At 36.2% G+C, this 57671-nt stretch carries 55 protein-coding genes (2 of these 55 running past the window's edge); 47 read left to right on the top strand and 8 right to left on the bottom strand.

Going from position 1 to position 57671, the window contains the following annotated elements:
* From ACFSO7_RS20515 to rarD, 6 genes are all read left to right on the top strand, one after another.
* Window positions 1–1125, top strand: the 3' portion of a protein-coding gene (locus tag ACFSO7_RS20515; protein ID WP_377879253.1) for a cysteine desulfurase family protein. The gene continues 18 nt to the left of window position 1, outside the view; the window shows 1125 of its 1143 coding nt (coding positions 19–1143); the start codon falls outside the window, past its left edge; its stop codon occupies window positions 1123–1125.
* A gap of 1 nt (window position 1126) precedes the next feature.
* On the top strand, window positions 1127–2335 hold the full coding sequence (thiI, locus tag ACFSO7_RS20510; protein WP_377879252.1) for a tRNA uracil 4-sulfurtransferase ThiI: 1209 nt from the start codon (window positions 1127–1129) through the stop codon (window positions 2333–2335).
* Between the two features lie 95 nt (window positions 2336–2430).
* On the top strand, window positions 2431–2631 hold the full coding sequence (locus tag ACFSO7_RS20505; protein WP_377879251.1) for an alpha/beta-type small acid-soluble spore protein: 201 nt from the start codon (window positions 2431–2433) through the stop codon (window positions 2629–2631).
* A 129-nt stretch (window positions 2632–2760) separates the two neighbouring features.
* The gene (gene mbcS / locus ACFSO7_RS20500) at window positions 2761–4338 is read left to right on the top strand and encodes an acyl-CoA synthetase MbcS (protein ID WP_377879250.1); all 1578 of its coding nucleotides are present in this window, start codon (window positions 2761–2763) and stop codon (window positions 4336–4338) included.
* A gap of 85 nt (window positions 4339–4423) precedes the next feature.
* A complete protein-coding gene (locus ACFSO7_RS20495) occupies window positions 4424–6019 on the top strand; it encodes an amidohydrolase (RefSeq protein WP_377879249.1) in 1596 nt (531 codons plus the stop codon).
* An 82-nt stretch (window positions 6020–6101) separates the two neighbouring features.
* Window positions 6102–7025: an EamA family transporter RarD gene (gene rarD / locus ACFSO7_RS20490; protein WP_377879248.1), complete on the top strand. Its 924-nt coding sequence runs from the start codon at window positions 6102–6104 to the stop codon at window positions 7023–7025.
* 43 nt (window positions 7026–7068) lie between these two features.
* Here rarD and ACFSO7_RS20485 read toward each other — a convergent pair whose 3' ends face one another.
* A complete protein-coding gene (locus tag ACFSO7_RS20485; RefSeq protein WP_377879247.1) occupies window positions 7069–7869 on the bottom strand; it encodes an NAD kinase in 801 nt (266 codons plus the stop codon).
* A 163-nt stretch (window positions 7870–8032) separates the two neighbouring features.
* On the opposite strand from ACFSO7_RS20485, the gene sppA reads away from it, so the two are divergent.
* The 9 genes from sppA to ACFSO7_RS20440 all read left to right on the top strand — a co-directional run bounded on the left by sppA (window position 8033) and on the right by ACFSO7_RS20440 (window position 15654).
* Window positions 8033–9046, top strand: a complete 1014-nt coding sequence (gene sppA / locus ACFSO7_RS20480; RefSeq protein ID WP_377879246.1) for a signal peptide peptidase SppA — start codon at window positions 8033–8035, stop codon at window positions 9044–9046.
* Window positions 9047–9192: 146 nt separating this feature from the next.
* On the top strand, window positions 9193–9582 hold the full coding sequence (locus ACFSO7_RS20475; protein WP_377879495.1) for an RDD family protein: 390 nt from the start codon (window positions 9193–9195) through the stop codon (window positions 9580–9582).
* A 326-nt stretch (window positions 9583–9908) separates the two neighbouring features.
* On the top strand, window positions 9909–10595 hold the full coding sequence (locus ACFSO7_RS20470; RefSeq protein WP_377879245.1) for a DUF2953 domain-containing protein: 687 nt from the start codon (window positions 9909–9911) through the stop codon (window positions 10593–10595).
* A gap of 26 nt (window positions 10596–10621) precedes the next feature.
* Complete coding sequence (ytfJ, locus tag ACFSO7_RS20465; RefSeq protein ID WP_377879244.1) at window positions 10622–11098, top strand: GerW family sporulation protein; 477 nt, start codon at window positions 10622–10624, stop codon at window positions 11096–11098.
* Between the two features lie 133 nt (window positions 11099–11231).
* Window positions 11232–11732 (top strand): thiol peroxidase, encoded by a 501-nt coding sequence (tpx, locus tag ACFSO7_RS20460; RefSeq protein ID WP_377879243.1) that lies wholly within the window; start codon window positions 11232–11234, stop codon window positions 11730–11732.
* Between the two features lie 64 nt (window positions 11733–11796).
* Window positions 11797–12780, top strand: a complete 984-nt coding sequence (locus ACFSO7_RS20455) for a class I SAM-dependent methyltransferase (protein WP_377879242.1) — start codon at window positions 11797–11799, stop codon at window positions 12778–12780.
* Window positions 12781–12984: 204 nt separating this feature from the next.
* Window positions 12985–14172 carry an acetate kinase gene (locus ACFSO7_RS20450; protein ID WP_377879241.1) on the top strand — a complete coding sequence of 396 codons (1188 nt, stop codon included), beginning with the start codon at window positions 12985–12987 and terminating at the stop codon, window positions 14170–14172.
* A gap of 110 nt (window positions 14173–14282) precedes the next feature.
* On the top strand, window positions 14283–15125 hold the full coding sequence (locus ACFSO7_RS20445) for an EcsC family protein (protein ID WP_377879240.1): 843 nt from the start codon (window positions 14283–14285) through the stop codon (window positions 15123–15125).
* Window positions 15126–15141: 16 nt separating this feature from the next.
* A complete protein-coding gene (locus tag ACFSO7_RS20440) occupies window positions 15142–15654 on the top strand; it encodes a MogA/MoaB family molybdenum cofactor biosynthesis protein (RefSeq protein ID WP_377879238.1) in 513 nt (170 codons plus the stop codon).
* Window positions 15655–15707: 53 nt separating this feature from the next.
* Here the strand turns inward: ACFSO7_RS20440 and ACFSO7_RS20435 are convergent, their stop codons facing one another.
* On the bottom strand, window positions 15708–16019 hold the full coding sequence (locus tag ACFSO7_RS20435; protein ID WP_377879237.1) for a hypothetical protein: 312 nt from the start codon (window positions 16017–16019) through the stop codon (window positions 15708–15710).
* A gap of 107 nt (window positions 16020–16126) precedes the next feature.
* Entirely contained in the window at window positions 16127–16579 is a 453-nt protein-coding gene (locus ACFSO7_RS20430) for a universal stress protein (protein ID WP_377879236.1), read from the bottom strand.
* Between the two features lie 119 nt (window positions 16580–16698).
* Here ACFSO7_RS20430 and ACFSO7_RS20425 point away from each other — a divergent pair, with 119 nt between their 5' ends.
* Together ACFSO7_RS20425 and ald are read left to right on the top strand one after the other, a co-directional pair.
* Window positions 16699–16854, top strand: a complete 156-nt coding sequence (locus ACFSO7_RS20425) for a hypothetical protein (protein ID WP_377879235.1) — start codon at window positions 16699–16701, stop codon at window positions 16852–16854.
* Between the two features lie 186 nt (window positions 16855–17040).
* Window positions 17041–18162: an alanine dehydrogenase gene (ald, locus tag ACFSO7_RS20420; protein WP_377879234.1), complete on the top strand. Its 1122-nt coding sequence runs from the start codon at window positions 17041–17043 to the stop codon at window positions 18160–18162.
* A 256-nt stretch (window positions 18163–18418) separates the two neighbouring features.
* Here ald and ACFSO7_RS20415 read toward each other — a convergent pair whose 3' ends face one another.
* Window positions 18419–19513, bottom strand: a complete 1095-nt coding sequence (locus ACFSO7_RS20415) for a M24 family metallopeptidase (protein ID WP_377879233.1) — start codon at window positions 19511–19513, stop codon at window positions 18419–18421.
* 169 nt (window positions 19514–19682) lie between these two features.
* Here ACFSO7_RS20415 and ACFSO7_RS20410 point away from each other — a divergent pair, with 169 nt between their 5' ends.
* The 3 genes from ACFSO7_RS20410 to ACFSO7_RS20400 all read left to right on the top strand — a co-directional run bounded on the left by ACFSO7_RS20410 (window position 19683) and on the right by ACFSO7_RS20400 (window position 22113).
* Window positions 19683–20363, top strand: coding sequence for a metal-dependent hydrolase (locus ACFSO7_RS20410; RefSeq protein WP_377879232.1), 681 nt, complete (start codon window positions 19683–19685; stop codon window positions 20361–20363).
* A gap of 99 nt (window positions 20364–20462) precedes the next feature.
* Complete coding sequence (locus tag ACFSO7_RS20405; protein WP_377879231.1) at window positions 20463–20699, top strand: hypothetical protein; 237 nt, start codon at window positions 20463–20465, stop codon at window positions 20697–20699.
* 94 nt (window positions 20700–20793) lie between these two features.
* Window positions 20794–22113, top strand: coding sequence for a DRTGG domain-containing protein (locus ACFSO7_RS20400; RefSeq protein ID WP_377879230.1), 1320 nt, complete (start codon window positions 20794–20796; stop codon window positions 22111–22113).
* A gap of 212 nt (window positions 22114–22325) precedes the next feature.
* Here ACFSO7_RS20400 and ACFSO7_RS20395 read toward each other — a convergent pair whose 3' ends face one another.
* Window positions 22326–22622: a YtpI family protein gene (locus ACFSO7_RS20395; RefSeq protein ID WP_377879229.1), complete on the bottom strand. Its 297-nt coding sequence runs from the start codon at window positions 22620–22622 to the stop codon at window positions 22326–22328.
* A 107-nt stretch (window positions 22623–22729) separates the two neighbouring features.
* Between ACFSO7_RS20395 and ACFSO7_RS20390 the strand changes: the two genes are divergently transcribed.
* Window positions 22730–23668: a DHH family phosphoesterase gene (locus ACFSO7_RS20390; protein ID WP_377879228.1), complete on the top strand. Its 939-nt coding sequence runs from the start codon at window positions 22730–22732 to the stop codon at window positions 23666–23668.
* A gap of 24 nt (window positions 23669–23692) precedes the next feature.
* Here ACFSO7_RS20390 and ytrI read toward each other — a convergent pair whose 3' ends face one another.
* The gene (gene ytrI / locus ACFSO7_RS20385; RefSeq protein WP_377879227.1) at window positions 23693–24196 is read right to left on the bottom strand and encodes a sporulation membrane protein YtrI; all 504 of its coding nucleotides are present in this window, start codon (window positions 24194–24196) and stop codon (window positions 23693–23695) included.
* Entirely contained in the window at window positions 24193–24531 is a 339-nt protein-coding gene (gene ytrH / locus ACFSO7_RS20380) for a sporulation membrane protein YtrH (RefSeq protein WP_377879226.1), read from the bottom strand. The genes ytrI and ytrH overlap by 4 nt, the downstream gene beginning before the upstream one ends.
* A 156-nt stretch (window positions 24532–24687) precedes the next feature.
* Between ytrH and dnaE the strand changes: the two genes are divergently transcribed.
* The 8 genes from dnaE to ACFSO7_RS20340 all read left to right on the top strand — a co-directional run bounded on the left by dnaE (window position 24688) and on the right by ACFSO7_RS20340 (window position 35674).
* Entirely contained in the window at window positions 24688–28047 is a 3360-nt protein-coding gene (gene dnaE / locus ACFSO7_RS20375; RefSeq protein WP_377879225.1) for a DNA polymerase III subunit alpha, read from the top strand.
* 124 nt (window positions 28048–28171) lie between these two features.
* Entirely contained in the window at window positions 28172–29410 is a 1239-nt protein-coding gene (ystJ, locus tag ACFSO7_RS20370) for an NADP-dependent malic enzyme (RefSeq protein ID WP_377879224.1), read from the top strand.
* Window positions 29411–29419: 9 nt separating this feature from the next.
* On the top strand, window positions 29420–30046 hold the full coding sequence (locus tag ACFSO7_RS20365) for a FadR/GntR family transcriptional regulator (RefSeq protein WP_483861713.1): 627 nt from the start codon (window positions 29420–29422) through the stop codon (window positions 30044–30046).
* Window positions 30047–30319: 273 nt separating this feature from the next.
* Window positions 30320–31189: an acetyl-CoA carboxylase, carboxyltransferase subunit beta gene (gene accD / locus ACFSO7_RS20360; RefSeq protein WP_377879223.1), complete on the top strand. Its 870-nt coding sequence runs from the start codon at window positions 30320–30322 to the stop codon at window positions 31187–31189.
* The gene (gene accA, locus ACFSO7_RS20355) at window positions 31183–32160 is read left to right on the top strand and encodes an acetyl-CoA carboxylase carboxyl transferase subunit alpha (RefSeq protein ID WP_377879222.1); all 978 of its coding nucleotides are present in this window, start codon (window positions 31183–31185) and stop codon (window positions 32158–32160) included. The genes accD and accA overlap by 7 nt, the downstream gene beginning before the upstream one ends.
* 303 nt (window positions 32161–32463) lie before the next feature.
* Entirely contained in the window at window positions 32464–33423 is a 960-nt protein-coding gene (pfkA, locus tag ACFSO7_RS20350; RefSeq protein ID WP_377879221.1) for a 6-phosphofructokinase, read from the top strand.
* A gap of 16 nt (window positions 33424–33439) precedes the next feature.
* Window positions 33440–35200: a pyruvate kinase gene (gene pyk, locus ACFSO7_RS20345; protein WP_377879219.1), complete on the top strand. Its 1761-nt coding sequence runs from the start codon at window positions 33440–33442 to the stop codon at window positions 35198–35200.
* An 87-nt stretch (window positions 35201–35287) separates the two neighbouring features.
* The gene (locus ACFSO7_RS20340; RefSeq protein ID WP_377879217.1) at window positions 35288–35674 is read left to right on the top strand and encodes an FxsA family protein; all 387 of its coding nucleotides are present in this window, start codon (window positions 35288–35290) and stop codon (window positions 35672–35674) included.
* Between the two features lie 39 nt (window positions 35675–35713).
* Here the strand turns inward: ACFSO7_RS20340 and ytvI are convergent, their stop codons facing one another.
* Window positions 35714–36838, bottom strand: a complete 1125-nt coding sequence (gene ytvI, locus ACFSO7_RS20335) for a sporulation integral membrane protein YtvI (RefSeq protein WP_377879216.1) — start codon at window positions 36836–36838, stop codon at window positions 35714–35716.
* 590 nt (window positions 36839–37428) lie between these two features.
* On the opposite strand from ytvI, the gene citZ reads away from it, so the two are divergent.
* The 18 genes from citZ to ytxC form a co-directional block, all read left to right on the top strand.
* Entirely contained in the window at window positions 37429–38547 is a 1119-nt protein-coding gene (gene citZ, locus ACFSO7_RS20330) for a citrate synthase (protein WP_377879215.1), read from the top strand.
* A gap of 144 nt (window positions 38548–38691) precedes the next feature.
* Window positions 38692–39960, top strand: a complete 1269-nt coding sequence (icd, locus tag ACFSO7_RS20325) for an NADP-dependent isocitrate dehydrogenase (RefSeq protein ID WP_377879214.1) — start codon at window positions 38692–38694, stop codon at window positions 39958–39960.
* Between the two features lie 265 nt (window positions 39961–40225).
* Window positions 40226–41164 (top strand): malate dehydrogenase, encoded by a 939-nt coding sequence (gene mdh / locus ACFSO7_RS20320; RefSeq protein ID WP_377879213.1) that lies wholly within the window; start codon window positions 40226–40228, stop codon window positions 41162–41164.
* A 274-nt stretch (window positions 41165–41438) separates the two neighbouring features.
* Complete coding sequence (locus ACFSO7_RS20315; protein ID WP_377879212.1) at window positions 41439–41915, top strand: MaoC/PaaZ C-terminal domain-containing protein; 477 nt, start codon at window positions 41439–41441, stop codon at window positions 41913–41915.
* 142 nt (window positions 41916–42057) lie between these two features.
* A complete protein-coding gene (locus ACFSO7_RS20310) occupies window positions 42058–42774 on the top strand; it encodes a response regulator transcription factor (RefSeq protein ID WP_377879211.1) in 717 nt (238 codons plus the stop codon).
* Window positions 42771–44549, top strand: a complete 1779-nt coding sequence (gene pnpS, locus ACFSO7_RS20305) for a two-component system histidine kinase PnpS (RefSeq protein ID WP_377879210.1) — start codon at window positions 42771–42773, stop codon at window positions 44547–44549. The genes ACFSO7_RS20310 and pnpS overlap by 4 nt, the downstream gene beginning before the upstream one ends.
* 193 nt (window positions 44550–44742) lie before the next feature.
* Window positions 44743–45708, top strand: a complete 966-nt coding sequence (gene hflK, locus ACFSO7_RS20300) for an FtsH protease activity modulator HflK (protein ID WP_377879493.1) — start codon at window positions 44743–44745, stop codon at window positions 45706–45708.
* Entirely contained in the window at window positions 45701–46636 is a 936-nt protein-coding gene (hflC, locus tag ACFSO7_RS20295) for a protease modulator HflC (protein WP_377879208.1), read from the top strand. Before hflK ends, hflC begins: the two co-directional genes overlap by 8 nt.
* 94 nt (window positions 46637–46730) lie before the next feature.
* Window positions 46731–49364 (top strand): DNA polymerase I, encoded by a 2634-nt coding sequence (polA, locus tag ACFSO7_RS20290; protein ID WP_377879206.1) that lies wholly within the window; start codon window positions 46731–46733, stop codon window positions 49362–49364.
* Window positions 49365–49387: 23 nt separating this feature from the next.
* Complete coding sequence (gene mutM / locus ACFSO7_RS20285; protein ID WP_377879204.1) at window positions 49388–50215, top strand: DNA-formamidopyrimidine glycosylase; 828 nt, start codon at window positions 49388–49390, stop codon at window positions 50213–50215.
* Between the two features lie 58 nt (window positions 50216–50273).
* Window positions 50274–50909 carry a sporulation membrane protein YtaF gene (gene ytaF, locus ACFSO7_RS20280; RefSeq protein WP_377879203.1) on the top strand — a complete coding sequence of 212 codons (636 nt, stop codon included), beginning with the start codon at window positions 50274–50276 and terminating at the stop codon, window positions 50907–50909.
* 32 nt (window positions 50910–50941) lie between these two features.
* Window positions 50942–51544, top strand: coding sequence for a dephospho-CoA kinase (coaE, locus tag ACFSO7_RS20275; RefSeq protein WP_377879202.1), 603 nt, complete (start codon window positions 50942–50944; stop codon window positions 51542–51544).
* 372 nt (window positions 51545–51916) lie between these two features.
* Window positions 51917–52939, top strand: coding sequence for a glyceraldehyde-3-phosphate dehydrogenase (locus ACFSO7_RS20270; RefSeq protein ID WP_377879201.1), 1023 nt, complete (start codon window positions 51917–51919; stop codon window positions 52937–52939).
* 322 nt (window positions 52940–53261) lie between these two features.
* Window positions 53262–53636 carry an adenosylmethionine decarboxylase gene (speD, locus tag ACFSO7_RS20265; RefSeq protein ID WP_377879200.1) on the top strand — a complete coding sequence of 125 codons (375 nt, stop codon included), beginning with the start codon at window positions 53262–53264 and terminating at the stop codon, window positions 53634–53636.
* A gap of 185 nt (window positions 53637–53821) precedes the next feature.
* Window positions 53822–54283, top strand: a complete 462-nt coding sequence (gene nrdR, locus ACFSO7_RS20260; protein WP_377879199.1) for a transcriptional regulator NrdR — start codon at window positions 53822–53824, stop codon at window positions 54281–54283.
* Between the two features lie 91 nt (window positions 54284–54374).
* Window positions 54375–55760 (top strand): replication initiation and membrane attachment family protein, encoded by a 1386-nt coding sequence (locus ACFSO7_RS20255; protein ID WP_377879197.1) that lies wholly within the window; start codon window positions 54375–54377, stop codon window positions 55758–55760.
* Window positions 55761–55774: 14 nt separating this feature from the next.
* Complete coding sequence (dnaI, locus tag ACFSO7_RS20250; RefSeq protein WP_377879196.1) at window positions 55775–56701, top strand: primosomal protein DnaI; 927 nt, start codon at window positions 55775–55777, stop codon at window positions 56699–56701.
* Between the two features lie 173 nt (window positions 56702–56874).
* On the top strand, window positions 56875–57671 hold the 5' portion of the coding sequence (gene ytxC / locus ACFSO7_RS20245) for a sporulation protein YtxC (RefSeq protein ID WP_377879194.1). The gene runs 58 nt beyond the window's last position; only the first 797 of its 855 coding nucleotides appear in the window; the start codon lies at window positions 56875–56877; its stop codon lies beyond the right edge, outside the window.

The raw sequence follows: 57671 nt of genomic DNA, 5'->3' as shown, positions 1-57671 counted from the left end.
AGTGCGACCACTAAACCATATAAAGAAGTAGTTGATTCTTTCGTAAAGGTTTCAAATGATTTTTTTGCAAACCCTTCATCACTCCATAAGCTTGGTGGACAGGCAGAAGCTTTATTAAATCAAGCGCGAAACCAGATTGCTCAATTACTTAACATAAAGCAAAAAGAGATTAATTTTACCTCTGGGGGAACGGAAAGCAATAATTTGGCTATTAAAGGTGCAGCCATGATGTTTAAAAAACGAGGCAATCATATTATTACGACTGCCATCGAGCACGCATCTATCTATGAATCGATGGAAATTTTAAAAAATGATGGGTTTAGCATTACGTATCTGCCTGTTGATTCTGAAGGTAGGATCAATCTGAATGATTTAAAAAAGGCTATACGTAATGAAACGATACTTGTATCGATTATTCATGTTAATAATGAGGTCGGTACGATTCAACCGATAAAAGAAATAGGTGATTTACTAAAGGATTATCCAAAGATTCTATTTCATGTTGATCATGTTCAAGGAATTGGAAAAGTCCCTATTAATATTCATGAATACGGTATTGATTTATGTTCGATTTCTGCTCATAAATTCCATGGCTTAAAAGGAAATGGAATTCTTTATGTTCGCGAGGGAGTTAAAATCGCTCCACTTCTGACAGGTGGAAATCAGGAAGGGCGTAATCGTAGCGGAACCGAAAATGTTGCGGGGATTGTTGCGATGGCGAAAGCACTGCGTCTCAATCTTTTGAAAAGCGAAAAAGAAATCAACCGATTAATTGGGCTCAAAACATTTATTTTAGATGAAATTCAACAAGTACCTGAAATTATTGTCCATACACCAATTGAAAATAGTGCCCCACATATAATCAATTTTTCAGTAGTAGGATTTAAAGCAGAAGTATTTGTTCATGCCCTAGAAGAAGAGGAAATATATGTTTCAACGACAAGTGCATGTTCTTCTAAAATTAATTCTGTAAGCCATACCCTTATTGGGATGGGGATAGATGAAGAAATAGCCAAAAGTGCGGTAAGACTTAGTTTGTCATTCGAAAATACCGAAGAAGAAGCTAGACTTGTGATACGAGCAATTCGAAAGACGATACAAAAATTAGGAAGGACTATGAAATAATATGAACTACGATCGAATTCTTATACGTTACGGAGAACTCTCAACCAAGGGAAGAAACCGTGGGAAATTTGTTGAGAAATTGAAAAAGAGTATTAAACGGGCGATACAAAACTATCCGACTGCTAAAGTAGAGGCGGACAGAGAAAGAACTTATATTGTTTTAGGCGAAGAGAAGGTTGAGGACGTCGTAAATGCGTTAAGAAATATTTTTGGCATCCAATCTTTTAGCCCGACAGTCAAAGTGGAAAAAGAAATAGACAAAATGAAGGAAGTTTCATTACAACTCGTTCAAAAATTGTACCAACCAGGTATGACTTTTAAAATATCTGGAAAAAGAGTCGATAAAACATTTGAATTTAGCACAGATGAAATAAATAGAGAGTTTGGTGCTCACTTATTAATTAATATGTCAGGATTAAAGGTGAACGTTAAACAGCCCGATATTAATATGCACATCGAAGTACGTAAAGAAGCTGCCTACGTATTCTGTGAAACGATATTAGGTGCTGGTGGTTATCCAGCAGGTTCAAACGGGAAAGCAATGTTAATGCTCTCTGGTGGAATTGATAGTCCTGTCGCAGGGTTTTTATCTTTAAAAAGAGGAATTGAAATTGAAGGGGTTCACTTTTATAGCCCACCATTCACAAGTGAAAGAGCAAAGCAAAAGGTTGTGGACCTTTCTGAAAAATTAGCTGAGGTTAGTGGGAAAATGGTTCTTCACATCGTGCCATTTACAGAGATCCAACAGCTTATAAACGATCAAGTTCCAAGTAATTATACAATGACAACGACTAGAAGATTAATGCTACGAATTACGGATGAAATTAGAAACAGACAACAAGGCTTAGCGATCATTACAGGTGAAAGTTTAGGACAAGTGGCAAGCCAAACTTTAGAAAGTATGTATACAATTAATGAAATGACAAATACTCCTGTATTGAGACCGTTAATTTCGATGGATAAAAATGAAATCATCGAGCTAGCGAAAAAATTTGATACATTGGAAATATCCAATCGACCATATGAGGATTGCTGTACAATATTTGTCCCTTCATCTCCAAAAACTAAGCCTAAAAGAGAAAAGGTAAATAGCTATGAAAGCTTTATTGACTTTGAACCTCTTATTCAGAAGGCAGTTGAAAACACGGAAGTAATAGTAATCAAACCTGGTCAATCTGCTAAGGAACATGAAGTAGAAGATTTATTTTAATTATTTTTGAAATAATTGTGAACATTTACCAATCAAACTTGTGAATGAAGGTTGTTTGTTCTACACAATCTATACTCACAAGGAGGTGAAATCACATGGCAAACAACAATTCAAATCAACTTTTAGTTCCTGGGGTACAACAAGCTCTAGATCAAATGAAGTATGAGATTGCTAATGAATTTGGTGTAAACCTTGGTGCTGACACAACTTCACGTGCTAACGGTTCCGTTGGTGGTGAAATTACGAAGCGACTAGTTCAAATGGCTGAGCAACAACTAGGTGGCGGATTTCGTTAAAAATTAAATATAAATGGCTACAAAGGAGCGGGATCATCCCTGCTCCTTTTTTTTATTATTTAAAATTTTAAAATAATTTTGTATAATAATTTTAGAGCAGTGCATTCATTTTCATGAGGGGGAGAGAGAGTGGAACGTAAAGATTTAATTGCACCTGAAAAGTATAACCTTGTATCTGAAATGGAAAGATTTGCGTTAGACTCACATAAAGTAGCTTTGAAATGGGAAGATGAAGAAGGCCAAACCGAGGAAGTTACATATGAAAATTTAATGAAAAATGTCAATAAAATTGGAAACGTTTTTAAAAATGCTGGACTTGTAAAAGGGGATACGGTTTTAGTCATTATCCCTCGTTTAATTGAGGCATACCAAGTGTATTTAGCAGCCCTTAAATTAGGACTGATTGTTATCCCAAGTTCTGAATTATTACGTGCCAAGGACTTGCAATACCGAATAACTCACGGAGATGTAAAGGCAGTTATCAGTTATTATCAATACGTCGAACAATTCGAATCAATTGCTGAAGCGAGCAATTTGAATAAATTTGTCATTGGAAATGAATATGAAGGTTGGAGCTATTTAGATAAAGAAATGGTTAATGCTTCGTGTGAGTTAGCCCTTGCCGATACAAAACGTGATGATATGGCGTTTTTATCTTATACATCGGGAACGACAGGTAACCCAAAAGGTGTTGTTCATACACATGGATGGGCTTTTGCACATCTTCGTACAGCAGCAAAAAACTGGCTATGCATCGAAAAGGGGGATACCGTTTGGGCTACGGCAGGTCCAGGCTGGCAGAAATGGATTTGGAGTCCGTTTTTATCCGTATTAGGCTCTGGTGGCACAGGACTTATCTATCACGGGAAATTTGAACCGATAAAGTATTTACAACTATTGGAAAAATACAAGGTGAATGTTCTATGCTGTACACCTACTGAATATCGATTAATGGCTAAGGTTGATTCTCTTACAGAATATAACTTACCTAATCTTCATAGTGCGGTTTCGGCAGGAGAACCATTAAACCGTGAAGTCATCGATACTTTTAAAAAGCATTTTAATGTTAATGTACGTGATGGCTATGGTCAAACGGAAAACACGTTGCTAGTTGGTATTACGAAAGAGATGACATTAAAATCGGGATCCATGGGAAAACCTACTCCGGGTAACCGTGTTGAAATCATTAATGAAGATGGAGAAATTTGCGGTGTTGGTGAAGTTGGGGATATCGCTGTTCACATTGACACCCCTGCTCTTTTCAAAAATTATTATAAAGATCCTGAACGAACGGCTATGCAGTTCCGCGGCGAATATTATATCACGGGTGACAAAGCAAAGAAAGATGAAGATGGCTATTTCTGGTTTGAAGGACGTGGCGATGACATTATCATAAGTTCAGGCTATACTATTGGACCGTTTGAAGTAGAAGATGCCCTTGTTAAACATCCATACGTTAAAGAATGTGCTGTTGTCGCAAGTCCAGATGAAATCCGTGGAAATATTGTTAAAGCATTTGTAGTGTTAAAAGATGATGTGGATGTAAATTCACCAAACTTAATTAAAAATCTTCAAGATCATGTAAAAGAACTGACCGCGCCGTATAAATATCCAAGAAAAATTGAGTTCTTATCTGAACTACCGAAGACAACTTCGGGAAAAATTCGTCGAATCGAATTAAGACAAAAGGAATTACAAAAATCATAAAATTTTCAGTAAAATAAATGCAGAGAGGTATTCTTCTGCATTTTATTTTTGGCAATTACTTAACTAAATATAAAGGGGAAAAATCATGGGAAAATTATGGTTTGGCGGAAACATCTATACGTTAACGGAGGAAGCTCAACAAGTGGAATCTGTTTTCACGAAAGCGGATCAAATTATCGCTCTTGGAGGAAAAAAGGAGCTTGAGGAAAAGTATCAAGATGATATTTCTGAAAAGATTGATTTAAAAGGGGCAACGATGCTTCCAGGCTTTGTAGATAGTCACTTACATCTAATCGGTCATGGTGAAACATTGATTCGGCTAGACTTATCTAGTTTTACAAAAAAATCCGATGTCATACATGCAGTAAAGGAATATTCTAATCAATTTTCAAATGGTGAATGGATCATTGGAGAAGGCTGGAATGAAAATCTTTGGGAAGAGGTAGAACCGATTACACGTTTTGAATTGGATGAGATTATTTCAGATTCCCCTGTATTATTAAAGCGTGTTTGTAGACACGCGATCGTTGTAAACTCTAAAGCACTTGAGCTAGCGAGCATAACAAATGAAACAGATTGTCCAGCGGGTGGAGTGATGGAAAAGAATGAAGCGGGAGAATTAACAGGACTCCTGAAAGAACAGGCTCAAGAGTTAATCTTTCAAGTCTTACCAATGACATCGGTGGAATACTTAGAAAAAGCCATGACGGCAGCCATTAAGGATGCTCATAAGCTAGGTTTAACTGGAGGGCATACGGAAGATTTAAATTACTATAGTGGATTTCAAGATACATATGGAACCTTTGAGAAAGTGATTAAACAAAAGCAAATGAAATTTCGAGCCCATTTATTAGTTCATCATGAAGTGGTGGATGAAATGAAAAATGCTGGTTACTCACCATATTCGGGGGATAAATGGATTGAGTTTGGAGCGATGAAGATTTTTGCAGATGGAGCACTCGGGGGAAGAACAGCCCTTTTAAGTCATCCATATGCAGATGCCCCATCGACGAATGGTGTAGCGATTTTCTCCGAGGAGCAATTAAATGAGCTTTTTGCGAAAGCAAGACGACTTGATTTACCCGTTGCTATTCATACGATTGGAGATTTAGCTTTTGAATATGCATTAAATGCGATAGAGGCTAACCCAATAACGACTGGAAGGGATCGGATTATTCATGCCCAAATTTTAAATAAAGAGTTAATTGAGCGTGCAAAGAAACTACCTTCTCTTATTTTAGATTTACAGCCAAGATTTGTTGCTTCTGATTTTCCGTGGGTTATTGATCGAATTGGTGCGGATCGAATGGAATTCTGCTATGCATGGAAAACATTAATTGATTCTGGTATTCCATGTGCGGGAGGTTCTGATGCGCCGATTGAACCATTGAATCCTCTATGGGGAATTCATGCTGCTGTAACAAGAACAAATAAAGATGATATTGCGGGAACTGTTTACAATGAAAAGGAACGATTATCTGTATACGAGGCAGTATCCTTATTTACAAAAGGAAGCGCCTATGCTATTTGTCATGAACATGATAGAGGAATGATGAAGGAAGGTTTCCTAGCTGATTTCACCATTTTAGAGAAAGATATATTCAGTGTTCCAGAAAATGAAATAGCTGAGTTAAAAGTTAAAATGACGGTAATTGGCGGAGATATTGTTTATCACTCCTAAAATAAATACCTTGCGCTTTTCTAGATTCGCATTATAATTAATTAATATTATTTCGATACTAGAAAGAATTGAGGCGCCAATAATGAAAAAAAGTGAATATCATCTTGGAGTATTATCAGCAGGCTTTTCTTATTTAATTTGGGGGCTATTACCGATTTATTGGAAACTACTTGGCAAAGTAAGTTCTGATGAAATATTGGCTAATCGGGTGGTCTGGTCTTTTTTCTTTATGCTCGTCCTCTTAGTTCTTTCTAAGAAAATGGGAAGCTTAAGAGAGACATTTATGCAGCTTTGGCAAAATAAGAAACAATTATTTTCATTAATATTAGCTTCTATTCTTATTTCGGGGAATTGGTTTATTTACATTTGGGCTGTAAATAATAACCATATGATTGAGGCAAGTCTTGGTTATTATATAAACCCTTTAGTAAGTGTAATACTAGGGATGCTCATTTTAAAAGAAAAGATGACACTCATACAATATGTATCTTTTCTAATGGCAGCTATTGGAGTTCTTGTGTTAACCCTTTCATATGGTAGCTTCCCGTGGGTATCGTTAAGTCTAGCATTATCTTTCGGTTTATATGGACTTGCAAAGAAAATGATTAAAGTTGATTCTGCAATTGGATTAACTCTTGAGACGATGTTTGTTACTCCCATTGGGCTCCTATATATGGCCTATTTATTTGCGCAAGGGAACCATTCCTTTTTGACAATCTCATTTGGAACCGATCTTCTGCTAATAGGTGCAGGTGTTGCAACAGCTACGCCTTTACTTTATTTTGCGAAGGGAGCGCAAAGGATTCCGTTATCTACATTAGGATTTTTACAATATATTGCTCCAACTATTTCTCTTCTTTTAGGAGTTTTCGTTTACGGAGAACATTTTTCAAAGTCACATTTATTGGCATTTGTATTCATCTGGACGGCATTAACGATTTATTCTTTATCCAAAACCAAGCTATTTGACAGCCATTTAAAACGAAAAAAAGAATTATCTGTATAGAAAAAAGAGCCAGCTGGCTCTTTTTTTTGGTGTCCCACCGATTCTACAAATATGTTCTCTTCACCTTTTCCCAGAAAGAATTATCCTTTAATTTCACCGTTTTTATTCTACTTTCACTTAACTTTACTTCGATTTTTTCTACATGTTGGATGCTTAATGCTTCATTGTCCATTCCCATTGTGGGGTGTTCATTGCCTTCTTGTACGACCTTTAAGATTAATCTACGTTCACCACTCAAGATGAATGAGGCACCTAATGTACGGTAGTGATTATTATTTACAGAAGCAAGTTCACTCACCTGCATACAAGGTAACATCGGGTCTACGACAGAACCGTTCACTGATTTATTATAAGCTGTACTTCCAGTTGGTGTAGCGACAATCATTCCGTCCCCACGAAATGTTTCAAAATGAAGTTGATCGATAAATACATCCATCACAAATGTCTTAATAATCGCGGAGCGAATACTAAATTCATTTAAACAACGGAAGGTAAATTGGTCATCAATCGTTACATCAATTGTTGGATAACGCCGAACTTCAATTTGTTCACGTGTCATCGAATTAATCATTTTTGATATATCATCTATGTAAAAATCACAATACATGCTAAGTTTCCCCGAGACGGATATTCCTGCGTATAAGCAATCTTCACGGAAACCAGTTTTTCGAACTGCTTGTAGAAATGTCCCATCTCCACCAATACTAATGATTATATTGGCTTCACGAAAGTCTTTTACAATCGTAAAACCATATCGATTTGCTAAATCATATAATGGTTCAACTTTATTTAACATTGATGCATCCATAGTGTGGTAAAAATATACATTACGACGATTAGCCATAATTGATTCCTCCAATCATAAAATTAGTCTTTCCATATTTTTACCCATATTCTATTGCTTTACAAAAAAAATGATGGTTGAATTAAGTTTAGCATGTTTTAAAAACTTTTTTACAAGTTATCCGTACATAATAGTGAATGTTATATGACAAGGAGGAGTAAATATGAACGGTAAACGATGGGCTGCTTTAGGAATTGCAGCTGGATTATTTGTTTTTTCGATCATCATTAATTTGTTGTCATCTTTTGCATTTAATGATTTTAACAAAAACTTTAGTGAAATATTTGCAGCTAGTGAGGAAAAGTTTACAGAGGAAATTATCGATAAAGGCAATGATTTGAATAAAATAGCAGTTTTAGATGTGGAAGGGGTTATTCAAGATACAGGTGGAGATGTGAGTTCTCTATTCGCTAGCCCAGGATATAATCATCGTTCCTTTTTAGAAAAATTAGATCAAGTAAAAGAAGATGATAAGGTTAAAGGGATTATTATCCGTGTAAATTCTCCGGGTGGAGGAGTTGTAGAAAGTGCGGAAATCCATGACAAAATAATTGAAATTGAAAAGGAAACCAAAAAGCCAGTTTACATATCAATGGGTTCGATGGCAGCTTCAGGAGGTTATTATATTTCTGCTCCTGCTAATAAAATTTACGCGAGTCCAGAAACTCTCACAGGCTCACTTGGAGTCATCATGCATGGAATGAATTATGAAGGACTAGCAAAAAAATACGGAGTTGATTTTGTTACAATAAAAAGCGGTCCATATAAAGATATTATGAGCGCAACTCGAAAGATGACAGAGGAAGAAAGAAATATTCTTCAAACCATGATTAATAATTCTTACGAAGGCTTTGTGAAGGTCATTTCAGAAGGAAGAAATATTCCCACAGCGAAGGTCAAGGAAATAGCCGATGGACGAATTTATGATGGACGTCAAGCGAAAGATTTAAATTTAATCGATGGTTTTGGCTATTTTAGCGATGTAGTTGATGTGATGAAAAAAGATTTAAAAATAAACGATGCACAAGTGATACGCTATACTGAAAATTTTGGGTTTGGTTCCTTATTTAGTATGAGTGCAAGAAAAGTGATGGGTGAAGATTTTGAAATGGCTGGATTGATGAAATTTTTATCCCAAACTAATTCACCAAGACTCATGTATTTATACGCTGAATAAGGGAGGGGATTAGAATGGATATGAATCAACAAACAGGTGAGATGTATGATAACCAAGAGCTGGAATTGAAATCTGAAATAGATTTCGATAAAGGTGAGAAAAACTTTAGTAGCCAAAGTGAAAAGGTACGGTTCGCGGGGGTTTGGATGCGATTTTGGGCGTATTTACTTGATTTGATTGTAGTTGGAAGTATCGATCGTCTTATTGTTAAACCGGTTTTTCGGATATTGGATATCCCAATATGGGAGTCTGATTTATTTGCACCCATAACAATCGCTACAGCCATCACATTCTATGTTTATTTTGTTTTAATGACAAAATTCTTCCAGCAAACACTAGGTAAAATGGTTTTTGGGTTAAAAGTAGTTGGACTAGAGGAAGAAAAACTTTCTTGGAAAACAATCCTTTTTAGAGAATGGATTGGTCGTTTTATCTCATCGACTATTATTATAGGTTATATCATCATTGGATTTTTACCAAAGAAACAAGGATTACACGATATATTTTCCGATACGAGTGTGGTTCATGAGTCATAAGGTGAAACTCAATCAGTGGGGAGGCTTCATCCCCCACTGATTGTTAGTTGAACCAATCACGCTCAAGTCAAGGCACGTCCTGTGCCTTCGCCTGACTAGGACATCCTGTGCCTTCGCCTGACTAGGACATCCTGTCCGTCGTCGGGCTTTTACGGCAGTTATCTCCCACTAGGATATCTAGTTTTCACTAAATACCTTGAGGTGGGGGGATTACTGCTTTGTTAATGCGCAATAATAGAAAAAATAAACCTATCAACTTTTGGTTGATAGGTTTATTTTTTTCCAAAAAGTAGATAATAAAAGGCTGAAAGGTTGTGTATGTCAAAATGATATGGCTTGTTGTCGCTCTTATTATCCTTTTTATTCTGATTGTTGTAATCATTTGGACAAAATTAACGATTATTCTAGATTATTATCATGGTAATGATAATGACCACTTAAAGGTTGAGGTTAAAATATGGTTTGGCTTGATTAAATATAAAAAGGAAATTCCGATGATTAAAATTGATGACAATACCCCGTCGATTGTGTTTAAAGAAAAAACAAAGGTAGGCCAAGATGAAAAAACATCGAGCGAAGGTGTTACACAAATTAAAAAAGACGATATTCGGAGAATTTTTAGAAATGCAAGAAAGCTACTACAACATGTCGTGAAATTACATGCGATTTCCCGCGATTTCTTGAGTAAAGTAAGTGTAAAACAATTTGAATGGCATTCGGTAATAGGGGTTGGAGATGCAGCCTATACAGGAATGTTTACAGGTGCCGTATGGGCAATCAAAGGAAGTATGGTAGGAATGATTAGTCATTATATGAAACTAAAAGAGATGCCCAAAATGACAGTAATGCCAAACTTTCAAAAGGCAGTATCACAAACTAGATTAAAATGTATTTTTCAATTTCGAATCGGGCAAGCTATGTTGGCAGGATTAAAATTGATTAAATTTTGGAAGGGTGGTCTTCCGAATTTTGAATCAAAAAAACAAACCGTTTTATCAAAAGAACAAGGATAATCCGTATATAAGAGGAGGAAACGTCTATGTCTGATCATCCAATTCAAGGTCTAATGACAACTGCAATGGAAAGTTTAAAAGAAATGATTGATGTAAACACTATTATTGGAGATCCTGTTGAAACACCAGATGGAAGTGTTATTTTGACTGTATCAAAGGTTGGATTTGGCTTTGCTGCAGGTGGAAGTGAATTTGTACTTGATAGCGGTGGTGGGTCCTCACAGGGGCAAAGTCAAGGCCAAGGTCAAAGTCAAAAACAGCATCCTTTTGGTGGAGGTAGCGGTGGAGGAGTATCGATTACACCAATTGCATTCTTAATCGTTAATTCACAAGGAGTAAAGATGCTACATCTTGATGAGAGTACGCATCTATTAGAAAAAATACTTGATTTGGCGCCTCAAGCGGTAGAAAAGGTTCAGCAAATGTTTTCAAAGAAAAACAATGAGCAAAATAATAGTAACCAACAATCATATACAACTCCCAAACAAGAGCTTGATATTTAATTGTAAACAGGTTAACCATCCAAATATGGGGGTTAACTTTTTTCTTGAGATTTTTTCAGATTAATTTTTTGCAAAATGAATGGTGAAAGTTTATGATTTAGATTGTACATACGAAATTAGGAGGATGAAATAAATGGCAAATGTTACTTTCAAAGGGAATCCAATTACATTACCTGCTACTGAAGTAAAAGTAGGGGATAAAGCACCAGATTTCAAGGTTTTAGCAAATGATTTATCGGTTGTGACTTTAGAAAATTCGAAAGGTCAAGTACGTTTAATTGCTTCAGTGCCTTCGATCGATACTGGAGTTTGTGATGCAGAAGTTCGTAGATTTAATGAAGCTGCTTCTCAGCTTGATAACGTTAAGATCTTAACGATTAGTAATGATCTACCTTTCGCTCAAAAACGTTGGTGTGGAGCTAGCGGAATTGAAAATGTACAAACATTATCAGATCACCGTGACCTTTCATTCGGAGAAGCTTACGGCGTAGCAATCAAAGAACTTCGCTTATTAGCACGCGCGGTATTTGTGGTGGATTCTTCAGATACAGTTACTTATGTAGAATATGTTCCTGAAGCAACAGACCATCCTAACTATGAAGCGGCAATTGAAGCTGCTAAACAAGCAAAGTAAGATAATGGGGGCCTCGAAAATCGGGGTCTTTTATTTTTCAAACGATATGGGGTGGACGAAAGTCATGAAAATTTCTCCAGTAGAAAAACTATTTACACTATTTAATGAAACGGCCATTGTCCTACAAGAAGAACTATTTAGTACTTACTTAGACGCTTTAGCTGAGACAGGTGAGAATATTTTTGAAGGAGCGATTCTTCAAGATGGACTAAGTGAACTTGCTTTAAAAAGATTAGAAAAAAAGTATTCCGAAATTCAGCTCGATGGTTATACAAACGAAGAAATTCGTAAGGCATTTCAGCTCGTTATTTTAAAAGGAATGAAAGAAAGTGCCCAGCCAAACCATCAAATGACACCTGACTCAGTGGGTATCTTAATTGGTTATCTCGTCCAAAAATTCATGAAAGACGGGGTAAAGAGTATTTTGGATCCTGCGGTTGGAACGGGAAATCTATTAACCGCTGTACTAAATAATCAATTAACACAAGAAACATCTGCAATTGGGATTGATGTAGATGATTTATTAATTAAACTAGCCTATGTAAATGCAAATCTGCAAAGGCATCCTGTACAGTTTTTTAACCAAGATAGTTTGGAACCGTTGTTGGTTGATCCAGTTGATGTGGTTGTAAGTGATTTACCTGTTGGCTACTATCCGAACGATCTTCGTGCCCAAGACTATGTATTAAAAGCTGCGGAAGGGCACTCATATGCTCACCATCTCTTAATTGAACAAAGTGTGAAACATGTAAAGCCTGGGGGATATTTATTCTTTATCGTTCCAAATGGATTATTTGAAAGTGAAGAAGCTCCAAGATTAAGAGAATTTCTGAAAGAGAAAGTAATTATTCAAGGGTTCATGCAGCTGCCGTTAAATATGTTTAATAATAAGCAGTCGGCAAAGAGCATTTTAATCCTTCAGAAAAAAGGAGAGAATGTTGAGCCTCCTAAAGAAGTGTTACTTGTAAGCTTGCCTAGCTTATCGAGTGCTCAAGCAATGGAAAAAATATTAACACAAATCCAATCATGGATTAGTGAAAATAAGTAGAATGATTTTGAACAGATCTTACTTAGTGAGGTCTGTTTTTTTGTTTTAATTATGTACATTCTTTTACAAGTGATTATATTTACTGGAATAGGTTGTAATGTAGGTGATACAGTAATGAAAAGGTGAATTGAGAATCTGTAACAGGAAAGAATACAAAGAGATGCTTCGTTTTATACATAAGTGTGACTTAAGGAGTGAAAATGAATGGCAAAAATTATTGCTATCAATGCAGGTAGTTCGTCGTTGAAATTCCAATTGTTTGAAATGCCAAATGAAGATGTGATTACAAATGGAATTGTTGAGCGGATTGGTTTACCAGATTCCATTTTTACGATCTCAGTAAACGGTGAAAAAATGAAAGAGACGACTGATATTCCCAATCATGATGTTGCAGTTAGTATGCTACTGGATAAGTTAACCAACTTAGGAATTATTCGATCATTGGACGAAATTGAGGGAATTGGACATCGTGTCGTACATGGAGGTGAAATCTTCACAGATTCTGTTTTGCTCACAGATGAAGTATTAGAACAAATCGAGGAACTTTCTGATTTAGCCCCTTTACACAATCCCGCGAACATTACTGGGATTAAGGCGTTTAAGCAAGTACTCCCATCCGTTCCTGCAGCTGCTGTGTTTGATACTGCTTTTCATCAAACAATGCCAGAGAATGCCTATTTATATAGCTTACCTTATGAATATTATAAAAAATATGGAATCCGAAAGTACGGATTCCATGGAACATCGCATAAGTATGTATCTGAAAGAGCGGCACATATGCTAGGAAGGCCCCTCAAACAAATTAGACTAATCTCCTGTCATTTAGGAAATGGGGCAAGCATAGCAGCGATTGAAGGTGGAAAATCCATTGATACATCGATGGGGTTTACACCATTAGCTGGTGTTACAATGGGGACTCGTTCTGGCAATATTGACCCAGCACTCATTCCGTACATAATGGAGAAAACAGGTTTTACCGCGGATCAAGTATTGGATGTATTAAACAAGAAAAGCGGGATGTTAGGGGTTTCAGGCTTATCAAGTGATTTGCGAGACATCGAGGAATTAGCATCACAAGGAAATCATCGTGCAGAATTAGCTCTTGAAGTGTTTGCAAGTCGTATCCATAAATATATTGGTTCCTATGCTGCCAGAATGTGTGGGGTAGATGCTATTATTTTCACAGCGGGAATTGGAGAAAACAGCGATGTGATTCGGGCTCGTGTTTTAAAAGGACTTGAGTTTATGGGCGTGTATTGGGATCCAACATTAAATAAAACCAGGGGAAATGAGCGGTTTATCAACTACCCACATTCCCCGGTAAAAGTAATGGTTATTCCGACGAATGAAGAGGTTATGATTGCTCGTGACGTGGTTAGATTGTCTAAATAAATTTTTAAGGCAGGGAACATCCTTGCCTTTTTTCCATATCGGATTAAAGAAACATGAGCCTATATGCTATACTATGGTAAATAGTGTTATTTCTAGGAGGGTGGATCATCATGCTATGGACAGAAAGGGATCAAAAATTGAAGAATGAATTAATGGAATGGGAAAATAAGTTATTTGACTATCAACCGAATGACTTCGAATTAACCTATGAGAAATACATAGAAAGAGCATTTTCCTTACTTCCAGACGATATTCAAACTCAATTTTTTTCTTTGTTAGATGAATGGTTATTCCATTTGCATGCATTCATCCAAGGTTCTCAATTTCAAATGGATGCGAAGGAACGTATCCTTTCATTTGGACGGATTTTTAACCCTCAAATTGAGACGATTACAGATTTAAGAGAACTAGAAATCGATCAATTAACCTATATTGTTCGGCAGCAAGTTTCAAGACATCGATTATATTCCTTTGTTCAAGGAGGGCTTTCTGGGACTGGGGGGACGATGCTTTTAGGTGCGGATTTACCCGCAATGGCTGTCATTAATTTGAGAGCCGTACAATTAATCGCGATGTCCTTTGGCTATGAAGTAAATACGCCTTTTGAAATGATGACTTCATTGAAGGTATTTCATATTGCCTCTTTGCCACCACGTTTACAAATGGCTGGTTGGCAGGAGCTAAAATCAGAATTAAATGATGCGCATGAATATTTTTTTGAAGGAAATGAAAAATTAACCGATGTTTCTTGGGTAGAGCAGCCAATTAAGCAACTGTTTAAAGGCTTAGCTATTCTAGCGTTCCGTAGAAAGCTGTTGAAGGGAATTCCATTCGTTAGTATCGCGATAGGGGCTGGTTCCAATTATTATTTAACAAAAAAGGTAACGGATTTTGCTCAGCATTACTATCAAATGAGATATTTACTTAATAAACAGGAGAATGATCTATTTTAATGAAGAGGTATGAAAAATGAGTTTACAAGAACATAAGAAGACGGCACCATCCAGTGTACGCTGTAAAATTATCACAGTGAGTGATACTCGTACTAAGGAAACGGATAAGAGTGGAATGCTCATGAAAGAAATGCTTGAGAAGTCAGGGCATATTATGATAGATTATCAAATTGTAAAAGATGAGGGAGAGGCAATTAAAACCGCTGTATTAAATGGCTGCCTTCGCGAAGAAATTGATGTGGTGTTAACTAATGGCGGAACGGGAATTGCAAAGCGAGATGTAACTATTGAGACGGTCCGCGAGCTTTTTGAAAAAGAAATAAGTGGCTTTGGTGAATTATTTAGATTCCTAAGCTATCAAGAAGACATAGGATCAGCAGCAATTCTTTCAAGAGCAATTGCAGGAGTGATCCATAATACAGCTGTATTCTCTACTCCAGGATCAACTGGGGCTGTTCGATTGGCGATGAATAAATTAATTCTTCCTGAGTTAGGGCATGTCGTAAAAGAATTAAAGAAAGATATATAAATTAAAAAAAGGTTTGGCGATATTTGCCAAACCTTTTAAAGTAGTGATAAACATTATAAATGAGCTTTACCAGATAAATCTTGATTCGTACGATACCAAAGCCATAGATCATTAATGATAGAGGCTAATTCTGCAATTTCGCTGTTTAGTTGACAAGATTTCAAAAAGTTACTTTCGTCTGAAAGTGCGTTTTGTTTCTCATTTATATTTTTTTCTAAATAAGCAATCCGATCCGGAATTGCCCCTCTTATTTTTTCCCATTGAAATAAAATGAGTTCCTGTGTTTCTTTATTAAAATTATCCCAATCATTAATTAAATGTGGAATATTAATCCCAAGTCTAGGATCAAATTGAAAAAAATTCATTTTTTTAACTACCTCCAACTAAGGTTCTGTTCCTAGTTTACTACAATTTTCTGTTTGGTTGTTATAGAAACAAATCAAAAAGCTTGGAGAATTCTCCAAGCTTGTCATTACTCCTCATCTTTTTCCGTACGAACAATTAAAACATCACAAGGGGCGTATCGTACAATATTTTCTGAAACACTACCCATAAAGAATCGCTCTACCATATTTAATCCAGTTGCACCGCAGATGATTAAATCTACATGATAGGTTTTAGCTAAATCTTTAGGAATGATAACTTTTGGAGAACCATAGTCAATTTTGTATGTGACATCGGTGATTCCGGCTGCAATAGCTTGTTCCTTATATCCCTCCATTAACTCTCCCGCATAACGATCAGCTCTATCAGCGATAGTAGCATCGTACACTTCAACCGTTGAAAACGTTCTTGTGTCAACAATATGAGCTAATATAAGCTTCGCATTGTTTCTCTTTGCAATTTCAATTGATTTCTTAAAAGCCCATTCAGCTTCTTTTGATCCATCAACAGCAACTAAAATATTTTTGTAAGTGATCGTCATGTTTACCACTCCTATTAATCATGTTCTATACTTTAAATTATACAAAATATAACAATGAATATCTGTGGCGAATTTTCGAAAAATATATAAGAAGTTATTAAAGAAGGGAGAAATTCAGCTTGAAAAAACGTGAATCTAATGAACAAAATAATTTGTTCTACGAAGAAGAGGGGACAAGCCAAGTGACAGAGCAGATTATGAATGCATATAATAGTGGCTTTGTTGGCGAACAGGATCAAGATTATAATAAGGTTGAAGGGCAAACTGAACTTTAATATGTTGAAAAACAGGCTGGAATTTAAAATCAACAGCCTGTTTTTCTATCATCCTCACAGAAGATGTATAATTTCAACATGAAAACATGGTTTGATACTATTTATTTAGTACGATGTTTGGTAAAATGTAAGTGTTTGCATAGGATATGTAACAAAATAATTAAAATATATTAGGAGGTATGCATTGTGCGTATTGGGGTACCTAAAGAGATAAAAAATAATGAAAATCGTGTGGCGATGACTCCAGCTGGTGTTGTAAACCTAACAAAGTTTGGACATGAAGTATTTATTGAAACAGGTGCTGGACTAGGTTCAGGATTTACTGACGAAGATTATTTCACTGCCGGTGGAAAAATTGTTGAAACAGCTGAAGAAGCATGGTCAATGGAAATGGTCATGAAAGTTAAAGAACCACTTCCAAGTGAATATACATATTTCCGTGAGGGATTAATTTTATTTACATATTTACACCTTGCTCCAGAGCCTGAATTAACAAAAGCTTTAATTGATAATAAAGTAGTTGGAATTGCATACGAAACGGTGCAAACAGCGAATGGAGCTCTTCCATTATTAACACCAATGAGTGAAGTAGCAGGAAGAATGTCAGCTCAAATTGGTGCCCAATTCTTAGAAAAAGTTCATGGTGGACAAGGAATCCTTCTATCTGGAGTCCCTGGCGTTCAACGTGGAACAGTTACCATCATCGGTGGTGGAGTTGCTGGAACGAATGCAGCTAAAATGGCAATCGGTCTAGGTGCGAAAGTAACAATTATTGACTTAAGCCCAGAACGACTTCGTCAATTAGATGATATTTTTGGATCTGATGTGACAACTTTAATGTCTAATCCTTATAATATTGCTGAAGCGGTAAAAGAATCTGATTTAGTCATCGGTGCCGTTTTAATTCCTGGTGCTAAAGCACCGAAGCTTGTAACGGAAGAAATGATTAAATCGATGAAGCCTGGTTCTGTAGTCGTTGATATTGCGATTGACCAAGGTGGAATCTTTGAAACAACGGATCGTATTACAACACATGATAACCCAACTTATACAAAACATGGGGTTGTTCACTATGCTGTAGCTAATATGCCAGGAGCAGTACCACGTACGTCAACGATGGCACTAACAAATGTAACAGTACCATATGCCGTTCAAATTGCTAATAAAGGCTATAAGCAAGCTGCTCTTGATAACGAAGCTCTTTTAAAAGGAATCAATACTTTAGAAGGTTTTGTAACGTACAAAGCTGTTGCTGAAGGGCTGAACCTTGAACATAAAGATACAAAAACATTATTAGAGCAACACTAATATGTAAAGAAAACCGAGGGATTTTCCCTCGGTTTTTATTTATAAGATAAGTATAACATTTTCGGACTTCGAAAAATGTCCAGCGCAAGCGTCCTAGCCCCGACGTACAGGATGTACTAGTGTCGACAATGCGACAGGACGTCGCGCCATTGTCGACCTCGAGGTCAAATGTTCGTCAGCCAAAAAGTCAAAGAACCACATCTCGGCAGGCGAAGCATTTGCTTGTCGGGGCTAATCAAGGCGTCCCGCGCTTTTATTATACCGTCACAAGTTCTTTCGGGAACTTTGTTAATATTTCGATTCCATTGCTAGTAACGTATACATCATCCTCGATCCGAACACCTGCTACATTAGGTACATAAATTCCTGGTTCGATGGTGAAAACCATTCCTTCTTCTAATAGTAGCGAATTGGTTTCTGTTAAGGATGGGAACTCGTGTACACTAATACCTAAGCCATGTCCAAGGCGGTGGGGGAAGAATTCGCCGTAGCCAGCGTCACGGATAATATTTCTAGCAGCTAAATCAACTTCCGCACAGGTTTTACCTGGTTTACTAGCTTCTAACGCTGCTAACTGACCTTTAAGCACCGTGTGATAGATCTCCTTTTGCTTTTCATTGATTTCACCATAAGCCACTGTTCTCGTTATATCTGAACAATATCCATCAACGACGACGCCTAAGTCAAAGAGGACCAAGTCACCTTTTTGAATTTTCGTCATTCCTGGTGTACCGTGTGGAGAGGCGGCATTTGCTCCTGTTAAAACCATAGTTGAGAAAGACATTTCATTAACGCCTTTTTTCTTTAAGGCGAACTCAATAGCAGCAAGCACGTCTAATTCCGTTTTACCCTCTTTAATTTCTTGTACCCCAATTTCAATTGCATAATCAGCGAGTGTACAAGCCTCACGTAATTTCTTTAATTCGAACTCATCTTTCACTAGGCGAAGAGTTCGTACTTTTTCCTCAGCAGAATAAAATTGTGCCTGCGGAAATAGATTTGTAATTGCTTCATAGCGTTCTACATTCATATGTTCTTTTTCAATGGCTACCTTACTTGGTGAAATATTTCTCTTAGCGATAGTAGCCTGAACGAGTTCCCAAGGGCGGTCAATATCACTGTGGCCAATGATTTCACCTTGCCATCCAGCTCTTTTTGCATCCTCTATTTCCATAGCTGGACAAATTAAGAATGGCTCTTCATCTTGAAAGATTGCTATACCTAATAGGCGTTCATGAGGATCACTTAAAAATCCACTAAAATAAAAAACATTGTCTGGAGAAGTAATGAAGGTAAGTTGTATATCAGATTCCTTCATCCAATTGGAAACTTTCTGAATTCTTTCGTTCATACTTAAGCCCCCCTCTAAAATTAAAAGAACTTTACTTATTGAGATTAGCAAGTCTCGGTCAAAAAGTAAAATTATAAAGGTTGAATTTATTGGTATATTTCTTTTTCATGAAGGAAAAGATGAACTTTTGTGGAAAATAGACTTTAACAATTAATAGGAGGTTTGAAAGATGAGAGTATCATATCATGGACATTCTGTTGTAATGGTCGAAACGAGCGGAAAAACAATATTAATTGACCCTTTTATTACAGGAAATAGCTTAACAGATTTAAAGGTGGATGAGGTAAAACCAGATATCATTATTTTAACGCATGGCCATAATGATCATGTTGGGGATACCGCAGAGTTAGCAAAGAAAAATAATTCGCTTGTTATTGCTGTACATGAACTTGCTGTTTTTTTAAGCTGGCAAGGTGTCAATGTTCATGGAATGTCAATAGGTGGCGCTTATGAGTTTGATTTTGGCAAAGTTAAACTTACCCCAGCTTTCCATGGAAGTAGTTATACGACGGAGAATAAAGAGATCATCTATTGTGGAATGCCCGCAGGAATTTTATTAACAGTTGAAGGTAAAACCATTTATCACGCTGGGGATACTGCTTTATTCTCAGATATGAAATTAATCGGTGATCGGCATCCAATCGATCTTGCTTTTTTACCGATAGGTGACAACTTTACGATGGGGCCAGAGGATGCAGCATATGCGGCAAAATTATTAAAAGCTAATAAAATTGTTCCAATCCATTACAATACATTTCCTCCTATCAAGCAGGATCCACAAAAATTTATTGAATTACTAGAAGATCAAAATGGAGTCATACTTCAAGCTGGAGAACATTTGGAGATTTAAACGACCAATCAATTACTCACTCAATTATTTCCGTTGCATTCTTATTTCTACAAAACCTGCATACATATGAAACAAGCTATGAAAAGAGGAGGAATAAGTATGAAGAAAAATCGGTATATATTATGTCTATTATTAGGTGGGCTGTTATTGTATTATGCTGTTCCTAGATTTTCAATTTTTTCTGAAGGGGCAGAAGGAATCTTTACTATAAGCTGGTTAATCCTTGCCTTGCTTGTTATTGCAGGAAATTTAACAGCTATTTTGTATTCGCCTAAACGAATAAAATCAAAAGGTAATCTTAGAAAAACAGAAAAAAGAGTACAATATGGAGATTAATAATGATAAATAATAAGAGTATAGAGGAATAACATTGAATCGAGCCATATGTTCACTTTATAATAAAGATACCAAATTTTAAGCAGGTGGACGTATGGCGACAAAGCACGAACAAATTCTTCAATACATTGATTCACTTCCAGTCGGGGAAAAAATATCCGTTCGCCAAATTGCAAAAGCGATGTCTGTAAGTGAAGGAACCGCATATCGCGCAATCAAAGAGGCGGAAAATAAAGGTTATGTTAGTACCATCGAACGTGTAGGAACCATTCGCATAGAACGGAAAAAGAAAGAAAATATTGAAAAGCTCACCTATGCTGAAATTGTCAATATTATTGACGGACAAGTAGTGGGCGGAAGAACGGGACTACATAAAACTTTAAATAAGTTTGTCATTGGCGCGATGCAGCTAGATGCGATGATGCGTTATACAGAAGCAGGAAATCTATTAATCGTAGGAAATCGAACGAAAGCACACGAGTATGCTCTAAAGGCAGGAGCTGCAGTGTTAATCACTGGTGGATTTGATACAGATGATCATGTTAAGAAATTAGCTGATGAACTACAATTACCGATTATCTCGAGTAGTTATGACACCTTTACAGTTGCAACGATGATTAATAGAGCCATATACGACCAATTGATTAAAAAAGAAATTGTTCTTGTTGAGGACATTCTTACTCCACTAGATGAAACGATTTATTTAAAATTAAATGATACAGCTTCATCTTGGCATAAATTTAATCGCGAATCCAAGCATAGTCGTTTCCCTGTCGTTGATCAAAATCGGAAAATCCAGGGAATGGTTACTTCAAAAGATATACTTGGGCAAGACGAGTTAACCCATATTGATAAAATAATGACGAAGCACCCAATGACTGTTAGTGGAAAAACAAGTGTTGCTTCTGCAGCTCACATGATGGTATGGGAAGGAATTGAAGTACTACCGGTTGTCGATGATTCCAATCGATTAGAAGGGATAATTAGTCGACAAGATGTTTTGAAAGCACTTCAGATGATTCAAAGGCAACCCCAAGTGGGAGAAACGATTGATGATACAGTCACAAGCCAGCTTGTTTTAATTAGTGGAAAAGCAAAAGGTGAGGAAGTTTATCAATGTGAAGTCACGCCGCAAATGACCAATTATCTTGGGACGATTTCTTATGGTGTGTTTACTACCATTGTAACGGAAGCGGCCAATCGCGTGTTACGTACATACAAAAAAGGCGATCTAGTTGTTGAAAATATGACGATCTATTTTATAAAACCAGTACAAATTGATAGCATGTTAGAAATTTATCCGAAAGTGCTAGAAGTGGGTCGTAAATTTGGAAAAGTAGATGTGGAGGTTTTCTACGAAGGGACACTAGTCGGTAAAGCGATGATGATGTGTCAATTAATTGATCGGAATTAATAAGAAAAGCGGAAGCGCACTTGTAAGCCCCGACAAGCAAATGCTTCGCCACCAAGAAAGTCGTTCTTTGACTTTTTGGGTGGCAAACATTTGACCTCGAGGTCGACAAGGGCGCGACGTCCTGTCGCATTGTCGACACTAGTACATCCTGTACGTCGGGGCTAGGCCGCTTGCGCCGGACATTATTCGAAGTCGAAAAAAGTTTGCTTTTATTATTTTCCTTCTGCTTCCTCTATCGCAAGTGGAAGAAAATGTTTATAAGCTTTCCAACCTGTCCAAATGCTTGAAACACCCATGACAATAAAGATTGCAGCAACGATGTAGGTTACAGTCGTATGGAAAAGAAACAGTTGATTTACTCCAAACAAGGCAACAAATAGTCCCAGTGCCATACTAGATTTGGCTGAAATCCATCTTCTTTCATATGGTTGTTTGCTCCGAACATATTTTACTTTATAAAAAATATAAAATACGAAAGAAATGACAATAAAAGCTACTAAAAAAGGCATTTGAAATCTCCTCCAACAAAAAAATCGATAGTCATGTATATTTTAACGATAATGTAACGGAATTGCTACCACAATAAAGATTCTACTCTATAAAAAGGAGAATTTCCATGAAAGAGCAAATTTTAGAAGCTATCAGGCAGTATGAAACGATTATCGTCCATCGACATGTAAGACCAGATCCAGACGCCTACGGTTCACAATGTGGGTTGGTAGAAATATTGAAGACTTCTTTTCCTAATAAAAATATTTATGCAGTAGGAAAAGAGGACAAATCATTGCACTATATGAGTCGATTGGATGAAATTTCTGATGAAATGTTCCAAGGGGCTTTAATCATTGTATGTGATACGGCTAATGAAGAGAGAATTTGTGATAATCGCTATAAGCTAGGCGACAAGCTAATTAAAATAGATCACCATCCGAATGAGGATCCGTATGGTGATCTATTATGGGTAGATACGGCAGCAAGTTCTGTCAGTGAAATGATATACGAATTTTATTTATTTGGCAGTGACAAAGGGTTAAAAATGACTGATGAAGCTGCACGTTTATTATTCGCAGGAATTGTAGGGGACACAGGGAGATTTTTATTTCCAAGTACAGCAGAAAAAACATTTAAATATGCGGGAGAATTAATTCATTATAATTTCTCTCGACCTGAATTATTTGACAGAATGTATGAATTAGATTCAAATGTCGTTAAATTAAACGGTTATATTTTACAAAATTTTAAAGTTCGTCCAAGTGGTGCAGCTTCCATGGTCCTTTCGAAAGAGATATTAAATAGATTTGAAGTGGAGCCTTCCGAAGCATCACTACTTGTTGGAACTCTTGGAAATGTAAAGGGAATATTAGCATGGGTGTTTTTTATAGAGGAAGAGGATCAAATTCGCGTTCGACTTCGTTCAAAAGGACCTGTAATTAACGGAATTGCTCGAAACTATAAAGGTGGTGGCCACCCTTTGGCTGCTGGGGCATCCATTTACCAATGGGAACAAGCGGAAGACGTACTAAAGGAAATGGACGAAGTTTGTTTAAATAAATAAAGAGAAGGCCACCTTGGTCTTCTCTTAATTTTCTAAATGAATGTCTAGTTGAATATTTAAAGTGGTATAGATATAAACTTCTTTTACTTCAAGACGGTATCTTTTCCCATTTATTTTAACGACTTTATTTTCGATGACTTTTTTTAATAAATCCCGGCTTTTATAAACAGTCTCCAAATCCTTTGCGAGCATAATATTTAAATCCTCTTTTACGCTTTCCTCTACTTGATAAACACTAAATAAATCTAATCTATATTTCTCAGCATTACGTATTTTCATTTTAATTGATTGGATGGTCATTTTTTCTTGGTTCTTTTTATTTAATGCTTGGAATTCTGCCTGCCATATTAATTTTTCGGTTTTATAATCTTTAATATTTTCTTCTTGCTCATGAATGAGCTTTGTCTGCTTCTCTTGCCAAACCCCATAAATGAAAACAAAGATGCTCCAGCTAACGATCCCGCCTACTGCCATCCCTGTGAAAAATCGGCGCCATCTTTTCCAAATCTGCCAGGTTGGAATTCTCATAATGTTGTATGCTCCTGTGTGAGCCACAGAATAAGTTTTGCTCCTGTTTGCGCCCCTCCTAGTGCGGAAAGAATTAACAGAAATTGTTTGAAGAGATCCTTTGTTCCTCCTTCAAATAAACCCTTTTCAAAGCTATATACAGTATCAAAGGTTCCGCCGATAGCGGCAACAATAGCCCAAATTCTTAAAGCCGAGGAATAACGTGAAATGGCTGTTAAAGGAGGTTGTCCCGTTAAAAAGGCTGCAAGTCCGCCAAGGAGCGCCCCCCCTAAAATGACTCCTAATGCAATAAAGTAGCTTTCAAAAAGAGATGGAAAGAAGCCGATTTCTTTCATTACATATCACCTGTCCTAATTTAGCATTGATACATCTTATGGAAAAAAAGATCAGTTTATGTTTTAGAATAGAAATAAAAAATGAGAACATATTTTCTTTTTTTCGTATGTGGTTCTATAATAGAAGGAGAATTTATTTTGAAGGGAGGAACGGAAATGTCATTTATTCACCTTCATGTTTATAGTGCATATAGCTTACTTAGCAGTACGATTCAAATTGAAAAGTTAGTAAGTGAAGCGAAGGCGAAAGGTTTCCCTGCGCTTGCTTTGACAGATCGGAATGTTATGTATGGAACAATTACTTTTTATAAAGAATGCTTGAAGCATGGAATAAAACCTATTTTAGGGTTAACAGCAGATGTTTTAAATGAGGAGGATGAAAGCTTCCCATTCGTTTTCCTAGCAAAGAATGAGCAAGGTTTTCAAAATCTATTAAAGATTTCTAGTGTGATTAAAACGAAATCACCATTAGGAATACCGATAAAATGGTTAAAACATTATCATGAAGGTTTAATTGTACTTTCACCTGGTCTAGAGGGTGAAATTGAATTTCATTTATTAAATGATAAGATCGAGAAAGCGAAGGAAACAGTCAATTACTATATAAATATATTTGGAAAAAGCAATTTCTATTTATCTTTACAAAATCATCAAAGTGAAAAAGAAGAAATGATCCATAATAAGCTACTTAGTTTAGCAAATTCCACTGGTATTAAGCTCGTAGCTACCAATCAAGTATTTTATTTACAACAAAAGGATGCATTCGCACATGAATGTTTATTAGCGATAAAAAATGGTGATAAATTGCGGGATGATCATCGTGAGAAATTAGAAAGTGATCAATATTACTTTAAATCAAGCAGTGAAATGGTAGAGTTATTATCGAAGTTTCCAGATGCAATTAAAAATACGGCTCGAATTGCTTCCGAATGTAATGTTGCTTTAACCTTGAATCAAAAACATTTACCTAAATTCCCAATAGATGAAAATAAAACCGCTGATCAATTGCTTGAAGAAATTTGTAAGCAAGGGCTCTTGTTTCGCGATGATAAGCCAAGTCAAATGTATTGGGATCGATTAAATTATGAACTGCAAATTATTAAAAACATGAAGTTTAGCGATTATTTCTTAATTGTCTGGGATTTTATGAGATTTGCACGTGAAAACGATATTTTAACAGGACCAGGTAGGGGATCTGCTGCTGGCTCATTAGTTGCCTATGTTTTGCAAATCACTGATGTTGATCCGATTGAACATGAGCTATTGTTTGAACGGTTTTTAAACCCAGAACGTATTTCGATGCCCGATATTGATATTGATTTTCCAGATCATTCTAGAGACTCGGTGATTCAATATGTTGCGCAGAAGTATGGTGAAATGCATGTTGCACAGATTGTTACTTTCGGAACTTTGGCGGCAAAAGCTTCTTTACGAGATGTTGGTAGGGCATTTGGATTTAATCCGAAAGAGTTGGATCAATTATCAAAGCTTATTCCTAATCAAATGGGCATAAGCTTACACGCTGCGCTTCAAGGATCAGAGGGGCTTCGTGCTTTCATCGGGGAAAATCCTCTGCATGAACAGCTTTTTCAAACAGCTTTAACCTTAGAGGGTTTACCGAGACATACCTCCACACACGCAGCAGGAGTAGTAATCAGTGAGGAGCCACTTGTGCACGTCATTCCTATACAGAATGGTCATGGAAATGTTTTCTTGACTCAGTATGCGATGGAGCATTTAGAGGATATTGGATTATTAAAAATGGACTTTCTTGGCTTGAGAAATCTTTCACTAATCGAAACGATTCTTAAAAATATTAAAATATCGACAAGGGATAAAGTAGATATAAAACAGATTCCTTTAGATGATCAAGCTACTTTTGAGCTTTTATCGAGTGGAGAGACAACAGGTATTTTTCAATTAGAATCTGAAGGTATGCGCAAAGTATTAATGAAATTAAAGCCATCAACATTTGAGGATATTGTTGCAGTCAATGCACTTTACCGACCAGGTCCAATGGAGAATATCCCATTATTTATAGATAGGAAGCATGGTTTAAAGCCGATAGAATACCCACATCCCGATTTAGAGCCTATTTTGAAAAAAACATATGGAATTATCGTGTATCAAGAGCAAATTATGCAAATCGCTTCCAAACTGGCAGGGTTCTCTCTAGGTGAAGCAGATCTTTTACGACGTGCTGTTGGAAAAAAGAAGAAAGAGATACTTGACCAAGAACGAGAGCATTTCGTTTCTGGAGCTATACAAAAAGGTTATTCGCAAACAGTAGCAAATGAAATATATGATTTAATTCTTAAGTTTGCCAATTATGGTTTTCCTCGAAGCCATGCAGTTGCTTACAGTATTATTTCGTATCAATTAGCCTATTTAAAAGCTCGTTATCCTTTATTTTTTATGAGTGCATTATTAACTTCTGCTATCGGAAATGACTCAAAGATTGCGGGATATATTAGGGAAGTAAAGCAGATGAAAATGAATGTGCTGCCACCATCCATTAATAAAAGCGGGTATTCCTTTCACGTTGAAAATGGAGCCATTAGGTACAGCCTAGCCTCTATAAAGGGAATTGGAGCCACTGTTTTAAAGGAAATCTTTCAAAAAAGAAAACAAAAACAATATGAAGACTTATTTGACTTTTGCATAAGAGTCTCAACAAAAATAGTTAATAAAAAGGCTATAGAAATGCTTATTTATGCTGGTAGCTTTGATGAGTTTAAAATGGATCGGGCGGTATACCTTGCAAGCTTAGATGTGGCCATCGAGCATTCTCAGTTAGTCAATCCAAATAATAGTGAACAAATTGATTTCTTTTCTGATGAGGGATTTTTTCTAAAACCAAAATATGTAGAGGTGGAAGCCCAATCAATTGAAGAAAAATTAAAATTAGAAAGAGAAGCTTTAGGAATTTATCTTTCCAATCATCCAGTATCTGTTTATGAAAATGATTTGTTTCATTTTGGAGCTGTTCCACTTTTAGCAATGAACGAGGTTTCGAAACTTATCTCAGTTGGAGTTTACATTAATGAGGTAAAGAAAATTCGAACAAAAAAAGGGGAGGAAATGGCCTTTTTAACCGTTTCAGATTCTAGTGGAGAAATGGAGGCAGTTGTTTTTCCAACTGTTTTTAAGAAGTCTGTGCTTCTATTGAAGCAAGGGGGCATAATGGTTATAGAAGGAAAGGTAGAAAGACGTTCTGAAGCAAATCAAATGATCATTCAAAAGATTACAGAAATGAATGAATGGTTAAAGGGGAAGGAAAAGTCAAAATCAACCCTATTTTTAAAACTTGAAAAAGATAAACAAACGTCTGAGAGTCTTCAAAAGCTAAAAGCTCTTTTAAAGGAAAATAGAGGGCTGGTTGGAATTATTCTATTTTATGAAGGTACCAAAAAAACGGTTAAACTAGAAGACGTTTTTCATATAAATCCCACAAAACAACTTATCAATCAATTAAAAGACTTTCTAGGAGAGCAAAATGTAATCCTAAAGGAATAGTCTTTACAACTTTTTCAGTTATGTTATATTGATAAAGAGATTATTTGTGGTCTGACCACTTTTTATTCCTATTTAAAAGAAAAATGTGAGAACTTCTTTGGACGAATTTAGGGAGTGAATACAAATGAGTTTACGTGATGAAGCATTACATATGCACAGAGTAAATAAAGGGAAATTAGAAACTATATCAAAAGTACAAGTAAGAAATGCAAAGGAATTAAGCCTAGCTTATTCTCCAGGTGTTGCAGAACCTTGTATGGAAATTTATGATAAGCCAGAAACCGTTTATGATTATACAATGAAGGGGAATATGGTTGCTGTTGTTTCGGATGGTACTGCTGTGCTTGGACTGGGAAATATTGGTCCAGAAGCTGCACTCCCTGTAATGGAAGGTAAGGCAGTTTTATTTAAAAGCTTTGCAGGCGTAGACGCTTTTCCGATTTGTTTAAATACAACTGATATTGATAAAATTGTAGAAACGGTAAAATTATTAGAGCCTACTTTCGGCGGTGTAAATTTAGAAGACATTGCTGCTCCAAATTGCTTTGAGATTGAGGAGCGTCTGAAGAAGGAAATGAATATTCCTATTTTTCACGATGATCAGCACGGAACTGCAATTGTAACAGCAGCTGGTCTAGTAAACGCTTTAAAACTAGTAGGGAAGAAAATTAATGAAATTAAGGTTGTTGCAAACGGCGCAGGTGCGGCTGGGATTGCAATTATCAAGCTTCTTTATAGTTATGGTGTTAGAGATATTATCATGTGTGATACAAAAGGGGCTATTTATGAAGGCCGCCCTAATGGAATGAATGCGATTAAGGATGAAGTCGCTAAATTTACAAATCGTGATAATTTACAAGGTAGTCTTGAAGAAGTCATTAAAGGTGCTGATGTATTTATCGGAGTGTCGGCAGCTGGCTCACTTACAAAAGAAATGGTTGAAACGATGAATACAGATTCGATTATTTTTGCAATGGCTAATCCGGTACCGGAGATTATGCCGGAGGAAGCAAAAGCAGCAGGTGCGAAAGTCATTGGAACGGGTCGTTCTGATTTTCCTAACCAAGTAAATAACGTATTAGCTTTCCCAGGAATTTTCCGTGGAGCATTAGATGTTCGTGCTACTCATATTAATGAAGCGATGAAGGTTGCTGCAGTTGAAGCGATTGCAAGCCTTATTAGTGAGGATGAGCTTAATGCGGATTATGTGATCCCTGGTCCATTTGATCCTCGTGTGGCGCCTGCCGTAGCAGCTGCTGTTGCGAAAGCGGCAATGGATACTGGAGTTGCAAGATTGAAAGTGGATCCAGAAGCAATCAAAGATAAAACAAGAAAACTCGCGATAATAGGAAAGAGTGAGTGATAAATAAACGTGCAATCTTCACAAATGGAATCAAAAGTTTATATTGAGATTGTAAAGCAGCTTCGAATGCTAATCTCGAAAGAAAAGCTTAAGCCTGGTGATAAACTTCCTTCCGAACGAGAATTATCGGAGCGCCTGAACGTTGGGCGCTCTTCCGTTCGTGAGGCTTTAAGAGCATTAGAGCTATTAGGGCTTATAGAAACTCGTCGGGGAGAGGGGACGTTTATCCGTGATTTCCGAGGCAATCAATTAGTTCAGTTATTAAGTACTTTTATTTTACAAGATGAAAAAGCAATTAATGATGTAATCGAAACGAAGCATTGTATCGAGTTAGACTGTTTAAATCTTGCTTTAGTAAGAGGTAAGGATTCGGCTATATCTGATCTAAAAAAAACGATTAGCAGTCATTCTAATAGTGACGAATCATTTTTCTATCATGTAGCCCAGTTAGCAGATAACCATCTGTTATTAAGAGTTTGGCTCATATTGAATGATTATTATAAAGCACTGGAATTAAAACCTGTAGAAATCAGTATGGGATTATATGAAGAACTTATTGCTGCATTAGAGAGTCGTGATGAGCAGAAAGTACTTTCAAAATACCGAAATCTGCGTAATTTGTCGACAAACTCATGACAGATTCAAACAATATTCGTAATTAAATTGTTCTATAGTGAGAGGACAAGCAAAAAAACCCAAGCTTGGAGCAGGGTATTTTTAAAAAACAAGTGGTCTGACCACTGCGTTTCATATTGGTAATTATAAACTGTCTAGCGCAAGCGTGCTAGCCCCTCGAGGTCAAAAGCCACAATCAGGATGAAGGCAAAGAACGCCTTCTTCCTGATCGCGTCTTTTGCTTGTCGGGGCTGAACGAGCAGCTTCCGCTTTTCTATTTAGGGAGGTTTCATTTTGCTTAAGGAATTATTTACAAAATCTAAAAAGAAAAAGTATGCAACGATACCTTCTGAAAGTGCAAAACAAGATGTTCCTGAAGGTATCATGTCAAAATGTCCTGATTGTAAGAAAATAATGTACACGAAAGAATTGGTTAAAAATCATAAAGTGTGTTTACATTGCGGATACCATTACCCAATGAATTCTTTTGAACGCATAGACAGCTTCTTGGATGAAAATAGTTTTGTAGAAATAAATGCTGAAATGACATCTGAAAATCCATTACATTTTCCTGACTATCTAGAAAAACTTGAAAAAGACAAGCAAAAGACGGGTATTAATGAAGCGGTTGTTACAGGAACGGGTACCGTCGGTGGACTTACCACTGTAGTAGCAATTATGGACTCTACTTTCAGAATGGGAAGTATGGGATCGGTTGTCGGAGAGAAAATTACAAGGGCGATAGAAAAAGCTGATGAACTTTCCGTTCCATTCATAATTTTCACTGCATCTGGAGGCGCTAGGATGCAAGAAGGTGTTCTTAGTCTAATGCAGATGGCAAAAACCAGTGTTGCTTTAAAAAGATTTAGCGACCGTGGAGGCTTAATTATCTCGATCATGACTCATCCAACAACGGGCGGTGTTTCTGCAAGCTTTGCTTCACTTGGCGACTATAATTTTGCAGAGCCAGGTGCATTAATTGGATTTGCTGGTAGAAGAATTATTGAACAAACGATTCGTGAGGAACTTCCTGAGGATTTTCAAACTGCAGAATTCCTACTAAAACACGGACAGTTGGACTCAGTTATTTCTAGACTTGAAATGAAGGAAAAAATAACAAACCTACTTGAAATCCATCAACCAGGGGGTGAGCTCGAGTGGTAGGAGAATTGGAATTTGAAAAACCGGTTATTGAACTAAGAAAAAAGATCGTCGAATTAAAAGAATTTACAAGAAATGCAGAAGTAGATCTTACCACAGAGATAGAGAAGCTTGAGGCACGCCTAGAAAAGCTTGAAAAAGAAATTTATGAGAATATGAAGCCATGGGATCGAGTACAAATTGCAAGGCATCCAGGTAGGCCGACGACGCTTGATTATATATCTATATTATTTAATGATTTCTTTGAGTGCCACGGGGATCGCACCTATGGGGACGATGAAGCGATAGTGGCTGGTGTGGCAAAGTATCGAGGTCTCCCAGTTACCATAATCGGTCACCAAAGAGGAAAAGATACGAAAGAGAATATTCGCCGAAACTTTGGGATGCCACATCCAGAAGGATATCGAAAAGCCTTAAGATTAATGCACCAAGCAGAAAAATTCAAAAGACCTATCATTTGTTTTATTGATACAAAAGGGGCTTACCCGGGGAAAGCAGCTGAAGAACGAGGTCAAAGTGAAGCGATTGCCAAAAACCTTTTCGAAATGGCTAGTTTAAAAGTCCCGGTGATTTGTATTGTTATTGGCGAAGGTGGTAGTGGTGGAGCATTAGCATTAGGTGTTGGAAATCATATTCATATGTTAGAAAACTCCACTTACTCAGTTATCTCTCCGGAGGGAGCTGCATCTATCCTTTGGAAGGATGCATCCATGGCAAGGAAAGCAGCAGAATCAATGAGAATTACTGCTCCTGATTTAAAAGAATTAGGTGTGATTGATGAAATCATTCCAGAAGTAAAGGGCGGAGCACATCGTAACGTGAAACAACAGTCAGAGGAAATCGATCGAATACTATATCAATCTTTGACCAATTTATTAAAGATGTCTGAAGAAGAATTGATCAACCATCGTTATGAAAAGTTCAAAGCAATTGGTGAATTTTCAATCGAAAAAGAATCAATAGGTATCAAATAATATTAGCTGACTTAAAAATGCTAGGAGTGCATCTTTAAGTCAGCTATTTCTATTGATGAGATAAAATGAGACGTAATTGACTTTTTTGTGACATTTTTAATAGGTAAAACGCTTTCATTATAAATATCAACACTTTAAGACAAGAGAAGGCTCGTATTGTATTGAGATAGTAGTTACTTCATGTTATTTTAGAAATATTCTTTATCATTCGTGTTTATAATAAGAAAAGTCAATCCATCATGTAGAATTTACCTAGCTTATTATTACAATGAAATAATATGAATTATCTGAGGTGATATTAAATTGAAAAAAATTGCAGTATTAACAAGTGGTGGCGATTCTCCAGGAATGAATCCTGCTGTTCGCGCGGTAGTTCGTAAAGCTATTTTTCATAAAATAGAAGTTTACGGTGTTTATGGTGGCTACTCAGGATTAATAAATGGAAATATTAAAAAATTGGAATTAGGATCAGTTGGAGACATCATTCATCGTGGAGGTACAACACTTTATTCCGCACGCTGTGAAGAGTTTAAAACAAAAGAAGGGCAGCAAAAAGGGATTGAGCAGTTGAAAAAGCTTGGAATTGAAGGGCTTGTAGTTATCGGTGGAGATGGTTCTTATAGAGGGGCTAAAGCTTTAACTGAACAAGGTTTTCCATGTGTAGGAGTTCCAGGAACTATTGATAATGACATTGCTGGAACAGACTATACGATCGGATTCGATACGGCTTTAAATACCGTTATCGACGCAATCGATAAAATCCGTGACACAGCAACATCTCATGAACGAACCTTTATTATTGAGGTAATGGGGAGAAATGCAGGTGACATTGCATTGTGGGCAGGCCTTGCAGGAGGAGCAGAAACCATTTTAATTCCTGAAGAAAAATATGATATGGCTGAAATTGCATCACGTTTAAAAAGTGGGAATGAACGTGGCAAAAAACATAGTATTATTATTGTCGCTGAAGGTGTTTGCAGTGCTACCGAGTTTGCTAAGCAATTAAAAGAGGCAACTAATATCGATACACGTATTTCTGTTTTAGGTCATATTCAACGTGGTGGTTCACCTAGTGCGTTCGACCGTGTGTTAGCAAGCCGTCTTGGGGCAAAAGCAGTGGAGTTATTGATTGAAGGAAAAGGTGGAAGAGCAGTAGGGATTGAACGTAATCAATTGGTGGATTATGATATTATTGAAATACTAAATCGTAAGCATACAATAGACTTAAACTTATTTAAGCTATCACAAGAATTATCGATTTAATTGGAGGAAAATGATAATGCGTAAAACGAAAATCGTTTGTACGATTGGTCCTGCAAGTGAGAGTGTTGAAAAATTAACTGAACTTATCAAAGCAGGAATGAATGTGGCTAGACTAAACTTCTCACATGGTGATCATATTGAACATGGGCAGAGAATTAAAAACATACGTGAAGCAGCGGCTAAGACCAATCAAACAGTAGCTATTCTTCTAGATACGAAAGGTCCTGAAATTAGAACAAACAACATGATTAATGGAGCAATTGATCTTAAGTCTGGCGACTCTATTATTATTTCTATGACTGAAGTGGAAGGCACACCAGAAAGATTTTCCGTTACATATCCAGGGTTATTAGAAGATGTTCATGTTGGTTCGAAAATCTTATTGGATGATGGATTAATAGGATTAGAAGTTGTTTCCATCGATAAAGAAAAACAGGAAATTCAGACAACAATTTTAAACAGTGGTACGTTAAAGAATAAAAAAGGTGTAAATGTACCTGGAGTTTCAGTCAAATTACCTGGTATTACAGAAAAGGATGCCCAAGATATTCGATTCGGTATTGAACAAGAAATTGATTTTATAGCTGCCTCTTTCGTCAGAAGATCTTCAGATGTGCTTGAAATTAGACAAATATTAGAAGAGCAACAAGCATCACATATTCAAATCATCCCAAAAATTGAAAATCAAGAAGGGGTAGATAATATTGATGAAATATTAGAAGTCTCAGATGGTTTGATGGTGGCACGAGGAGATCTGGGGGTTGAAATTCCAGCTGAGGAAGTTCCACTTGTCCAAAAGATGTTAATTAAAAAATGTAATATAGAAGGAAAACCAGTCATAACCGCTACACAAATGTTAGATTCTATGCAACGTAATCCCCGCCCAACTCGTGCAGAAGCAAGTGATGTGGCGAACGCAATCTTTGATGGAACCGATGCAATCATGCTATCTGGTGAAACAGCTGCTGGATCTTATCCTGTTGAAGCGGTTCAAACAATGCATAATATCGCTTCACGCGCAGAACAAGCATTGGATCATAAAGAAATTCTTTCAGCAAGAAGCAAAGATAATGAACATAATATTACAGATGCAATTGGACAATCGGTTGCACACACAGCTCTAAATTTAGATGTAAATGCGATTATTACACCAACTGAAAGTGGTCATACGGCAAGAATGATCTCAAAATACCGTCCAAAGGCTCCAATCGTTGCAGTGACTGCAAAGGAAACAACAAATCGCCGTCTCTCACTTGTCTGGGGTGTATATCCAAAGCTAGGAAAAGAGGCGAAAACAACCGACGAAATGCTTGATGTTGCAGTCGATGAGAGTGTAAACAGTGGGATCGTAAAGCATGGAGATCTTGTTGTGATTACCGCTGGTGTGCCAGTTGGTGAAGCTGGAACCACGAATCTAATGAAAATTCATGTTGTTGGGGATGTTATTGCAAAGGCACAAGGTATTGGACGAAAGACAGCTTACGGTAAGGTTGTAGTGGCAAGTAATGCTAAAGAGGCTCTATCTAAGATTAAAGAGGGAGCAATCCTCATCACTATCGGTTCTGATCGCGATATGGTACCTGCATTGGAGAAGTGTAGTGCATTAATTACCGAAGAAGGCGGATTAACTAGCCATGCAGCTGTGGTCGGTTTAAGTCTTGGAATTCCTGTCATTGTTGGAGTAGAAAATGCAACTAGATTATTTAAAGATGGTCAAGAAATTACAGTTGATGCAGCACGTGGAGTTATTTATAACGGACATGCAAGCGTGTTATAATTAAAAGAGGGGGTCTCCCCTCTTATTTTTTATATTAAAGTTAGTTCTAGGTTATTTTACAAGCCTGTATAAAAAGGGGTGTGTTGTTTGAGATACTTTATATTATCAATTATTGTTGTTCCAGCAGCTGAAATAGCCATATTATTAACTTCTGGGCAAATCATAGGTGTTTGGCCGACCATTTTTTTAATCATTCTCACTGGAGTCTTTGGAACTTATTTTGCGAAGAAACAAGGTTTAGCTACCTTTTATCAATTGCAAAGACAATTACAATCAGGTCAAATTCCAGGCGAGTCATTATTAGATGGAATTTGTATTTTAGTTGGCGGTACCTTATTACTCACTCCCGGATTTATTACGGACATTATAGGTCTACTATTACTAGTCCCAATTACTAGAGTATTCTTTAAGAAAATAATGAAAAACTGGTTTAAAAATAGAATTCGAAAAGGAAACATAAAGATAATCAATTAAAAGAAGCTACCCCAGTTTTAAATTGGAGTAGCTTTTTGCTTATTTAATCACTTCTTCTTTTCCAATAATAAAAGCCCATAGATCACGGAAGACGTTTGCTCTATGAAGTGTACTGATGATGACCAGAATAACTGGACCTGCAATCAATCCTAAAAAGCCCAATAATTTAAATCCAACAAAAAGTGATACTAAAGTTGCCAATGGGTCTAATCCAATATTTGAGGATAAAACCTTTGGCTCCATTACCTGTCTTTGGACAAGGACTACAACGTATAAAACCCCTAATCCAACTGCAGTGCTCATATCCCCAGCAATCGCTTCGTAAATAATCCAAGGCACAAATATTGCTCCTGTCCCAAGGTATGGGATAATATCAACGATTCCCGAAATAAGGGCGATTGTAATGGCATAATCGACTCGAAGAATCAGTAAACCAATCAAAATAATAACCGTTGTAATAGATATAAGCGTTAGCTGTGCTTTTATAAATCCAAATAAGGCCTTTTTTAAATCAATAAATACCGTTTTTCCACTTGCTTTCGCACGATTAGGAAGAAGACGGGCAGCTAAAGAATTAAGACGGTACCAATCCTTACTAATAAAAAATGTTCCTAAAAGAGAAAAAATTAAAACTGTTGCAGCATTTGGGAACCACGAGAGGATATTTGGAATATTGCCAAAGAAGTTTTGGATAAAGGCACCTACTGTTGTTCCAAATTTTTTCCCAACACTTTGGATGTTATCCATAATCGTATCTTGTTGACCAGCATCGAGATTATTAAAAAGACTTGTAAGCTGATTGTATAAAGGAATGATTTGTCCTGCAAATAACTGTTCAAGATAAGTAATGACAGTTACTAAATGAGTGGGTACAACTCTTGCCAAATAATCAGCACCAGAGACAATTTCCGCAATTAATAAAGTGATTAAACCAGCGAAAATAGCAAAAAGAATGATTAAGGATAAGAGAACAGCTAAAGCACGAGGCATCTTTCCTTTAGCAACAAAAAAATTAACAAGAGGATTAATTAAAAAGGCAATGGCTAAACCGATTAAAAAAGGATATGTAACCTTTGAAACATAATAGAAAGCCAAAAGTCCTAATATAACAACCGCTAAAACCAATAAAAAACGTAACGTACGGTAAACGTAAGTTAAATTCATCCAATTCCTCCTAACTTCCTATGAATAGATATAATCCATTTTAACACTTTATTGAAAAAACTGCATTTTTTGTCACTAATATTGAAATGAAGAATGTTCAATGGAAATGAGCAGAATAGTAGTAAAAGAAACAAATTAGTATTATTATTTTAAAATAATACTAAAGAATACTGGGAAGGATAGAGTTTGTTGTTATACCTCTGTCGATGTGAGTAATGCTTTTTGATGCTTTTGACATAAGATACAGAGATCTTAATCTACCTGCTTTCTTTAGTAAAATAATAATTTTTTCACATTTTCAGTTCTTGTCATTCACAAAGTTCTGATAATTGTTTATAATAGGCTTGTAAACATATCCTTTTTTCTTCATATATATTTTACTGGATATAGTAGAAATATTTTTTTTGTAAGTCAAAATGAAAGCATTTTCTTTTCTGCTTCTTCCTGAGCAAACGCTCGTATTTCATCGAGAAAAAGGGATACGGTTATATCATTCATTTATTAGCTTTATGTTTTAGGTCCCATTAGTTGAGTAAGCTAATGGATAAATGTGGGATGGGGAAATTTTCTAAGTAAAGGAGAGATTCGTAGTGACAACAACACGTGGTCTTGAAGGGGTAGTAGCTACATCGTCATCTATAAGCTCTATTATAGATGATACACTTACATATGTAGGTTATAACATTGATGATCTAGCTGACAATGCTAGTTTTGAAGAGGTAATTTATTTACTTTGGCATAGAAAGCTTCCAACTAAGCCAGAGTTAGAGGAATTAAAGAAGCAATTAGCAGAAAATATGGAACTTCCAAAGGAAGTAATTGAACACTTCAAAATGTACCCAATTGGTGAAGTACATCCAATGGCTGCATTACGTACAGTTGTTTCATTACTTGGTTTATATGATAGTGAAGCAGACGTGATGGAAGTAGAATCTAATTACCGCAAGGCAATTCGTTTACAGGCAAAAATGCCTGCAATAGTAGCTGCTTTTGCTCGTGTAAGAAAAGGATTAGATCCGGTTTCTCCACGCACTGATTTAAGCTTTGCAGCTAACTTCTTATACATGTTGACAGGAAATGAACCTGATACGATTGCAGTTGAAGCATTAGATAAAGCACTAGTTCTACATGCTGATCATGAACTTAATGCATCGACATTTACCGCTCGTGTTTGTGTAGCAACTCTGTCTGATGTTTATTCAGGAGTAACCGCAGCAATCGGTGCTTTAAAAGGTCCTCTACATGGCGGAGCAAATGAAGCAGTTATGAAAATGCTTAAAGAAATTGGCACAATTGAAAATGTGGATTCATATGTACGTGGTAAATTAGAAAATAAAGAAAAAATTATGGGCTTCGGTCATCGTGTGTATCGTCAAGGAGATCCTCGTGCGAAGCATTTAAGAAAAATGTCTGAAAAGCTAACAGCATTAACTGGTGAGCCTCACTGGTATCAAATGTCTGTTGAAATTGAAAAAATCGTAACAGGTGAGAAAAATCTACCACCAAACGTAGATTTCTACTCAGCATCTATGTACCATAGTCTAGGAATCGACCATGATCTATTTACACCAATTTTTGCAGTTAGCCGTGTGTCTGGCTGGTTAGCTCACATCTTAGAGCAATATGATAACAATCGACTTATTCGTCCACGTGCTGAATACACAGGCCCTGGTATGCAATCGTATATTCCGATTGAACAACGAGGCTAATCTTATAGTTTCAAAAGAAAATTGTTGTAAAAAGAAAATTGTTGTAATATAGATAAGGTTAGAAGATTTTCTTCTAGCCTTTCGAGTGTGTATAATCTAATCAATTTATTAAATTCTTACAGAATGAATACGGAGGTTACAAACATGGCTGGAGAAAAAATTACAGTTAATAATGGAGTATTAAACGTACCAAATCAACCAATTATTCCTTTTATTGAAGGGGATGGAACAGGTCCTGATATTTGGGCTGCATCTGTTCGTGTATTAGATGCTGCGGTTGAAAAGGCTTATAAAGGTGAGCGCAAAATCGTATGGAAGGAAGTTTTAGCAGGAGAAAAAGCTTTCAACCAAACAGGCGAATGGCTACCTTCTGAAACTTTAGATGTGATTAATGAATATTTCATCGCGATTAAAGGTCCTTTAACAACTCCTGTTGGTGGTGGAATTCGTTCATTGAACGTGGCACTTCGCCAAGAATTAGATTTATTTGTTTGCTTACGACCTGTACGTTGGTTTGAGGGAGTACCTTCACCAGTGAAGCGTCCTCAAGATACAGATATGGTTATTTTCCGTGAAAACACTGAAGATATTTATGCTGGTATTGAGTATGCGAAAGGTTCAGAGGGTGTAAAAAAATTAATTAACTTCCTTCAAACTGAATTAGGAGTTAATAAAATTCGTTTCCCTGAAACTTCTGGTATTGGTATTAAACCAATTTCTGAAGAAGGAACTTCTCGTTTAATACGTGCAGCTCTTAACTATACGATTAATGAAGGACGCAAATCTTTAACAATCGTACATAAAGGTAATATTATGAAATTTACAGAAGGTGCCTTCAAAAACTGGGCTTATGAGCTTGCTGAAAAGGAATTTGGTGATAAAGTATTCACTTGGGCTCAATATGACCGTATTAAAGAAGAGCAAGGTACTGAAGCTGCTAACAAAGCACAAGCTGACGCAGAAGCTGCAGGCAAAATCATCGTTAAAGATGCCATTGCTGACATCTTCTTACAACAAATTTTAACTAGACCAAGTGAGTTCGATGTTGTTGCAACAATGAACTTAAATGGAGACTATATTTCTGATGCATTAGCTGCTCAAGTTGGTGGTATTGGTATCGCACCAGGTGCTAATATCAACTATGAGACTGGCCATGCGATTTTTGAAGCTACACATGGAACAGCACCTAAATATGCTGGCTTAGATAAAGTAAACCCATCTTCTGTTATTTTATCTGGAGTACTTATGCTTGAGCACCTTGGATGGAATGAAGCAGCTAAATTAATTATCCAATCAATGGAAAAATCAATTGCTTCTAAAGTTGTAACATATGACTTTGCTCGTCTAATGGATGGCGCAACTGAAGTGAAATGTTCTGAGTTCGGTGACACGTTAATTAAAAACATGGGCTAATCAATTATGAATTTTTCATAATCCAGCTGCAGCGCCTAGCCCCGACGTACAGGATGTACGAGTGTCGACAATGCGACAGGACGTCGCGCTTTTGTCGACCTCGAGGTCAAATGTTCTCCACCCAAAAAGTCAAAGAACGACTTTCCGGGTGGAGAAGCATTTGCTTGTCGGGGCTTACAAGAGCGCTTACGCATTTTGCTTTTTCTAGGGTCGTTCTATGAACGGCCCTTAGTTTAAAATAAACGATGCATAAGGGGGACTTATTATGTCATTCAATCGTAAAAAAGTATCGGTTATTGGTGGGGGCTTCACTGGAGCAACTACTGCGTTCATGCTTGCACAAAAAGAACTTGCAGATGTAGTTTTAGTTGATATTCCTCAAATGGAAAACCCGACAAAAGGTAAAGCATTAGATATGTTAGAAGCAGGTCCTGTTCAAGGATTTGATGCAAATATTACTGGAACCTCTAATTACGAAGACACTAAGGACTCTGATATCGTTGTAATTACGGCTGGTATTGCTCGTAAACCGGGTATGAGCCGTGATGATTTAGTTCAAACAAACCAAAAAATTATGAAAAGTGTTGCCGGGGAAATCGTCAAGTATTCTCCAAATGCCTATATCGTTGTATTAACAAATCCAGTAGATGCAATGACCTACACGATTTTTAAAGAAACGGGTTTCCCTAAAAATCGTGTCATCGGACAATCTGGGGTTTTAGATACAGCACGTTTCTGTACATTTATCGCTCAAGAATTAAATTTATCAGTTAAAGATATCACTGGATTTGTTCTTGGTGGACATGGAGATGAAATGGTTCCTCTTGTACGTTATTCTTATGCAGGCGGTATCCCATTAGAAACTTTAATGCCTAAAGATCGTTTAGATGCAATTGTAGAACGCACACGTAAAGGTGGCGGTGAAATTGTAAGCCTTCTTGGTAATGGTAGTGCGTACTATGCACCAGCTGCATCTTTAGTTCAAATGTGTGAAGCCATTCTAAAAGATCAGCGTCGTGTGATTCCTTCTATTGCCTATTTAGAAGGAGAATATGGTTACGATGGAATTTATTTAGGCGTACCGACTATTTTAGGTGCGAACGGAATCGAGAAAATCATCGAGCTTGAATTAACTGAAGATGAAAAGAAAGCACTTGATAAATCAGCAGATGCTGTCCGCAACGTAATGGCTGCATTAGTATAATCTTTCATCGATTACATGTGAAAAATAAAAGGGTCTGATCGATAGAACGATTATTGGTCGATCCTTTTTTTATAAAAGCTAAGGAAGCAAAACCTATTTGGACTTAGAAATTTGTCCAGCTACAGCGCCTAGCCCCTCGAGGTCAAATGTTCGCATCCCAAAAAGTCAAAGAACGACTTTCCGGGATGCGAAGCATTTGCTTGTTGGGCCTGAACAAGGCGCTTCCGCTTTTCGTTACTGTAATCGCTTACATATCTCGGAGGTGTCTATTACGATGTTACTAGGCAAGAAAAGAAAGTTAGGTAGGAAAATTGAAGAGATTACGGTTGGAGAAAAGTTATCTTTAACTGAAAAAATCGAAGATAAAGATCTTTTATTATACTTAGGCTTAACAAATGATGCTAATCCTCTTTATATACAACATGACTATGCATCACAAACTCCTTATCAGAAACCCATTGTACCTAGCATTATGTTAACGGGAATTATTACATCAGCCGTTTCAAAATACTTACCTGGTCCAGGTAGCCATGTACTAAAGCAAGTATTAGAATTCCCAAAACAAGTCTATCATTATGGAACCGTTCAGTTTTTGTTTGAAGTAACTGAAGTAAGCAAGAAAACCCACACGGTTGTCATTCATGTTCAAGGTACGAATGAGTCGGATGAGACGGTTGTGATAGGAGACATCGTAGTTTGCCCTCCGCATCAACTGGAAAAAATGGAAGGCAAAGCATTGGATAATTTTTAAAATACAAAGATACCAATTCCCATATTTTTATTAAAATTTGACCATAGTAAATATATTACTGTGGTTTTTTCGTTTTTTTAATTATAATGGATTTGTAACAAGGGGTTTTCACTCGGGGTAATAAATAATGTCGGAGGCAAATATGAAAAAAAAGGTTCTGGTCGTTGACGATGAACAATCCATTATCACTCTTATGCAATACAATTTAGAGCAAAACGGCTATGAGGTCATTACGGCAATGGATGGGGAAAAGGGAAGGGATTTAGCTATATCTGAAAATCCAGACATGATCGTGTTGGATTTAATGCTTCCTAAATTAGATGGAATTGAAGTTTGTAAACAACTTAGACAACAAAAGATTTTAACTCCGATTTTAATGCTGACAGCCAAGGATGATGAGTTTGATAAAGTTCTTGGATTGGAACTAGGTGCGGATGATTATATGACCAAACCATTTAGTCCTAGAGAAGTCATTGCTCGAGTTAAAGCGATATTGCGTAGAACTCAAATCAATACAGTAAAACAAGAACATGAAATAGATACACAAGACTACATACAAATTGCAGATATTCAAATATTCCCTGAAAAGTATGAAGCATATTATGCGGGAGAATTGATTGAACTCACACCAAAGGAATTTGAGTTATTACAATACCTTGTGACAAATAAAGGTCGCGTACTAACACGAGATCAATTACTAAGTGCCGTTTGGAATTATGACTTCGCGGGAGATACAAGAATTGTTGATGTTCATATCAGCCATTTACGCGATAAAATTGAAAAAAATTCAAAGAAACCAAATTATATTAAAACCATTAGAGGATTAGGTTATAAACTAGAGGAGCCAAAATCGGAATGATTAAATTTCGGTCAAGGTTACTTTTTGCGCTGATCAGCTTGATTGCTGCAGTATTAATCTGTTCTGCTATTCTTTTGGGAGAGTTATTTAAAAGCTATTATTTAAAGTCATTTGATAAGGGGTTAGAAAATGAAGGAAATTTAATAGCCGTCATCATAGAAGAAAAAGGTGGAATCTATTCATTCCCAAAGGAAAATATTAGGGTTATAAGTAATAAGCTAGATTTTCGAGTTTCTATTGTGGACTTACACGGAAGGATTCTTCTCGATTCAGAAAACCACGCAGATTCAGTTAATAGCGGTCATTCCAAAATAATAAAAGAAGCAATCGAGAAATATCCCAATGAAAGTAGTAGGATGGAAATTGGTAAAGGATTGAATTTACATTACTATGGGACACCTATTTTAAAAAATAAAGTAGTTGAAGGATATGTTTTTCTAAGCTCTAAAGTAGGAGAAATTGATAAAGCGAATCATGAAATATGGTGGTTATTAAGTATAAGTACTGGAATCACTTTGATTATTATTATATTTTTAGGAGTTAAAATTACAAATCGATATACAAAACCAATCGAAGCGGCAACGAATGTAGCGATTGAATTGTCAAAAGGTAACTACCGTGCAAGAACATACGAGGATCCTAATAATGAAGCTAATATGTTAAGCTCAGCTATAAATATTTTGGCCAGAAATTTTCAAGAAGTGGTTAAAAAGCAAGAAATGCAACAAGATCGCTTAAGTACATTAATCGAAAATATGGGTAGTGGGCTTATACTCATCGATAATCGCGGCTATATTAGTTTAATCAATAAAGCATATAAAGAGTTATTTACGGTTGATACAAATCAATTCTTATTTAAACTTTATTACGATGTGCTAAAACATAAGGAAATAACCGAATTAATTGAAGAAATCTTTATGACAGAGCAAAAAATAGTAAAGCAATTACTTCTGCCACTTTCCATAGAAAGACGATACTTTCAAGTATTTGGATCCCCTATTATTGGGACATACAATGAATGGAAGGGAGTCTTACTTGTTTTTCATGATATTACAGAAATCAAAAAACTCGAGCAAATGAGAAAAGACTTTGTGGCAAATGTATCACATGAATTAAATACTCCAATCACTTCGATTAAAGGCTTTTCAGAAACCTTATTAGATGGGGCAATGAAAGATCAAGCGACTTTAGAGCAATTCCTGTCAATCATTTTAAAAGAAAGTGACCGTCTACAAGCATTAATTCAAGATTTACTAGATTTGTCGAAAATAGAGCAACAAGGTTTTCGCTTAAATATTGAAGAAATTGATATCATGCAGCTTCTTAAAGAGGTAAAGACCATGCTCCATAACAAGGCTGATCATAAGGAAATTTCCCTGCAGGTAATAGAAAAAGATTCGCGCGTTTTCATTAATGGTGATTATTACCGTCTTAAGCAAGTTTTTATCAATCTATTCAATAATGCCATCAATTACACTTCGCCTGGTGGTAAGGTAGAAATTGAAGTTAAAGACGAAGAAACAAAGGTTTGTGTCCAAATTAAGGATACGGGAATTGGAATTGAGAAAGAGGAGATTCCTAGGATTTTTGAGCGTTTTTATCGTATCGATAAAGCAAGAGGTAGAAATTCTGGGGGGACGGGTTTGGGGCTTGCCATCGTCAAGCATATCATCGAAGCACATAAAGGACAAATATTTGTAGAAAGTGAAATCGATAAGGGAAGCACATTTACGATTTGTTTAGAAAAATTTTCACGTCCTCTTCATAAGAAATAAACGAATTTACATGGACTTTACTTACTATTAATACTACTTTAATATTTGGCTAGTATGATCATTATGAAAACCCCATAACCCTGGGAAAATGAGAAAGAGAAAAGCTAACCCCGCTTTTCTCTTTTTTTTTGTAACTTTTTCAACCTTTATCCGTATAGATGATTGTCGATATTTTAGAAGGATGTGATTTATGATGCTGAGTATAAAAAGAGTGTATACCATAGTTGGGCTAGTATTTTTAATTTTGATATTAAGTGTTTTAGCATTTACCACTTGGTATACGGTAGATGAATCAGAACAGGCGGTCATATTAACCTTTGGAAAAGTGGAGGAAGGATTGAATGAGCCAGGTTTACATTTTAAACTACCTTGGCCAATTCAAAGTGTTGAAAAACTTTCGAAAGAAACATTTAGTTTACAATTTGGTTATCAGGAAAAAGACGGGAATATTGAAGAGTTTCCAAATGAAACGAAGATGATTACCGGTGATGAGAATATTGTATTAGCTGATTTAGTCGTTCAATGGAAAATTACGAATCCAGCACAATATTTATTTAATGCCGATAAACCAGAAGAAATTCTTTATGATGCCACTTCAGCTTCATTAAGAAGTATTATTGGAAGCTCTCAAATTGATGCTGCTTTAACATCAGGTAAAGCGGAGATTGAAGCAGATGTCCGGAAATTGCTTTCGGAATTAATCGATAAATATGATATTGGGATTTCTATTTTAGCAGTAAAGCTTCAAGATGTTGAATTACCTAACGATGAGGTACGTAAGGCCTTTACGAATGTTACAGATGCTAGGGAGACAATGAATACGAAGATAAATGAAGCTGGAAAGTATCGAAATAAGCGCACGAATGAAGCGCAAGGGGAAAAAGATGCCTTAATTTCAGCTGCACAAGGTGATAAAGCGGCTCGTATTCAAGCAGCAAGAGGTGATGTTTCAGTCTTTAATAAACTTTACACTGAATATAGTAAAAACCCTGAAATTACGAGACAGCGTCTTGTTCTAGAAACCATTGAACAAGTACTTCCTAATACGGAAATTTATATTATGAATGACGATGGTAATACATTGAAATATTTTCCGATTCGACCACTAGAAAAAGAACAACCGAAAGTGAAAGAAGAAGGAAGTGAAAGCAATGGTTAATGAAAAGGTAGTCGATATGAAAGACCGAGGTGGAAATGGAACGAATTGGCGAAACTATACGAAAATTGGGTTATTGCTTATTATTACTCTTGCTATTCTTATTTTTGTTGTTTCGAATATTTTTATTGTTAAAGAAGGGGAGTATCGTGTCATTCGTCAGTTTGGAGAAGTCGTGCGGATTGAAAAATCACCGGGATTAAGTTTTAAAATACCGTTTATTCAAAGTGTGACTACATTACCTAAATTTCAAATGACTTATGATGTTTCCGAGGCAGAAATAAACACAAAAGATAAGAAAAGAATGATCATCGATAATTATGCTATTTGGAGAATCGAAGATCCAAAGAAGATGATTTCTAACGCCAGAACTGTTGAAAAAGCAGAGTCAAGAATGGAAGAATTCATTTATTCTGTTGTGCGTGCAGAGCTTGGTCAATTAAATTATGATGAGATCATTAATGATGAGAAATCATCTCGCGGTTCATTAAATGATAGGGTAACAGAAAAAGTCAATGAACTTTTGACTCAAGATAACTATGGAATTGTTTTAGTGGATGTTCGAATGAAACGGACTGATTTGCCAGCAGAAAATGAACAATCGGTTTACACTCGGATGATATCTGAACGTGAATCGAAAGCTCAGGAATATTTGTCTAAGGGTGATGCAGATAAAAATCGAATCATCGCTGATACGGATCGTGAAGTGAAGGAAATGCTAGCAAAAGCAAAAGCAGATGCTGAGGTCATTCGCGCTGAAGGAGAAGGAGAAGCGGCAAAAATATATAACCAATCCTTCTCAAAGGATCCAAGCTTCTACGAATTGTATCGCACATTGGAATCCTATAAAAAGACGATCAATGACAAGTCAGTCATTGTTCTACCATCTGATTCACCATATGCAAGACTGTTAATGGGTTACACGAAATAATTACAAATTCCGTTATTTTTCTTTCCTAATCTATCCATGATAGAATGGAAGAATAAATGACGGTTTTTTTAGTTTTTAAAGAAGGGGTTTAGTTATGGATAAAAAACTGATATTAATTGATGGAAATAGTATCGCTTACCGTGCTTTTTTTGCATTGCCACTATTAAATAATGACAAAGGAATACACACAAATGCCATTTATGGATTTACTACCATGCTTATGAAAATATTAGAGGATGAAAAGCCAACGCATTTATTAGTTGCTTTTGATGCAGGAAAAACAACATTTCGTCATAAAACCTTTAGTGAATATAAGGGTGGCAGACAGAAGACTCCACCAGAGCTTTCAGAACAGTTTCCGTTTATTCGTGATTTACTAGATGCATTTGGAATTTCCCGATATGAGTTGGAAAATTTCGAAGCAGACGATATTATCGGGACACTTTCAAAAGTAGCTGAAGAAGATGGATTTCAAGTAAAGGTCATTTCAGGTGATAAGGATTTAACTCAGTTGGCATCACCTCATACAACAGTTTGTATTACTCGTAAAGGGATTACGGACATCGAAGCCTATACTCCAATACATATTCAAGAGAAATATGGTCTACACCCAAGTCAAATTATTGATATGAAAGGATTAATGGGTGATGCTTCTGATAATATTCCTGGAGTCCCAGGAGTAGGTGAAAAAACGGCTATCAAACTGCTGAAGGAATTTGAAACTTTAGAGACATTACTATCCTCTCTTGATCAGGTGAGTGGGGCAAAATTAAAAGAGAAGCTTGAGGAATTTAAAGAACAAGCAATCATGAGTAAGGAATTAGCGACCATTACGAGAGAAGCGCCAGTAGAAGTAACTTTACCAGAGATTGAATACAGTGGATACAGTAATGACAAGGTTAAAACCATTTTTAAAGAGTTCGGATTTAATTCATTAATGGATAAAATTCAGTCAGGTGAGCCTGCAGAAACAAATGTAGAGTTAGAAAATATTGAATATACAATCGCAACAGAAATTACCAAGGAAATGCTACTAGATGATGCTTCCTTATATGTTGAAATTTTAGAGGACAATTATCATACTGCTCCCATACTTGGACTAGCTATCGTAAATCAAAATGGCAAATATTTTATCGAAACAGAATTAGCAGTTCAATCTTCTATTTTTAAAGAATGGGCTGAAGATGAAACAAAATTGAAAACCGTTTATGATGCAAAACGAACTGAAGTTTCCTTAAATAGAAGGGGAATCCATCTACAGGGGGTACAGTTCGATTTACTTGTGGCATCATATATTTTAAATCCATCTGAATCGCTGGATGACATCTCCTCTGTCGCAAAAAGATATAAAGATGGCGCCATCCAATCTGATGAAGAATTTTACGGAAAAGGGGCAAAAAGAAAAGTTCCTAATTTAGACTTACTTTCAGAGCATATCGTCCGTAAAGCAATCATTTTGGATGACTTACGTGGGAAAATTGAAAAAGAGTTAGAACAAAACCACCAATCTGAATTATTTTATGATTTAGAAATGCCTTTATCTCGTATTTTAGCGGATATGGAATCAGCGGGTATTAAAGTAGATGTTGATCGACTAAAAAAAATGAATGAAGAAATTGCAGGGAAATTAATAAAGCTTGAGAATAAGATTCATGAGTTGGCAGGAGAAAGTTTTAATATAAATTCACCTAAACAGCTTGGGGTTATACTTTTTGAAAAATTAGGATTATATGCTGGTAAAAAAACGAAAACAGGGTATTCTACCTCAGCGGATGTACTTGAAAAGCTAGCTGAAGATCATGAGATTATTAGTGAAATATTAGGTTACCGACAATTAGGTAAGCTTCAATCGACCTATCTCGAAGGACTATTAAAAGTAGTCCATCCGATTAACGATAAAATTCATACTCGATTTAATCAAGTATTAGCTCAAACTGGAAGATTAAGTTCGATCGATCCGAATTTACAAAATATACCTATTCGTTTGGAAGAAGGTCGAAAAATTCGTCAAGCCTTTATACCTTCTGAGAAAGATTGGGTCATTTTTGCCGCCGATTATTCGCAAATTGAGTTAAGAGTGCTCGCTCATATTGCTAATGATGAAAAGCTGATACAAGCTTTTAAAGACGATTTAGATATCCATACAAAAACGGCCATGGAAGTGTTCCATGTGAATGAGGACCAAGTGACCTCCAATATGCGTCGACATGCGAAGGCAGTGAATTTTGGAATCGTCTATGGCATTAGTGATTACGGGTTGTCACAGAGTCTAGCGATTAGCCGGAAAGAAGCGGGACAATTTATCGAACGATATTTGGAAAGTTATCCAGGTGTGAAAGATTATATGGAGGATATTGTAAAACTTGCAAAACAGAATGGATTTGTTTCAACAATCCTTCAAAGAAGAAGGTATCTACCTGAAATAACGAGTCGCAATTTTAATATTAGAAGCTTTGCTGAACGGACAGCCATGAATACACCTATTCAAGGGAGTGCAGCAGATATTATTAAAAAAGCTATGATTGATATGGCTGAAAGATTAAAGTCTGAAAAATTGCAAACAAGATTACTATTACAAGTGCATGATGAATTAATTTTTGAAGCACCAAAAGATGAAATTGAAAAATTAAAACTAATTGTACCTGAGGTAATGGAAAATGCCGTAAAGTTAACTGTTCCATTAAAAGTAGACTATTGTTACGGTCCTACTTGGTTTGATGCAAAATAATTTAAAGTAGGAGGTGAATCAATATGCCAGAGCTTCCCGAAGTTGAAACTGTGAGGAAAACATTAGAAAAGCTTGTATTAAATAAAACGATTGAACGAGTAACTGTAACCTGGGCGAAGATGGTTAAAAGTCCGACAGAAGTTGTGCAGTTCACAGATGCATTAAAAGGACAAACGATTAATGAAATATCACGTCGCGGTAAATTTTTGATTTTTTACACAGATGATTTTGCTTTAGTTTCCCATCTAAGAATGGAAGGGAAATATGCAGTGTATCCGAACAGCGAACCTGTAGATAAACATACACATGTCATTTTTTATTTTACTGATGGTACCGAACTTAGATATAAAGATGTACGGAAATTTGGAACGATGCATTTGTATAAAAAAGGTACAGAGTTCGAAATCCCACCTCTAGATGATTTAGGACCTGAGCCGTTTTCTAAGGAATTTACTGTTGAATACTTATACCGAAAGCTTCAAAAAACGAATCGAAAAATTAAACCAGCTTTACTTGATCAAAAAATTGTTGTTGGATTAGGAAATATCTATGTGGATGAGGCATTATTTCGATCGAAAATTCATCCCGAGATGATCGCTAATCAAGTAAATTTAAAGCAGGTTAAGGTGCTGCATCAAGAAATTATTAATACCCTCCGAGAAGCCGTTCAAAAAGGGGGGAGTACGATTCGTTCCTACGTCAATTCTCAAGGTGAAATCGGCATGTTTCAGCTTGAACTTTTCGTATATGGTCGAAAAGGTGAAGAATGTAAAAATTGTGGACAAGATTTAGAGAAAACAGTTGTTGGTGGAAGAGGGACGCATTTCTGCCCTAATTGCCAAAGAAAATAACATTTTGAAGGTTTCTTCCATATACTATCGTAGCGTTTGACAGGAAGGAGCCTTTCGAATGGCACAGCTGATTTCTTTACTAGTTCTAGCTTTCGCAGTTAGTCTTGACAGTTTTAGCGTTGGGTTTACTTATGGATTACGAAAAATGAAGATACCAATCAAATCCATCATCATCATTGCGACTTGCTCAGCGTTTTCCTTACTTATTGCCTCCGGTATTGGTCAGGTCCTTGCTGACGTATTATCCCCCAATGTAACAGACCAATTTGGTGGGCTAATCTTGATTGTTCTCGGAGCATGGGTACTTTTTCAATTTTTTCGACCAGAAAAAAATAAAGAACTCATTTCGATTGAAAAAACGATTGTACATTTTGAAATTAAATCGCTTGGAATTGTCATTAATATTTTAAGAAAACCGATGTCTGCAGATTTTGATTTATCAGGAACTATTACTGGAATTGAAGCCTTTATGCTTGGGCTAGCGCTGTCTTTAGATGCATTTGGCGCAGGGGTTGGAGCTGCCATGCTTGGTTTTTCACCTATTTATTTAGCCATTGCAGTAGCGGTAATGAGCTCACTTTTCGTTTGGATGGGGATCAAAAGTGGAACTTTCTTCTCAAAAAGTGATTGGGTTCAGAAATTTACTTTTATACCCGGAATTTTACTAATCATTATAGGTGTATGGAAAATTTAATTAAATTTGTTTCAAGTGGAAAGGAATAAAAAATGTCATTAATCATAGGCCTAACGGGTGGGATCGCTAGTGGAAAAAGCACGGTCTCACAAATGTTAAAAGAAATGCAAATTCCCGTCATCGATGCAGATATTGAAGCACGGAATGTAGTGGAAAAAGGTCAAAAAGCTTACGATCAAATAGTAAATGTCTTTGGCCGTGAGGTTCTCACTGAAAGTGGTGATATTGACCGCGCAAAACTTGGCTCCATCGTGTTTTCCGATAAACCTAAAAGAATGCAATTAAATTCCATTGTACATCCCGCAGTTAGAGAGAGAATGAATATAGAGAAGGAAAAAGCAATAAATGATGGTAATCAAGTAGTTGTTCTAGATATTCCACTATTATTTGAGAGCAAGCTTACTCATTTGGTCGAAAAGACAATACTTGTTTATGTGGATGAAGAAGTTCAATTACAGAGATTAATGTCACGTAACCAACTTACAGAGCAAGAGGCACTGGCACGGATCCATTCTCAAATTCCGTTAAAGAATAAAATAGAACTGGCCGATGAAGTAATTAATAATAATGGCTCTATTGAAAACACACACGAACAATTGGTGGAAATTCTAACTAAATGGAATGTAAAAAAATGACTTAGGAATCAACCTAAGTCATTTTTTATTAGATAAATTTTATAATCTCTTTGGACTTTGAAAATTATCCAGCGCAAGCGTCCTAGCCCCGACGTACAGGATGTACGAGTGTCGGCAATGCGACAGGACGTCGCGTTCTTGCCGACCTCGAGGTCAAATGTTCGCCACCCAAAAATTCAAAGAACGACTTTCTGGGTGGCGAAGCATTTGCTTGTCGGGCCTGATCAAGGCGCTTTTCGCCTTTACTTATTATTCTGAAAAGTACAACTTTAATAATTGTGTATTTTTATAGTCACAATCCTTTTTAAATATGTTATACTAATTACAACAATACGATATAAAGTATAACATTTTTGTGAGAGGAGCCACAAAATGAAACCAAGAATTGCAATAAATGGTTTTGGAAGAATCGGCAGAATGGTATTTAGAAAAGCAATTTTAGAGGATAACCTTGAAATCGTTGCTGTTAATGCGAGCTATCCATCAGAAACGCTTGCACATTTAATAAAGTATGACACAAATCATGGACAATTTGAAGGGGAAGTTATTCCATTAGATGATGCCCTTTTGGTAAACGGAAAACGAGTTCAACTTTTAAGTAATCGTGATCCAAAATTATTGCCATGGAAAGATCTAAATATTGATATTGTCATTGAGGCAACTGGTAAATTTAACTCAAAAGACAAAGCAATTGGACATATTGAAGCAGGAGCAAAAAAGGTAATATTAACTGCTCCTGGGAAAAATGAAGATGTTACGATTGTAATGGGTGTGAATGAAAATGTCTTTGATGTAAATGAACATCATGTCATTTCAAATGCATCTTGTACAACAAATTGTTTAGCACCAGTTGTAAAAGTGTTAAACAATAAATTTGGTATTGTAAATGGCTTAATGACAACGGTTCATGCTTATACAAATGATCAAAATAATATTGATAATCCACATAAAGATTTAAGACGTGCAAGAGGTTGTGCACAATCTATTATTCCAACAACTACAGGTGCCGCTAAAGCACTTTCACTAGTTCTGCCTGAACTAAAAGGTAAATTGCATGGGATGGCATTACGTGTTCCAACACCAAATGTTTCTTTAGTTGATTTAGTTGTAGATTTACAAAAAGATGTAACGATTGATGATGTAAACGATGCATTTATCGAAGCTTCTTTCGGTGAATTAAAAGGAATTTTAGGATTTACGACAGAACCATTAGTATCAGTAGATTTTAATACGAATGAACATTCAGCAATTATTGATGGTCTATCAACTATGATGATTGGATCAAATAAAGTTAAAGTTCTTGCTTGGTATGATAATGAGTGGGGTTACTCTTCACGAGTAGTAGATTTAGTCAAATATGTTGCGGAAGCAATGGTTGTTCCACAACACCAATAAAAATGAATAATTTATTGAGCTTGCTAGTTGTCTAGCAGGCTTTTTTTTGTTCTGTTTGACCTAAGCTATAACTGTAAATATTTAATAAATCCGCATAATAATAGACTCCAGCCCTTTTTGTCATAGTTATTTAAAAATTTTAATTTCATGTGTTGCAAAAACAATATAAACAAAGTATACTAGTCATCGTGAACTTCTTTGTTAGGTAATAAGGAACTACTTAAAGGGTTAGGACCTCTTTGGACTAACTTTCCCCCGTGGTAGTTAAATAATACCGGTGGTAAAAGAATTCATGATAACCAGGTTAAGGGGGAAGTAAAAAATGGAAACTATGGGTCGTCATGTTATCTCCGAATTATGGGGATGCGATTTTGAAAAATTAAATGATATGTCACAAATTGAGCAAATCTTTGTTGATGCTGCATTAAAATCTGGTGCAGAAATTCGTGAGGTTGCTTTTCACAAGTTCGCTCCTCAAGGTGTTAGTGGAGTAGTTATTATTTCTGAATCCCATTTAACAATTCACAGCTTTCCAGAACACGGATATGCTAGCATTGATGTTTACACATGTGGGGATTTAGATCCAAACATTGCTGCAGATTATATTGCTGAAGCGTTAAATGCTCAAACTCGCGAAAATATTGAAATTCCTCGTGGTATGGGTCCGGTACAAGTTAAGCAAGCGCAAGTCCTATAATGAAAATAACCGAGAGGTGTATACGTATACACCTCTTTTTTGTTGTATCTATTTGATTTTCAATGGTAAGAGTGGAAGGTGCTTGTTTTCATTAAAGGTTTTTAATAAGATAGAAATAGAGAGAATTCAAACTAGTGATGAATATAAGAAAAGTGTTCTGAACTTTTCTTTTTGGAGTTGATTATATGAAATGTCCTTCTTGTCAACATAATGGAACACGCGTCCTGGATTCTCGCCCTGTCGATGAGAGTAGAGCAATACGCCGACGTCGAGAATGTGAACTTTGCAATTTTCGGTTTACCACTTTTGAAAAAGTAGAGGAAATTCCATTAATTGTCGTAAAAAAAGAAGGTACTCGTGAAGAATTTAATCGTGACAAAGTGTTAAGAGGGCTTATAAAAGCATGTGAAAAGAGGCCTGTTGCTTTAAAGGAATTAGAGGAAATTGTTTATGAGGTTGAGAAGGAACTTCGAAGCTCAGGAATTTCTGAGATGAAAAGTGAATCCATTGGAGAAATGGTCATGGATCGTTTAGCTAAAATTGATGAAGTAGCCTATGTCCGGTTTGCATCTGTCTACCGCCAATTTAAAGATATAAATGTATTTATAGAAGAATTGAAAGAATTAATTAAAAAAGAGCAATCCTAATAGAGCTGAAGAATTGTTCTTTAGCTCTTTTTTAATATTTATTAAAAAATATTTTAACTTCAAGTAAAAAGCATGAGGGGATTGAATATATATGGCTCAGCATTGGCAGGAGCTTCTCCCTATTGATAGGTATATAGTATCTTCGGACGGATTACTCCATTACTATGATCAAAAAATCCTAACTTTCTTATACCAACCATTAATTGGTTCAACTGCCTTTAGTCTTTATATGACGTTATGGGGTGAGTTGGAGGAAAACCGTTTATGGTCAGAACCTACTACCCATCACAGCTTAATGAATTTTTTAGATGTAAATTTAAAGGACATCTATCAATCTCGTCAAAAGCTAGAGGGAATCGGATTATTAAAGACATTTGTAAAGGTTGATGCAGATGAACGTTCGTTTATTTATGAACTTCAACCTCCATTAAATCCTGAGCGTTTTTTCTTAGATGGGATGCTTAATATTTATCTATATCAAAAAATCGGTAAAAATCATTATGCACGATTAAAACGATTTTTCAGCGACCAGCAGTCCCCACAAACGGACGAGTATAAGGATATTTCTAAAGCTTTTCATGATGTGTATTCCACTGCATCTCCGGAATCACTGCAGCTATATCAAGAAACACCTGATTTGAAATTAGAAGTCGGAAAAACGTTTATTGGAAGAAATGAATCAAAAGCCATTCAAATTCATGTGGAAAACTTTAATTTTGATTTATTAATTGCTGGATTACAAGAATCACTTGTCCCACGAAAAGTATTTACACAAAGAGTAAAAGAGGCGATTGCCAATCTAGCATTCCTATATAATATCAATGCATTACAAATGCAAAAAATTGTTTTGAATGCAGTAGAAGATGATGTAATAAATATTGAGGAATTAAGAAAATCGGCTAGAGACTGGTTTCAATTTCAGAATCAGGATCAGCTTCCTGCTTTAGTGGACAGGGTGCAGCCTGAATTATTAAAAGTTCAACGGTCCGAACCAAACTCAAAGGAAGAGGAATTAAAGCATTACTTTGAAACCGTTTCTCCTAGACAATTCTTGATGGATATTTCTGGTGGTGGAGAACCAGGAAAATCAGATTTGCAAATTGTTGAGGACATTATGTTTCAACAGCAGCTATCCCCAGCAGTTGTAAATGTATTAATCCATTATGTTTTGATCAAAACAGATATGAAATTAACGAAAAGCTATGTGGAGAAAATTGCAAGTCACTGGGCGCGTAAGGGGATAGCGACAGTAAATGATGCGATGGAACTAGCCATTAAGGAGAATCGCCAATATTTAGAATGGGCAAGTGGGAAGAAGACGAAGAAAAGTAATGATAAAAAGCCAATTCGAACGGAACTTATTCCAGATTGGTTTAATGAGGAAGAAAAGGCTCCTCTAACTAAAAAAGAAATTAAATTAGATTCCGAAGCAAAAAAACGTGCTTTAGAAGAAAGATTAAAAAAATATAAAAAATAGGAGGTGTAAAAGGTATGGAAAAAATAAACCAAACTTTAAAACGTCTATCTTTAAATGAAAATTTTCAAAAGCTATATGATCAACAAAAGCAAGAAGTTCTTAAAGATCCACATGTCATTACGTTTATCAATCAGAATCGCGAAACAATTACAAATGAAATTATTGATAAAAATATAATGAAATTGTACGAGTATTCCTCACAAAGTAAGGAATGTGAGAAGTGCTCGGACCTTGCTAACTGTGTGAATATGTTGAAAGGCTATCAGCCCGAACTTGTACTAAATAGGCAAAGTATTGATTTAGAGTATCATCGCTGTCCACGGAAAATTTTATCTGATGATCGTAGGAAGAGTGAAAAACTCATCCAAAGTCTTTATGTGCCTAAGGATATTTTAAAAGCTTCTTTCGCAGATATTCAAATAGATGATCGAATGGATGCAATCGACAGAGCCGAGCTTTTTGTGGAAAATTATCAAACTGGTGTCCGGAGTAAAGGTCTGTACTTTTATGGGAAATTTGGTGTTGGTAAATCGTATCTTCTTGGTGCCATGGCTAATGAATTGGCAGAAAAAGGAATATCATCAATGATCGTGTATTTTCCTGAACTAGTTAGAGAACTAAAGGCTTCAATTGGAGACCAAACATTAAATCAGAAAATAGAAATGATTAAAAAAGCACCTATCTTGATGTTAGATGATATCGGTGCGGAAACGATGTCTAGTTGGTTAAGAGACGAAGTGTTAGGACCTATTTTACAATTCCGTATGCTTGAAGAGTTACCGACCTTTTTCACTTCTAATTTTGAATACGAGGGTTTAGAGCATCACTTAACCTATAGTCAACGTGGTGAAGAGGAAAAAATAAAAGCAAGAAGACTAATGGAACGAATCCGTTATTTAACGGAAGCGGTAGAGGTCATTGGTAGAAATCGAAGAAATTAGGGCAGTTAGCGTTCTCGCTAGCTGTTTTTTTATTTTTCTGCTGAATCATTTGATTACTTCTAAACTATACAAGCCCCCCATATACATTAAAAGAAACAATTTATCATTTCCGAAAAAATAAGAATTATTTCTTTAGATAAATAAGCTCTAGTCTGGTGTAAGGGGGGATTTGGTTGGTAGAAATCATCTTCCAAAACAAAGAGGATGCAAACAAATTATTTTCTAAACTTAAAAAACAAATTCTGTTGTGTGACAACATTCAATTAATAGAGGAAAAGCACACAATCAAAATAAATGTTGGATTACTTGATGGGGAATTAAAGGACCAAGTTATGGATGTTTTTTATAAATTTATTCTGACGACAAAGCGAGATGATTGGTTTCGAAAAATGTTAACTGAACAATTTTACTATGAGGATTTGGATGAGCAGCAGCATATTTTGGATATTATTTATTCGATTATTGATGGTGAAAACAAAGAATTGACGGAGAAATTCGCTAAGAAAACGGAAGAACGGATTGTTAGAGAGGCAGTAAAGGACCTTCTTCAAGATACAAATATTGCCTTTTCATTTGAAGCGTTTGTTAAATTTCGCCTTAAGCGTTTTCTTGATATTCTGTTAACATATGTAGAGGTTTCCATTGATGAATATAAAATGGAGCAAGAATATCAAATGTTTGTTCATACGTTAAGGGAATTTTTATATAGTCGACATGAGAAAATCCCGCATTTGCACCTAGTGTATGACGAGGAGACAACCTTTTTTAATGATGAGTTTGAAGAAATCAAACGGGCGGAATTAACAAAAATGATTGATCGGAAGTTAATTTCGAATCATCCGATCTACATCGATTCTGTGACGATTGCCCCTTTATTATCAATTGCACCAGGAAAAATATATCTTTATACAAACGATTCCGAAGATCCATTAGTGCGAACAATAAAAAATATATTTGAAGAACGCGTCCA

It is taken from the genome of Bacillus sp. CGMCC 1.16607 (assembly GCF_042683745.1).
Lineage (GTDB): Bacteria > Bacillota > Bacilli > Bacillales > Cytobacillaceae > Pseudoneobacillus.
This window is presented reverse-complemented; position numbering and strand designations above follow the sequence as displayed.

Coding starts and splice junctions, on each gene's coding strand:
- ytrI (WP_377879227.1), bottom strand. CDS start 24,196: ATGAGAATTCCAACCTGGCAGATTTGGAAAAGATGGCGCCGATTTTTC.
- dnaE (WP_377879225.1), top strand. CDS start 24,688: ATGTCATTTATTCACCTTCATGTTTATAGTGCATATAGCTTACTTAGC.
- ACFSO7_RS20470 (WP_377879245.1), top strand. CDS start 9,909: ATGATATGGCTTGTTGTCGCTCTTATTATCCTTTTTATTCTGATTGTT.
- sppA (WP_377879246.1), top strand. CDS start 8,033: ATGAACGGTAAACGATGGGCTGCTTTAGGAATTGCAGCTGGATTATTT.
- ACFSO7_RS20410 (WP_377879232.1), top strand. CDS start 19,683: ATGAGAGTATCATATCATGGACATTCTGTTGTAATGGTCGAAACGAGC.
- speD (WP_377879200.1), top strand. CDS start 53,262: ATGGAAACTATGGGTCGTCATGTTATCTCCGAATTATGGGGATGCGAT.
- ACFSO7_RS20435 (WP_377879237.1), bottom strand. CDS start 16,019: ATGAATTTTTTTCAATTTGATCCTAGACTTGGGATTAATATTCCACAT.
- ACFSO7_RS20455 (WP_377879242.1), top strand. CDS start 11,797: ATGAAAATTTCTCCAGTAGAAAAACTATTTACACTATTTAATGAAACG.
- ACFSO7_RS20400 (WP_377879230.1), top strand. CDS start 20,794: ATGGCGACAAAGCACGAACAAATTCTTCAATACATTGATTCACTTCCA.
- ACFSO7_RS20315 (WP_377879212.1), top strand. CDS start 41,439: ATGTTACTAGGCAAGAAAAGAAAGTTAGGTAGGAAAATTGAAGAGATT.
- nrdR (WP_377879199.1), top strand. CDS start 53,822: ATGAAATGTCCTTCTTGTCAACATAATGGAACACGCGTCCTGGATTCT.
- ACFSO7_RS20395 (WP_377879229.1), bottom strand. CDS start 22,622: ATGCCTTTTTTAGTAGCTTTTATTGTCATTTCTTTCGTATTTTATATT.
- hflC (WP_377879208.1), top strand. CDS start 45,701: ATGGTTAATGAAAAGGTAGTCGATATGAAAGACCGAGGTGGAAATGGA.
- mutM (WP_377879204.1), top strand. CDS start 49,388: ATGCCAGAGCTTCCCGAAGTTGAAACTGTGAGGAAAACATTAGAAAAG.
- ACFSO7_RS20475 (WP_377879495.1), top strand. CDS start 9,193: ATGCGATTTTGGGCGTATTTACTTGATTTGATTGTAGTTGGAAGTATC.
- tpx (WP_377879243.1), top strand. CDS start 11,232: ATGGCAAATGTTACTTTCAAAGGGAATCCAATTACATTACCTGCTACT.
- hflK (WP_377879493.1), top strand. CDS start 44,743: ATGCTGAGTATAAAAAGAGTGTATACCATAGTTGGGCTAGTATTTTTA.
- ACFSO7_RS20270 (WP_377879201.1), top strand. CDS start 51,917: ATGAAACCAAGAATTGCAATAAATGGTTTTGGAAGAATCGGCAGAATG.
- rarD (WP_377879248.1), top strand. CDS start 6,102: ATGAAAAAAAGTGAATATCATCTTGGAGTATTATCAGCAGGCTTTTCT.
- ACFSO7_RS20255 (WP_377879197.1), top strand. CDS start 54,375: ATGGCTCAGCATTGGCAGGAGCTTCTCCCTATTGATAGGTATATAGTA.
- ytaF (WP_377879203.1), top strand. CDS start 50,274: ATGGCACAGCTGATTTCTTTACTAGTTCTAGCTTTCGCAGTTAGTCTT.
- mdh (WP_377879213.1), top strand. CDS start 40,226: ATGTCATTCAATCGTAAAAAAGTATCGGTTATTGGTGGGGGCTTCACT.
- ACFSO7_RS20405 (WP_377879231.1), top strand. CDS start 20,463: ATGAAGAAAAATCGGTATATATTATGTCTATTATTAGGTGGGCTGTTA.
- pnpS (WP_377879210.1), top strand. CDS start 42,771: ATGATTAAATTTCGGTCAAGGTTACTTTTTGCGCTGATCAGCTTGATT.
- ACFSO7_RS20440 (WP_377879238.1), top strand. CDS start 15,142: ATGAGTTTACAAGAACATAAGAAGACGGCACCATCCAGTGTACGCTGT.
- ystJ (WP_377879224.1), top strand. CDS start 28,172: ATGAGTTTACGTGATGAAGCATTACATATGCACAGAGTAAATAAAGGG.
- ytvI (WP_377879216.1), bottom strand. CDS start 36,838: ATGAATTTAACTTACGTTTACCGTACGTTACGTTTTTTATTGGTTTTA.
- ACFSO7_RS20505 (WP_377879251.1), top strand. CDS start 2,431: ATGGCAAACAACAATTCAAATCAACTTTTAGTTCCTGGGGTACAACAA.
- ACFSO7_RS20310 (WP_377879211.1), top strand. CDS start 42,058: ATGAAAAAAAAGGTTCTGGTCGTTGACGATGAACAATCCATTATCACT.
- ACFSO7_RS20390 (WP_377879228.1), top strand. CDS start 22,730: ATGAAAGAGCAAATTTTAGAAGCTATCAGGCAGTATGAAACGATTATC.
- ACFSO7_RS20415 (WP_377879233.1), bottom strand. CDS start 19,513: ATGAACGAAAGAATTCAGAAAGTTTCCAATTGGATGAAGGAATCTGAT.
- pyk (WP_377879219.1), top strand. CDS start 33,440: ATGCGTAAAACGAAAATCGTTTGTACGATTGGTCCTGCAAGTGAGAGT.
- ACFSO7_RS20495 (WP_377879249.1), top strand. CDS start 4,424: ATGGGAAAATTATGGTTTGGCGGAAACATCTATACGTTAACGGAGGAA.
- thiI (WP_377879252.1), top strand. CDS start 1,127: ATGAACTACGATCGAATTCTTATACGTTACGGAGAACTCTCAACCAAG.
- ACFSO7_RS20485 (WP_377879247.1), bottom strand. CDS start 7,869: ATGGCTAATCGTCGTAATGTATATTTTTACCACACTATGGATGCATCA.
- icd (WP_377879214.1), top strand. CDS start 38,692: ATGGCTGGAGAAAAAATTACAGTTAATAATGGAGTATTAAACGTACCA.
- ACFSO7_RS20450 (WP_377879241.1), top strand. CDS start 12,985: ATGGCAAAAATTATTGCTATCAATGCAGGTAGTTCGTCGTTGAAATTC.
- ytrH (WP_377879226.1), bottom strand. CDS start 24,531: ATGAAAGAAATCGGCTTCTTTCCATCTCTTTTTGAAAGCTACTTTATT.
- ACFSO7_RS20445 (WP_377879240.1), top strand. CDS start 14,283: ATGCTATGGACAGAAAGGGATCAAAAATTGAAGAATGAATTAATGGAA.
- coaE (WP_377879202.1), top strand. CDS start 50,942: ATGTCATTAATCATAGGCCTAACGGGTGGGATCGCTAGTGGAAAAAGC.
- ytfJ (WP_377879244.1), top strand. CDS start 10,622: ATGTCTGATCATCCAATTCAAGGTCTAATGACAACTGCAATGGAAAGT.
- polA (WP_377879206.1), top strand. CDS start 46,731: ATGGATAAAAAACTGATATTAATTGATGGAAATAGTATCGCTTACCGT.
- dnaI (WP_377879196.1), top strand. CDS start 55,775: ATGGAAAAAATAAACCAAACTTTAAAACGTCTATCTTTAAATGAAAAT.
- ACFSO7_RS20430 (WP_377879236.1), bottom strand. CDS start 16,579: ATGACGATCACTTACAAAAATATTTTAGTTGCTGTTGATGGATCAAAA.